Raw genomic sequence first — 55500 nt, 5'->3', positions numbered from 1 at the left:
GCAGCCGCCCGACGTAATCGGGATCAGCTAGGCCATATTGGGCAAAAGTGCCGTCGACCGAGTAGCCGGTATTCTGCTGGCTGCCGCAGAGCGTCTCCCAGCCGGTGCGGCACGGTGTGCAGCAGCCGCAGGCGGTGTGCAACCACGGCACGCCGACCCGGTCCCCTTCCTTCAGGTGCGTGACGCCGGCGCCGAGCTTGGCAACGTAGCCAACGCCCTCGTGACCGGGAATGAAAGGCGGATTGGGTCTCACCGGCCAGTCGCCCTTGGCGGCATGCAGGTCAGTGTGGCACACGCCCGTGGCCTCGTATTTGATCAGGACCTGTCCGGGTTCTGGCTGCGGAACCGGAACTTCCTCAATCACAAGCGGCTTGCCGAACTCTCGGACCACAGCGGCTGTCATCGTCATGTCGATATCCTCCAAAGCTCAATGTTGGCGCCGGCGAAGCCGGCATTGCGCACCTCCTTCGAGCAGCGCTAACGAGCAAGAGCTTAGCGGCTGGGCGAGCCAGCGTTCCTTGACGGGCATCAAAGAAGGGCATTTCCACGAGAAAGTTGTCTCAGAAGCGAGACGGTGGCCCGCACAAACCAGGGCCGCCCGACCTGGCTGGCAACCCTGCCTTGGATGCGGTGGCAGAGGGACAGCACGGGCACATTCGCCTTAACGATTTTGGATGAACCTACTTTGCCAGCGGCGGGGTATCTGGAACGCTGCGGCAGTAAGCAACAGGGCAGCAAGCGACGGCACCCATAGAGCGAGATCCCCTGCTTCTCGCACCAGGACCGCGCCCATGATGGCTCCTGCAAACATGCCGAGCCACGGCACGATCTGAATGATCCACTGCGTGTTGCGGACGCCCATCGCCCACCGCCCGAGTCCACGGCCGAAGCGCGAGAGTGCCCCCGTGACGTACGTCAAACCAACCGGCAGACCTTCGATCTGCTCGACAGAGGCGTTGACCGCTCCCATGGCGAAAATGAGCAAAACGAAACGGAGTTCTGGTTGGCCTTCTTGCAACGCGGCGCATGCGAGGAGAACCGATACAAACAACAAGGCGGCTTGCGGTCTAAGCCGGATCGATACGATCACGCCCGCGGCGTTCCCGAATACGAAGCTGACCAGCCCTCCGATGAGAAGCAACCCTTGAGCGGCATCGCCTTGGACGAGGGCGACGGACGCACGAGTCGTGTTGCCGCTCATGAAGGACACGAAGTCTCCGATGGACATGAGTCCTATGGCGTCGGTCATGCCCGCCAGGAACGATATTGCAGCGACAAGCGCAAGACCAACAGAACTCCGCCGCCGTTTTATGATCCGCCTCCGCCGCTGCACCGTCATTGGTTTCTTCCCAAATTGAAACGCAGGAACGAAAGCAAACTGCGCCCTCTGTGGCAAGCACTCCAACTCCGCTGAAACCACTTCCCAGAGAATACGGAAGAGAGGTGCTTCTCAAGGCGTGGATTGCGCGACCGGCTATCGGCGCGCAACCTCACCAGGTCCCGCTTTATCATGACTCGGTGGCGAACGCGCGAGCATCGTTGCATTCAGGGAGTTGAGAACTCTTCGGCACGTGTGAAAACGCAATCTACGGAATTCTTGGGGCGATGGAATTTGGTTTGGTGCCGGTTTCCGTCGGCGAAGGTTGCAACTGACCCTCTGCTCCTGCCTGTTCTATTAATGGCAACGACAGCATTCTGCAGGTGGCGATGGATAGCGGCTTCGGTTCGGCGAGCGCCTACAACAAGGCTTTCCGGCAGATCGCCGGCATGCCGCTTTCGGATTTCCGGCGCGACGTTCGCGCCGCGGCTAGGTGAGCGTCACGAACGTCAGCATGCCTTGCCTGCGCCTCTCCTGTCCCGCAGTCGACTGTTTCCAGGCGTTGGTTGCCTTCCCTCCACAACCGGTATCGCCCTCATCCTTGGCGGTATAGCGCTTTCACAAAGGCAAGGGAAATGCGGGTCTCCGCGACGAGGAATTTCGGCGCATCGCAGCCGTCGCACCCCGCTTCTCGGCGGTCGCTCTCCCATCCATCGGAGACGTCCAGGTCTCCTTCGCCCAATAGCGGTCCCTCAGCAGAGGCAGGGGGCGCTCGAAGTCGGATCTCGGCCCCCTGGGAGCTAATCCCAAAGGGGTTTCGCCTTGGGGCATACGACGGGATTTGGCGCTTCCGCGGGGAGCATTGTCTCAGATTCGCAGGCGCGATCTCAGAAAAGAGAATGCCGAATTCTTGGTCAACTTGGTGCATGAGCGTAATATTACGCCAAGGTCAACGGAATGCGATTCGACGGCATTCGAAAGGGAGGACCAACATGGCTTCTGTCGCGCGGGTCGCCATAGGGGCGACCAGCACGAAGTGCTGGGATGCGCTGCAAATACGGATTTCCATAGAGCTGCAGTGAGCGTTTCCGGTAGATTTGTGTGGTGTGCGGACCTATCCTGCAACTTGAGGAACGAATGCAGGGAGGACCATCATGCCAAAGAAAGACGTAAGCTTTTCTCGACGCACATTTCTCGGCGGCAGCGCCCTGGCGCTTGCCAACGGCACGATTGCCATGCCGTTCGTGCGGACCGCGCGCGCCCAGGCGCCGACTTTCAAGGCCGGCGTCATCACGTCTCTGTCGGGCGAGAATATTTCGGGCGGCAATTTGACCAAGAACGGATACGAGCTCTGGGCCGAGGCCGCCAACGAGAAGGGCGGTGTCGAGGTCGGCGGTGAGCGTTTCATGGTCGAGATGTTCTATGGCGACGACCAGAGCAATCCGGCCACCGGCGCCGACGCCGCCGAACGGCTGATCGTGCAGAACGAGGTCGATTTCCTGCTCGGCCCCTACACCAGTGGCTCGACAATCGCCGTTCAGCCGATCTGCCAGAAATACCAGGTTCCGATGATTTCCGGTTCGGCCGAGTCGCCCAATGTCTGGTTGGCCAAGCCGGAATTCAATTTTGGCATCATCCCTTCCGTCGACACGACATCCGGCCAGTCGCTGGGCGTGCTGGTGGCGCTGTCAAACCCGAAGGCGAAGACGATCGCGGTGATCGGGGTCAACGAACCCTTTTCGAAGGAGACCGGCGAAGGCTTCCAGCGCGGCGCCAAGGAAGCAGGTCTCGAAGTCGTCGCCTACGAGCTCGTTCCGGCTTCCGGCGATCTCACCCCCGTAATGTCCAAGATCGCCGCCCTCAACCCTGACATCGTCGCGGTGGGCGGGCATGAAGAGCCGCTAATAAATGTGATCAAGACGTCGAAATCGCTGAATTATCGGCCAAAAGCCCTAATCATGCATTACGGCGTGACCAATCCGGCCTTCGCCAAAGCGCTCGGCGCCGATGCGAACGGCACCTCCGGCGTCGCCGTATGGCTGCCTACGGTGCCCTACAAGGACGACCTGTTCGGCACCGCACAGGACTATGTCGCGCGGGCCCAGGCAAAGTTCGGCCATGAGCCCGACTACACGGAAGCCGCCTGCTCGGCCAGCGGCCTCGTCTTCGCCGATGCCGCCAAGCGACTGGGCAAGAAGCCTTCGCTCACCCCCGAGGACCGCGTCGCCCTCAAGGACGCCATCGCCGACACCGACATCAAGACTTTCTACGGACCGATCAAGTTCGAGAAGGAAGGTGACCACTACCACGACAACATCCAGCCGGTGCCAGTCGTGATCCAGATCCAGGATGGAAAGACCGTCGCTGTCGGCCCGAAGGAAGCGGCCGCGGCCGAGTTCATCTACCCGTTGCCAGGCTGGAAATAATCGCGATTTGAGGCGGGCGGAGGCGCTATCCGCCGTCGCCCCCTCACATGCTATGCCAGCGGGCAGCATGATGACGGCCGGCTCTTCCAAAGGCCAGATTGGGCTTTATACTGCGGGCGTCAATTCGCACCCGCGCCAAAAGCATGTTGCCGACTTCTCGGACTGACGGACAGGTTTGCCATTGGATCTTTTTCTTCAAACCCTGCTTAACGGCCTGCTGATAGGCGGCGTCATCGCCACGTTTTCGATCGCCTTCCAACTGACCTTCGGCGTGCTCCATGTCATCGACTTTGCGGTCGGCGCGTGGGTCGTGCTCGGCGGCTACTTCGCCTACTACATGGCGGCCTTTCTCGGCATAGACGGGTTCCTCGCCATGCCGATGGCCTTCTTCCTGTTCGGCGCGATCGGCTATGTCATGGGACCGATGATCTACAATGTTCGAAACAGCCGCACGGCGCGTCCCGAACTGATGGCGCTCGCGCTGACCTTCGGCATCTTCACCTTGCTGCGCGGCGGAATGCTGACCGTCTGGGGTTTCAATACGCATAGCGTACCGACGGCGCTCAGCGGTCACAGCATCATGATCGGCCCGGTCACGGTGCCCCTAATCCGGGTGGCGGCGGCGGCGTTCGCGGTGCTCATCGCCGGCGGGCTGTTTTTCTTTCTCTTTCGCACGCGCTACGGGCTGGCGATCCGGGCGACGGCCGAAAACCGCCAGAACGCCGCCTTGATGGGGGTCAACATCCGGCGTCTCAGCGCCAATGTTTACGGGCTCTACGCGGGGATCACGGCGATATCGGGCGTTCTGATGGGAGCCATCTATTCGGTCAATCCGGAGATCGGCCTGCGCTATACGCTGTTCGCCTTCTTCGTCGCCGTGCTGGCAGGGCTGGGCTCGCTGGGTGGCGCGCTTGTGGCGGCCCTGCTTCTGGGCGTCATCGAAGCCTTTGTCGCGACTTATGGCGGATCCAGCTATTCGCATCTCGCGATCTTCGCAACGCTCTTCCTTGTCCTGTTGGTTTCCCCGCGCGGCATCCTCCGGCGCGGACTGTGAGATGGCCCAGACCATGAAAAACCGTTGGGCCGGCCTGCTTCTCCTCGTCGTCATCCTCGTCGTGCTGGCGTTGCTGCCGGTGCTGGTCAACAATTACTGGCTGCGCATCGCCACCGGCGCGCTGATGTGGGCGGGGCTCGCCTGTTCCTGGAACATGCTAGGCGGCTATGCCGGCTACATCAATTTCGGCCATTCGGCCTTCTTCGGCATCGGCGCCTACGCAACCGCCATTCTGATGGGGGCGGATTTCCCTGTGCCGTTCCTCCCCACCATTCCCATCGGCATGATCGTCACAGCCTTGTTCGCGTTCGTCATCGGCGCACCGACATTGCGGCTGCGCGGCGCTTATTTCGCCATCGCCACCTGGGCCTTCGCCGAAGTGCTCATGCAGTTCGCCACCGTCGTCGATTTCACCGGCGGAACCGGCGGTATCGGCCTGCCTCCCTTCCTCAACGAGCGCTTCTTCTATTTCGCTATGTTCGCAGCCGCCGTCCTAACCTATTTCCTCACCTGGTTGCTGTTTGAGCGCTCCCGCTTCGGCTTGAAGGTCAAGGCCTTACGGGATCACGAACCGGCGGCCGAAGCTATGGGCATCAACACCTCGCTGGTCAAGTTGCAGACCTTCGTGCTCAGCGCCGTCGTCGCCTCCGTCTTCGGCAGTATTTTCGCCTACTGGGTGACCTTCATCAATCCAAAGAGCGTGTTCGGCGGCGACATCACCGACCAGATGGTCGTCATGGTCCTGCTCGGCGGGCTCGGCAGCCTGTGGGGGCCGGCCATCGGCGGCGTCGCGCTGTTCTTCGTCAACCGGCTTGTCTGGATGTACTATGGCGATACCGCCTTCTATATCGCTATTCTCGGTGCCGCCATCATCCTGGTGGTGCTGTTCCTGCCCAACGGCATCGCCGGCCTGTTTGCGCGGCGAAGTGGGAAATCAGGCAGCGTGCTCGACACGGTGCTCGGACGCCTTCTCGGCTCCCGCCAGGGAGGGCGCTCGTGAGCATGACCGCGCAAGCGCAAGCGCCAAGCGACCAGCCCATCCTCTTCGTGCGCGACGTGCACAAGCATTTCGGCGGCATCCAGGCAGCCGCCGGCGTCGACCTGGAGGTCGGACGCGGTGAGATCGCAGGCCTCATCGGCCCCAACGGCTCGGGCAAATCGACCCTGTTCAACCTCGTGGCCGGCATGGAGACGCCCGATCGGGGGCAGATCCTGTTCGACGGCCATGAGATCGGCGGCAAAAAGGCCTATACGATCGCCCGCCTCGGCCTCGCGCGCACCTTTCAGATCCCGGCGTTGTTCGAGAACATGACAGTCAGCGAGAACCTCCTGGCAGCGGCTGCCGAGGGTCATTGGCGTGGCGCGCAACAGCGGGCGGACGAGACGCTGGCGCTGCTGCATCTCGAACAGGTCGCCAACAACCGCGCGTCCGACTTGTCCGGCGGTCAGCAAAAGCTGCTCGAATTCGGCCGCGTGATCATGCGCCAGGCGTCCCTCATCCTGCTCGACGAGGTGACGGCCGGCGTCCACCCCAGCATCCGCAAGATCATCTTGGAAGCGATCGCCAGGCTGCGCGAGCAGGGAACAAGCTTCTTCGTCATCGAGCATGACATGGAAATGGTGCGCAATGTCTGCGATCGCATCATCGTCATGGATTCCGGGCGGGTGGTGACTAGCGGCGCATTCGAGGACGTCGTGCAAAATTCCGAAGTCATGCAGACCTATCTAGGGCGTCCGACATGAACACGTTGGTCGCAGACAGCGTCGTTGCGGGCTACGGCAAGCAGGAGATCGTCCATGGCGTCTCCCTTGTCGCGGAAGCCGGTAAGATCACCTGCATCTTCGGCCCCAATGGCTGCGGCAAGTCGACCTTGCTGAAAGCGATCGCCGGCGCGCTGCCGGTATGGGGCGGCGCAATCGGGCTTGGCGGCGAAACGATCAGCAATTTGCCGGTCCATGAAGTCGTGCGCCAGGGCCTGGTGCTGATGCCGCAGGGCGGCGGCGTGTTTCCACGGCTGACGGTGATGGAAAATCTGCGCATGGGCGGCTACGCCATTGCCGACCGGAAGCTCGTGGACAGGCGCATCGAGGCTCTGGTCGACCAATATCCATCGCTGGCGCGGCGGCGCAAGACCACGGCCGGAGCCCTTTCGGGCGGCGAACAGGCGATGCTGGCGCTGGCGCGCGCGCTGGTGTCGGAACCGCGTTTCATCCTGCTCGACGAACCGTCCGCCGGCCTTTCGCCGGCCATGGTGAGCGAGACGCTGGAGCGCATCAAGGTGCTGACCGCGCGCGGCATCGGAATTCTCATGGTCGAGCAGAACATTCGCGAGGCCATGCCGATTGCCGACCGGCTCTATATCCTGGCCGCCGGAGAAAAGCGCTTCGAAGGCACGCCCGGAGATGTCCGCAACGACCGACAGATCATGGACATCTATATGGGCGGTGCCTGATGCCGCTTGGCACTTTATAGGTAATGCAAACTGTGTCGTGAATTGTCACCGAGCCGCTGTCACAGTCTCGCCCTAGCCTACCGGGGCTGTGGCCAGGCCCTGGTGGCGCACGCGAGTTCGACGCCGGCGCCCTACCGTGGCGGATGTCCAGGAAAGCCGAGCATGGCAAGCGAGCGCAGCGCCTCTCGAAGTAGCGGTCGCAACTAGCGCGGGCGCAAGTAGACGCGCCAAAATCTCACCGCAGCGCGGCAGTACCCGGTTGCAATTGGTCTTGCTCTGGCGGTCGCCCGTCCGGCAGCGGCACAGCCTCTGAAGTGGTAGACCTTCGACTTCACCGAGAAAAAGAGATAGCATTTCGACGGACGAGATCTCCATCACCTTCGAATTTCGCGGCACCGACCTGACGATCTTCGGCGCCATCGACGGCTTCGACGCCGATCTTCTCGCCCCAGGGCAAGTACAACATCATCGTCACGCCCGAAGGGCCGAAGGACAGTGCGACAATGCGCAGGAAGAAGCGCGTCTTCGTAGCAACGGCCCGACAAAAAACTGGGCGGCGACAGGCACTGCCACCGGCGATCCTTTGGCGCAACAGTTGGAGTCCACAACTGCATGGCCGGTCTCGTGGGACCGGCCGTGCAGTTGCAAGATCTCAGATCGACACTGCGTCAGGCACCAGCACGGAAGCTTCGACATTTGCCGTTTCCGCCGTTGCGGATGCTGCCACCGGTCGACGCTCCCTTCTTTCTTCGAGCTCATCGAGAAGGGCATGCCATAGCGAAACGCAAAGCCCGACCATCACCAGCAGGAACGGTGCAGCCGCGATTATCGACGCGGTCTGGAGGCCCTGAAGGCCGCCCATGACGAGGAGCACCGCGGCCGAAGCACCGGCAAGCACGCCCCAAAGGATGACAACGCCGGGCTTGGGGTCCAGTGCCCCGCGTGATGAAAGCATTCCCATCACGACCGCGCCTGCATCCGCGCCAGAGATGAAGAAGATCGCGACCAGAAAAATGGCGATCAACGATGTCAGCCAGGCGAATGGATACTGCGCCAGAAGCGCAAAGAGCGAGACTGCCGCGCCCTGGTTGTTGACAGCATCGACGATGCCGCCGGCGCCGAAGAGTTCAGAATGGAGCGCAGTGCCACCCATGATCGTGAACCAGATGAAGGTGACCCCGCTCGGGATCAGCAGCACGCCGATGATGAATTCGCGAATCGTGCGACCGCGCGAGATGCGGGCGATGAACACGCCGACGAACGGCGCCCAAGAGACCCACCAGGCCCAGTAGAAGATGGTCCAGCTGCCGAGCCACTTGCCGTCACTGAAGGCAGCCGTGCGGAACGACATGGTCACCAGGTCGCTCAAATAGAAGCCCAGCGATTCTGTGAAGGTGTTAAAGATGAAAATTGTCGGTCCGATGCACACCAGGAAGACCAACAGCACCATCGCGATGATCATGTTCATGTTGGAGAGAAACTGGATCCCCTTGCCCACGCCGGATACCGCCGAAAGAATGAACAGCACGGTCATGACGCCGATGATGGTCAGCGCGATGCCTTTGGAAACGCCGGTGCCCCAGAGGAAGTTCATGCCGCTGTTGATCTGCTGCGCGCCGAGGCCGAGCGAGGTAGCGGTTCCGAACAGTGTCGCGATGAGCGCAAGCACGTCGATTGCCTTGCCGATTGGCCCGCTTGCGGCCTCGCCGAGGATCGGCGTGAAGGCAGCGGAAATCAGGTTCGACTTTCCTTTGCGGAAGGTGAAATAGGCGATGGCGAGGCCAACCACCGCGTAGATGGCCCAGGGGTGAAGCGCCCAGTGGAAGTAGGAATACTTCATCGCGACGAGGGCCGCTTCGAGACTCCTCGGAGCGGCCTGCCCATGCGGCGGGCTGTCGAAATGATAGATGGGTTCGGCGACGCCCCAGAACATTAGGCCGATGCCCATGCCGACGCTGAACATCATGCAGATCCACGAGGCGGTACGGAATTCCGGCCGCTCGTCATCCTGTCCGAGCCGGATCTTGCCGAAGCGGCTCACGGCCAGGAAGAGTGCGAAGATCAGGAAGCCGGCCGAAGAAACGACGAACCCCCAGCCGAAGCCGTCGATGATGCTGTTGAGAACCACCTTGGAGATAGAGGACAGGCTTTCAGGAAACACCGTCCCCCAGCCGACGAATCCCAGGATGATGAACATGGCGGGCCAGAATACGGCCGGATCGATCCGACTAGGTCGTGATTGCTGCATTTTTTCCTCCTCCTAGTTAGTCCCTCGGCGGCCCGTTGCTACCGCGGCCCATCCTCATGCGCCCCTATCCGGCGGATCGCGGCCGTCGATAAAGGCGTGGTATTCTCGACCACCTTCATCCCCATCGCCGTCCGCGTCTGTTTTGTCGCGCTCCCGACAGGCTTTCCCAATCAGGCAGCCTTGCCCATGGCGGACAGCACGTCCGCCACTGTGTCGCCGAAGGACGACGGGGTCGGAACGATTGCGACACCCGCACTCTTCAGGATTTCGACCTTTTCCTGCGCCGATTCGCCGAAGGCGGAGATGATCGCGCCAGCATGGCCCATGCGGCGGCCCTTCGGCGCCGAAAGGCCTGCGATATAGGCGATCAGCGGCTTCTTCATGTGGTCGCGCGCCCATAGTGCGGCTTCAGCCTCCTGCGGGCCGCCGATCTCGCCGATCATCAAGACCGCATCGGTGTTTGGATCTTGCTCGAAGAGCTCCAGGATGTCCTTGAAGGACGAGCCGTTGACTGGGTCGCCGCCGATACCAACCGAGGTCGACACGCCGATGCCGAGTGCCTTCATTTGGCTTGCGGCCTCATAGCCGAGCGTGCCCGAGCGGCCGACGATGCCGATGCGGCCGGACAGATAGATCGATCCGGGCATAATCCCCATCAGCGCCTCGCCGGGCGTGATCATGCCGGCGCAATTCGGCCCGATCAGCGTCATGCGGTCCTCATAGCGGTAGCGCCGCATGTAGCGCTTGACCCTGATCATGTCCTGGGACGGGATCCCGTCTGTGATGCAGACGCAGAGCCGGATGCCGGCGTCGGCCGCTTCCATGATCGAGTCGGCCGCAAAGGGCGGCGGAACGAAGACGATTGAGGCATCCGCGCCGGTTTCCTGCACGGCGCCCTTCACCGTGTTGAAGACCGGCATGCCGAGATGGGTCTGGCCACCCTTGCCCGGGGTGACGCCGCCGACCACGTTGGTGCCGTAGCGCTTCATATCTTCGGCGTGGAAGCTGCCGATCTTGCCGGTGAAGCCCTGGACGATGACGCGGGTATTCTTGTCGAGCAGAATGGACATGTCTGGGCTCCTCAAGCAGCCTTGCCGGCAGTGAACGAACGCCATGCGGCGACTGCCTTGTCGGCAGCTTCGGCCAGCGTTTCCGCGACGATGATGTTTTCGCCGGATTCGGCGAGGATGCGCCGGCCCTCTTCCATGTTGGTGCCGGAGAGGCGGACGACGAGTGGAACCGGCACGCCGACTTCGCGCAAAGCCTTGATCACGCCTTCGGCCACCCAGTCGCAGCGGTTGATGCCGGCGAAGATGTTGACGAGGACCGTCTCGACTTGTCTGTCGTTCAACACGGCGCGGAAGGATTTCGCCACGCGATCGGGCGAGGCGCCGCCGCCGATGTCGAGAAAATTCGCGGGCTCGCCGCCGGCGATCTTGATCATGTCCATGGTCGCCATCGCCAAGCCCGCACCGTTGATGATGCAGCCGATATTGCCGTCGAGACCGACATAGGAGAGCCCACGGTCGGACGCGTAGGTTTCGCGCGGATCCTCTTGGCTCTTGTCGCGCATCTCGGAGATATGCGGCCGGCGAAAGAGCGCGTTCTCGTCGAAGCTCATTTTCGCGTCGAGCGCCACGAGGTCACCCCGGCGGGTCACGACCAGCGGATTGATCTCCAGCATCGAGGCGTCATAGTCGACGAAGGCGCGATAGCAGCCGAGCAGGGTCTGCGTGGCGCGGCCGATCAGGGCATTGTCGATGCCGAGCCCGAATGCGATCTCGCGGGCCTGGAAGTCCTGCATGCCGACACCGGGATCGACGGTCGCGCGGATGATCGAGTCCGGCTCGGCCTCGGCGATCTCCTCGATCTCCAAGCCGCCCGAAGACGAGGCGACGATCATAATGCGCTCGGATTTTCTGTCGAGCACGAAGCCGATATAGATCTCGCGTGCGATATCCATCGCCTCCTCGACATAGAGGCGGCTGACCAGTTTTCCCTGCGGGCCGGTCTGGTGCGTCACAAGCGTGCGGCCGAGCATGGAATCGGCGGCCTCGACGATCTCGTGGTCGGACGAGCAGAGCTTGACACCACCCGCCTTGCCGCGCGCACCGGAGTGGACCTGCGCCTTCACCACCCATCGGTCACCGCCGATCTCCCTTGCACGATAAGCCGCCTGCTCGGGACTATAGGCAAGGCCGCCGCGCGGGATATGGATCTGGTAGCGGGCGAGAAGTTCCTTGGCCTGATATTCGTGAATGTCCATCTCTGTCTCCCTCAGCGGCTGGCGATGATTGCTTCGTGGGTGGCGAGCACGTTGCGGGCCATGCGCTCGGATGCGGCGTCGATCATCTTGCCGTCGAGCGATGCGGCACCCTTGCCTTGGCTCTCGGCGAGCTTCAGCGCCTCAATGATGCGGAGGGCGCGGTCGACCTCCTTTTCCGGTGGAGAGAAGATATCGTTGGCGAGCGCGATCTGGCTCGGATGGATCGCCCACTTGCCTTCGATGCCGAGGGCTGCGGCACGGCGCGCAGCCGCCTTGTAGCCGTCGGGGTCGGAGAAATCTCCGAAGGGGCCATCGATGGCGCGCAAACCGTAGGCTCGGCAGGCGACTGTCATGCGCGAAAGGCCGAAATGCCACTGGTCGCCGGGATAATCCGGGTTGAGCCCGCCGATATTGACCGTACGGGCCTTCAGGCTCGCGGCGTAGTCGGCGACACCGAAATGCAGCGCTTCGAGCCGTCCGCCGAAGGATGCGATGGATTCGACATTGGCCATGCCGAGCGCGGTCTCGATCAGCGCCTCGAGGCCGACGCGGGTCTTGTAGCCCTTGGCGATCTCGATCTGGTTGACCATTGCCTCGACCGTGTAGAGGTCGGCGGGCACGCCGACCTTCGGCACCAGCAGGGTGTCGATCCGGTCGCCGGCCTGCTCCATCAGGTCGACGACGTCGCGGTACATGTAATGCGTGTCCAGCCCGTTGATGCGTACCGAAATGGTCTTGCCGCGGCCGCGCCAGTCGATCTCGTTCAGCGCTGCGATGATATTGGCGCGAGCCCGCTCCTTGTCCGGCGGCGCCACCGCATCCTCGATGTCGAGGAAGATGTAGTCGGCGTCGGAATTGACGGCCTTCCCGATCATTTCAGGGTTCGAGCCCGGTACTGCGAGTTCGCTGCGCTGGAGCCGCAGGCGGCGGAGATGGTTTATCGTATGGCTCATGATTTCCTCTCCTTCCCTTTCAGGCTGCCTTGGCGGGCGACGCGGCGGCGGCAGAACGGAACTGGCTGATCGCCGCACCCACGCCCGCGCCCGCTTCGATCTTCACGCCGCAATCGAGCAGCGTCAGTTCGGCGGCGGAAAGCGCGCCCAGGACCATGACGTCGTTCAGCGAGCCGAGATGGCCAATGCGGAAGACCTTGCCGGCTACCTTGCTGAGCCCACTGCCAAGCGAGGTGTTGTAGGCTTGGTAGGCGTGGCGGATGACCTCAACCCCATCGATGCCCTCCGGCAGACGGATCGCCGAGACGGTGTCGGAATGCCACTTCGGTTCGGTCGCGCAGAGCTTGAGCCCCCAGGCGGAGACCGCTGCGCGGACGCCGTTCGCGAGGTGATGATGGCGGACGAAGATAGTCTCCAGGCCTTCTTCGAAAATCAGGTCCAGCGCGGCCCTGAGGCCGCGCAGCAGCTGCGTCGGCGGCGTGTAGGGAAAGTAGCCGGTGTCGTTGGTCTTGATCATGTCCTCGAAGGAGAAGTAGCAGCGCATGTGGCGCGCGGTCTTGGCCGCCTCGAGCGCCTTCTGGCTGACAGACAGGAAGCCGAGGCCGGCGGGCATCATGAAGCCCTTCTGCGAACCGGAGACAGCACAGTCGACGCCCCATTCGTCCTGGCGGAAATCGATCGAGCCGATCGAGGAGACGCCATCGACGAAGAGCAGTGCCGGATGGCCGCAGGCGTCGAGCGCGGCGCGCACCGCGGCGACATCCGAGGTGACGCCGGTCGCGGTTTCGTTATGCGTTACGAAGACGGCCTTGATCCGGTGCGCCTTGTCGGCGGCGAGCCGCTCGGCGTAGAGCTCGACCGGCACGCCTGTTCCCCACTCCCGGTCGAGGCAATCGACCTCGAAACCGAGGCGTTCGGCCATGTCGACCCAGAGATGCGAGAACTGGCCGAAGCGGCTCATCAGTACCCTGTCGCCGGGGGAGAGCACGTTGGTCATTGCCGCTTCCCAGGCGCCGGTGCCGGACGACGGATAGATGAAAACGCGACCGGTCTGGTTCTTGAAGACCTTCTTGATGTCGGCAAAGAGCGGCAGCGTGAGCTCCGGAAAGCGTGGAGAGCGCATGTCCTCCATCGGCAGGTTCATCGCCTGGCGAACCTGCTCGGGAATGTTGGTGGGGCCCGGAATGAAGAGATGATTGTAGCCTGACATCGTTCCTCCAATGGCTGCTTCCGCGGACGGCGTTTCCTCGGCACCAAAGCTGCCTTTCGGGGCATGCCCGCACAACACTCGCTCAGGCAGAAAAGAATGCCGGACGGGCAGCGCGAGCGCGGCCCTGACGGGTGGTCGCCTGGAGGAGATGGGTAGGGGAAGACTACCCGCAGGTAGTCACTCCTGATTGCGCCGGCGCTCCTTGGCGTAAAGGGCGACCGCCATGGCGCGATTGCGCACCTCGAGCTTGTCGTACAGATTTTTGAGGTGGTATTTCACGGTATTCTCGGAAATGCCTGTTCTGGCGGCGATTTGAATATTGGTCCAACCATTGGCCAGCATGCCGAGCAGCTCGCTTTCCCGAGAGGTGAGCTGTTGGAACGGCGTGTTCGAGATTTTCGAGAGCACCGTATAGGGAATGCAGATCCGACCCTGCATTACGGCGGTGAGCGTCGCGAACAGGATTTCAGGATCTTCGAACTGGTAGCAGAGACCGTTGACACCAAGCCGGATCGTCTCGTTGACGACCGAAGGATTGCTGGTGTCGGCGAAGAGAACGATCCGGGGGTCGAGCCCGAGCCGGCCGAGATCGGCGAGCACCTCGGGCGCCTCGGCATCGTCGAGCTGCCAACTGAGCAGCACGCAGTCCGTCTCGACTGAGGCAAGCTTCTCGCAAAGTTCGGCCGATGTCCGCGCCGTATCAACCATGGAAAACCTGGCATTTTCGGAAAAAAGTCCGCGAAGAGCGGCAATCACCAACGGGTTGCGCTCCGCGACCAAAACTCGGCCTCCACCGTCCTGCGACATGTGCCTCCCTGCGTCTTATGCCGTGACATGCGCCCATGAGCGATGGCATGGACACTACCATCAGACGTCGCGCACATTTCACCGTCGAGCGACGAAACGTGTCCTAAAACGCCTTCTTCCGAGGCTAATGTGCACAGGGTTCCGCACATTTCCGCTTCGGAGTGGCCAGCAGAAGCACGAGTAGACATCGATCACGCGAGCACGCCGCGACCGGAAGCCAACCCGGTCACCCCACTGTGGCGCAACTTGCTCGTTCAAATGAGCAAGGCAAAGGGCCGCTATCCATCCGAATAGTCGCTTCTCGAAGTACTCTCAACCTATCTCCGTTGCCGATGTTGCAATTTCCGGAAGGGTTCGCGAGCGGGCAATCATCGTGCAACGAAAAGCAGGCCGACCAGTGCAGTTCGTACTGCCGACCAAACGCGGGATGCTGTCGGTGCCTGGATTGGACATGGCCGGCTCAGTGAAAGGGATTATCTGTTTCCCAGTGCACGCAAGCCGCATCGTTCGACGCGGCAGTATGGCCGTAGCGTCGAGCGGTGGGTGTCGAGCATCGGGCTTGATCCGAAGCGTTACGGCACGCATTCGATGAGGAGGACGAAAGCGGCTCATATATACAAGAAGACAGGGAACCTGCGCGCGTCCAGCTCTTGCTCGGCCACAAAAAGCTGGAGAGCACCGTGCAATACCTCGGGATAGAGGTCGACGACGCCTTAGCCATTTCTGAGCAGGTTGAGTTGTAGCACTCAAGGGCGGCGCTTCGCTTCGAATCGCCGCTCGCTGGTCTGCTGAGGCGAAAGTTCGACCCTAAGCCGACTGTCGGATCCTGAGGCGGCTAGGTCCGCATCGGGCTGGTCAGCGGGCATGGTCGGACCTTCCGAGGGCCTTTAGGATGAACCGAATTTGCTCACGCGGGCCCGCTTCGGTATCTTCTCCGTGCCGAAGGCGGTGTTCGATCAGAACCGGATGGAAGAACGGCATGAATGCGGTCTTTACTGCGCGCGCCGCTTCGGCGGGATCTTCGATCTCGAACTCGCCGTTTCGATGCCCTCGCGGATGATTGTCTCGAAGATCGTCACCATCTGCTCAGCATGCGCCTTGGTGACCGGCCGGTTCTCCTGCATGGCCGCTACAATCAGGTCGTGCATGCGCTTGTCGTTGAGCAGTTTCGTCTTGTTGTGGTGGTGAACGGCGGTCAGCAGTTCCTCGAGTTTCACCGAGGGCGGCGCGCTCCTGCGTGCGATGGTAAGGGCGACCTCGGCGGTGCCGTTCAAGACTTGCCTGCAGATGGATTCCTTGATTGCATCCCTCGAGGGAAAGAAACGGTAGACGTTCGCCCGGCTCATGGCGAGTTCGGAGGCAATGTCGGCTACCGAAGTCTTATGATGGCCTATGCGGCGGAAGTGCTCCTCCGCCACCTCCAGGATGCGCGCCCGCATGCGCTCGGTATCTGCCCCCGGTCGGTTCGGATAATCCATAGATGTCCCCAGATTGGATGAACGAAACGGTCCGGCCGTGTCGCCTCTGCGAGCGGTAGAGTCGCGAGGCTGGCCCAGCTCGCGTTCGGGCAAGCCCATCGAGCCCGCGACAGACGCTACTCAGCAGCCATTGCTATTCGCAATTCCGGCTCCCCAGTCGGCTCCTCATGGATGTCATCTGCAGTCGGCCTGATCCTGAACCACGCCGCGTACAGTGCCGGAAGGAAGAGCAGGATCATCACCGTGCCGACCGCCGTGCCGCCGATCAGCGTATAGGCCATCGATCCCCAAAACACCGAATGGGTAAGCGGAATGAAGGCAAGGACGGCGGCAAGTGCGGTCAGGATAACCGGGCGTGTCCGCTGTACCGTCGCCTCGATAACGGCGTGATAGTCGTCGAGGCCCGCCTTTTGGTTCTCTTTGATCTGTTCGGTCAGAATCAAGGTGTTGCGCATCAGGATTCCCGCCAGTCCTATCAATCCGAGAATGGCATTGAAGCCGAAAGGCTGATTGAAGAGGAGCAACACCGGAACCACCCCGGCAAGACCGAGCGGCGCCGTCAACATGACCATGGTCATCGTTGAGAGGCTGCGAACCTGGAGGATGATGACGATCAGCATGGCGGCAATCATGGCCGGGAAGATTTTGACCAGCGCGACATTGGCCTTGAGCGATTCCTCGATGTTTCCACCCATCTCGATGCGATATCCGACGGGGAGCGAGGCGATCAACGGCTGAAGTGCTTTCATGATCTGCTGTGAGACCTCCGGGGGCTGCGTCGCCTCGTTGATGTCCGCTCGGATCGTGATGACCGGCGTTCGATCGCGACGCTTCATGATCGGTTCCTCAAACCGGATTTCGGAATGGCCGATCTGATCGAGCGGAACCTGACGGCCGTCCCTGCTCATCAGCGAGAAGTCGGCGAGCCTCGCCGGATCGAGACGGCTCTGGCCAGCACTGCGTGCCACGACGGGCACGTTGCGGATGTTCTCGCGAACCTGCGTCACCGGAATGCCACTCAGCAGCAACTGCATCTGCTGGGCTGCCTCAGCCGGCGAAAGGCCAATCAGATTGAGCCGGTCCTGGTCGGGGACAAAGCGAAGCACGGGCGTACGATTGCCCCAGTCGCGGTTTGCCTGACGGACGTCCGGTACACCTTTCATGATTTCGAGGGCTTTCTCGGAGATCTGGTACAATTGCGCAGGATCCGGCCCCATGATGCGGAACTCGACCGGAAACGGCGTATACGGACCAAACACAAGCTGGGTGACACGGACGTAGGCTTCGGGAACCAGCCCGTCTGAAACGGCAGCCCGAAGGCGCAGCTTCAAAGCCTCGCGCGCGTGAGAGTCAGGGGTGAGCACAACGATCTTGCCGAAAGCCGGGTCCGGCAATTCCGGTGCCATCGCAAAGAAGAAGCGGGGAGCGCCCTGCCCGACATAGCTGGTGACGATCTTTGCCTCGGGCTGGTTTTGCAGCCAGCTTTCGACCTTCTCGACCGCGGCTGTCGTCGTCTCGATGCTCGTACCTTCGGGCATGCGGACTTCGACCAGCACCTCGGGACGATCTGACGTCGGGAAGAACTGCTGTTTCACCCCTCCCATTCCAACAACCGAAAGAGCCATGACGACGCCGACGACCGCGCACGTGACGAACTTGTGGCGCACGGCAAACTTGATGACCCCCCGCAAGCGCCGGTAATTCGGCGTGTCGTAGATAGCGTGGTGGCCGCCCTCGACTGGTTTGATCGCCGGCAGCATCTTGACGCCGAGGTAGGGCGTGAAGATCACCGCGACGATCCAGGAAACGATGAGCGCGAAGCCCACGACCCAGAAGATGTTGCCGGCGTACTCGCCGGCGGTTGATCTGGCGAAACCAACGGGCATTAGTCCGATGATGGTCACGAGTGTACCGGAGAGCATCGGCGCTGCCGTATGGCTCCAGGCATAGGCGGCCGCCTTGATGCGGTCCATGCCCTCTTCCATCTTCACCACCATCACCTCAATGGCGATGATGGCGTCGTCGACGAGAAGGCCGAGCGCCAGGATAAGAGCGCCGAGTGTGATGCGATCGAAGAACCGGCCGGTTTCCAGCATGATGAGGAAGACGACGGCAAGCGTCAGCGGAACGGCCAGTGCCACGACGATCCCGACACGCCAACCGAGGCTGAGCAGGCTCACGAGCAATACAACCCCGAGCGCCATCGCAAACTTCAGCATGAACTCGCCGACCGCGGCGTCGATGTTGACGGCCTGGTCGCTGACCTTGGCGAGCGTCATACCGAGCGGCAGCGTCTGTGCGATCGCGGCAGATCTTTCTTCGAGCGCCTTTCCGAGTTCCAGACCGTTCCAGCCCTGCTGCATCACCGCGCCCAACATGATGGCGGGCTCGCCTTCATGGCGGATGATGTAGGTCGCGGGGTCTTGATAGCCGCGCCGCACCTCCGCGAAATCAGAGAGTTTCAACGTGCGTCCGGCAACGACGATCGGCGTGTCGGCAATTGCCTGCACACTGTTGTAGGCGCCATCGAACCGGATAAAGACCTGCGGCCCACGTGTATCGATCGAGCCTGCCGGCGTCACGGTGTTTTGCCTTTGCAAAGCCGCAGCGATGTCCTGTGCTGAAATGCCAAGGGTCGCGAGCTTAGCATACGAGAACTCGACAAAGATCTGTTCCGGCCGCTCCCCCAAAATGTTGATCTTTTTGACGCCCGGCACGTGCAGAAGATCCTGGCGGATCATCTCTGCCTGCCGCACAAGCTCGCGCATGGGCATACCCTTGGCCTTTAGCGCATAAAGCGCGAAGCTCACGTCCGAATATTCATCATTGACGAAAGGGCCGAAGACGCCAGAAGGCAGGTTGCGGGCTTCGTCCCCCAACTTCTTGCGCGCCTGATAGAACTCCTCTTCGACAGCCGTGGCCGGCGTGCTGTCTTTTAGCGTGACGGTCAGAAAGGCGTAGCCCGGCCTTGTCGTCGTCTCGACGCGGTCGTACCAGGTCAGTTCCTGGATGCGTTTTTCGAGCGGCTCCGCGACAAGATCCTGCATTTCCCGCGCCGTAGCGCCTGGCCATACGGTAGTGACCGTCAGGGTCTTGATGGTGAAAGAGGGATCCTCCGCGCGCCCAAGACTGATGAACGCGTAGACGCCGGCAGCGGCCAGCAGAATAATGAAGAACAAGGTGACGGCTCGCTCGCGAACCGCGAGCGCGGAAAGATTGAAGCTCATCGGTTGGACACCTCCGACTTGAGCTCGGTCCTGACGGGCGCGCCGTCTTTGAGGAGATGCGCCCCGAGGGCGACGACCTGCTCCCCAGACTCGATCCCGGTTACAGACGCGGTTTCTTCACCGAGTCGTTTGATCTGGATCGGAACAAAGCGCACCGTGGAAGAAGCTTGATCGACAACCCAAACCCCCGTCCGGCTGCCGTCATTCAACACGGCGCCGACCGGCACCGCGACCTCCGACTTCCCTTCGCCGTTTAGGATGCTGATCGTAACCGTCGCACCAAGCGGCGCCGAGGCGGCGTCACCATCGAGCACGTAGCGCGCTTCGTATGTGCGGGTCTGAGGATCAGCGGCATCGGAAATCTGCCGCAGACGCGCTCTTCCGCGCCGTCCATCACTTCCATAGACACTTGCTTCGGCGTCCGATCCGATCGCGGGACGAACGGTTTCGGGTAGCGCGACCAGGGCCTCGCGCGGGCCTGCATGCGCGAGTTGGACTACCGTCTGTCCCGCCGCGATGACCTGTCCGGGTTCGCCGAGCGTCGCGACCACCGTTCCGTCCGCATCCGCCACAAGAATCGAGTACGTCGCTTCATTCTCTGCCACTTTGGCTTCCGCTTCCGCGACGGCGAGTTGCGCCGCGGCGGTGTCGCGCGCCGCCTTGGCCTGCTCGTAACGCTGGGGAGTAGCAGCGACTCCGCCTTTGACAAGAGCGGCATAGCGCCTCTCGTCCGCGCTTGCCTGAACGAGGACCGCGCGGGCCGCCGCGACCGCATTGCGCTTGGCAGTCAGCGCAAGACGCAAATCGGTTTCGTCCGATGCGCATCAGAGCTTGACCCGCCTTGACCTGCTGACCGACGTCGATCATTCGCTCAACGATTTTGCCAGATACGCGAAAGCCAAGATTGCTCTGCACTCGGGCGGCGATCGTACCTGTAAAGGCCCGCTCGGCGCTTACCGGTCTGGTGGCTTCAGCCATTCTTACAAGCGGTGACGCGAGGCGGGAGTCTGGGGCCTCCGCATGCCGTGCTGGCGTTTCGAAAACGAAGGCGAACGCCGCGCCCCCGGCGGCAGCCACAAGGCCGATCGATGTGAGAAGAAATTTGCGGTTCATGTCCGATGACCCTTGTTGGCGGGTGCCGCCTCTATTTGGATTGCGATCTAAATCTAAACGCGGTATAGATGTCAAGTGAAATCTAATTGCGAGGTCGAACATGAGAGTTAGTCGCGCCAAGGCGGAGGCAAATCGCGAAGCGGTCATCGATGTGGCGAGCCGGCTTTTTCGAAAGCACGGTTTTGATGGCATCGGGCTCAAGGATCTGATGAAGGGAGCCGGCCTGACCCAAGGCGGATTCTACAAGCAGTTCGAATCCAAGGATGATCTGGCGGCGCAGGCGTCCAGGCGGGCGCTGGAGAGCGCCTCTCGTCGATGGTCCGCTGCTGCCGCGGCCAATCCGCAGGATCCCTTTGGCGCGGTGGTCGCATTCTATCTCAGCATGGCACATCGAGAAGAGAAGATGGACGGCTGCCCCGTCGTTGCGCTCGGCTCGGATGCTGCCAGGCAAGGCGTCGGCGTGAAAGCGTCATTTGAAGCCGGGATCAGGGAATACCTTGAAATGCTCGGTAATTGGATTGGCGCGACCGACAGCGAGGAGGCGGACGGCAAAGCGATGGCCATTCTGTCGACGATGGTCGGTGCGGTGCTCCTCTCGCGCGCTGTCAACGACGAGCAGATGTCGAAGCGGTTCCTGGAGGCGGCCGCCGAGAGCGTGCTGATGTCGTCTGCGGGGGATAGAGAACCGGGAGCTCGCCAATGACGATGCGTCCGGCCGAAGCGCACAGCGCAACTGCCGACCAGGAGCTCTGCTCCGGGCTGGAGCTCATTGCGAAACTGGCGGACGGGAGCATCCGCCGACCACCGATGGCGGAAATACTCCCGTTCACCTTGCTCCCTCCGGAAGAAGGCAAGGTCGGGCTGCTGGCCCGCCCGAGCCGCGCTTTTCTAACCTGACGAATACGGTTCACGGCGGCTGGATCATGATGATGCTCGACACCGTCATGGCGCTTGCCGCCCAGACGACGCTCTCGGTCGGCGAAACCTGCCCGTCGCACGAAACCACCGCCAAGTTTGTCCCCGATCTTCGCCGACTCCGGCGAAATGCGTGTGACCGGCCACGTGGTGTCCGGCGGCCGGACCGTCATCACGCTGGAAGGCTGCATCGAGGCCGCTCAAGGTCGGATCTACGCGCATGGCACGTCGACCTGCCTTGTCGTGGGCAGGAAGCCGTGATGTGCCGGACCGCCGGTCCAGAAGGTCCGCCAGAACGGCTCACCTGCTTTTGTTGCGCGGTAGAGATACTGGCAGGCCGCTAACACTGTTCGAATAGGACACGAGCACCACTGTAACCGCGGCCTGGACGATCGCACCATGCCTTAGATGGTACTGTTGTTCGGCCTTCTCGTCATCCCTTTCGGCGTTGTCAGCGCATCGAGCAATGTGTCGGGAATGATCCGGTCACCACTCTGTCCTTCCGTCAAGATCAACCGCGGCGGCTGACGGGATACATGTCTCCGTGATTTTCATCGAGAACGGCGGTAAAATACAACAAATAAAACGGAGGACACGAGCATGCGTCGTCCTGACCCGAATGCGCGCAGCCGCAGCGAAGCCGTTGGCCGCGATACGCTTCTCACCCTGTGCGTTGCGCTCCCCATAGCGATACTGGTCTTCATCATTCTGCACATTTAGCCATCGCGCCTGATCCGGACTGGCTATGTTTTCTTCAGAAACTCTGTCCGCAGCAGCAGATTTCGTGTCCGGGCGAAATGCAAGGCTCGGGAAACGCGGACCGGACCACCCTTTAACAATGACTAGGTCGCACGGCCCGATGGACGAGGGCGCGGTCCCGGTGGGTCCGTAAACGCCGCAGGCACGACAACCGAGGCCATCCACCAAGGGCACCGGACGGCCGCTCTTGCTACCTAACGGCTGCAGGAAAGGCAGGAGCGCCTTGAACGGAATCTTCTCATGCTTTGCTCCATTTCGTGCGGCGCCGCGAGGCGCCTCGGGAACGGAATTCGAGGCTAGAGAGCCTGCTCCGGGAAAGGACTCGTCCCTCCCCGGCAAGCCTCGAAATCCTGGCGAAAGTCTCCATGCACATGACATCCACCTGGCCTATGGACCTATCGTTTACAGCCGACGAAATTTCGCCGGAAAGTCTGGCCCAGTCTCAGAGCATCGCGAAAGCGACGATCATCAAGCCAAAGATGCCCACCGCGATGATCGCTTTCGTTGTCCTATCCATCGTTGCCTCCAGCAGGCCACCGTACGGCGCGATGCCTCGCTGGCCTTGACGCGCGGCAGCCATTCAGGCCGCTTTTCGATACTAGGCCGACGGGCTGCGAGACAGTTGCCGGAGATTCCGCCTGTACCTGTCCCGACGGCCGGAAGAGTCCTTCGACAATCCGCGGGATGTCATTTCTCGTTATACCAATGTCCTCGAGCAGCCTGTCGTCGAGGTTTTGAAGCGCGGCGGCCGCCCGCCTGCGCTGCCGGCGTTGCAGCGCACGTAGAAAAAATCCCGTGACAGTCACCCTGGGACTGCGCAGCGTCGGATCCTGGCGGACTTCGGTTGGTGAGTGTTCGTGTGCGGACATTGTTGCCCTCCATGAGCAGTATTGATCGGCCCGGTCGCGTGGTCCGCAGAAGCGACGCGGCGAACGGGCGTTCGGGAAGCATCAGCGGCCTGCAGACGCGGCGGCGCCCGCTTGAGCGCCGCACGCGCGTAGCCGCGTGCCAGACTGTCTATGTGAGAGGGGATCCCCGAGGCGGCGAACGCTTGCGTTCGAGCCGCTCGGGGTTACGGTCGCGTCAGAAGAGACGCTGAGAGGACCAGGTATTTCTTGTGTCGACGTGAAGTAGTCATGACTTCGATATGGTCACTTGAGGTATAGGATTCCATCGGTCGAGATGCGGCCTTTGGACGCTGGCTAGACAATTGCACTTCGCGCGAATCCGCAGCTCGAGCCGACACGGCGCTCGCGGGCCGGACTTGCTTGACGGGCGCTAGCCGTCTCTCTCTGGCGCAGACGGCGGCGGCTCGTCACCGCCGGTTCCAACCCCCGCCCGGCCGGTCGTTTCCTTGCGGAGGCCGCATGACTGATCGTGCCGGAATGCCCTTGATCCCTTCGGTCCGGTCCCGATAGAGGGCCGCGCGGGAGGATGAGGGTGACTGGCGCGGTAATGGCGATGAAGACGCCGATCAGGATCTCGCGCCACAGACCTCGAACCCAACGCAGAAAAACAGACGATCGACGCGAGCGCGATGGCTCTGGTTCCCCAGCTTGTGCCGAGGGTCGGTGCATGCACGCGCTCGAAAAAGGCACCGAACCGCAGGGTTCCGATGGCTCCGATCAGCGTCAGCCCGGCGCCGAGAAGCACGAGGAAAGCCGTTAGCAACGGCGCCCACGCGGGCAAAATCTCGGCATGCGTCATTCGATCATCTCGCGCGCATAAGGAACTTTGCCAGCGCGACGCTCGAGACGAACCCCAGGACTCCGATGATCAAGGCGGCCCCGAAATGGATCGGGCTTGCGGTGCGGATGCCGATCGTCGCTAGCGGGCCTCCTCATCCTTGGGGGACATCCTGACTGCGATCCCAACGGGATCCTTGGCATAACGTCGAGGTGATCACCATTGGGGTACCTGGAAACGCAAGAGCTTAAAAATCAATCCGGATCACGTTGATCTTCTGTAAGCTACCCTTTTCTGTGTCCACGGCAATTGCCCGACCCGCTCTCAAGCCGAGCAGCCCTACCCCCAAAAGCGACCCTACCGAGACAGTGTAATTAGGAAAGTCCAGGCTCTCATTGCGGACCAGATTAGCTGTTCTCGGGACACCTGCATCAACGCAGAAGGTCACGCGACTGTTTATCGTCACGACGTCATCGGGGAGTCGCGAATGTCGGACGAAATCCGGGTCTTCTGCAGCCAGCAGACGATAGACAGCCGATGCGCTATCCGCGCTGCGTCGCTTCCCTAGACGAACGCTGGTCACACTCAACGCAAGGCTTTCTGGACGTGGCGTTTCCGTTCGGGCCAGGATTTTTTTACTGCAACTCGCGTAACTTGCCTCATCACCAATCCTCTCCGGTTCGCTCGAAGACGAGCCACGCGGTGCCCTTTTCTGCGATCCTCGACCTGCGGGCCTCCTGAACTCGCTCCGCTTGTCGCTCGGTGAAGGGCCCCATTGGCTGAGTTTTCTGTTCGCCGCAGCGGACCTGGCAGTACCATTTGTTGCCATCGTGTGAGAAAATTTCGACCGAGGTGGGGTGCGGCTCATGCTTGGCGATCTCGTCGATGAAAATGATTGACCTCGAGTAATGCCTGGCGGGCGTGGGCGTGTGCACGCCGGGAGGCGGGTTGCGGTCGGGCGACGTTGACATAGTTCAACTCCTCTTCATCGCTGTCGCGTGCGAGCGTTCGGCGCCCGCCTCGTCATCAGAAGGCCGTTTCGTGCTCCATCGCCACCTCGGTCATCAGATTTTCGATGTCGCGGGATATCGAGGCGGCAGCCAGTACGCGTCCGTCGCGCTTGAATCGCAGCAGACAGTCCCTGCCCGAGATGTCGCCTTCGACCATGATCTCGTCCCATCGCTCCGCATGGCCGACATAATTGATCCTGACGTCGTAGTGCTGGCTCCAGAAGAACGGCACGGCTGCAAACTTCTCGCTCCGGCCGAGCATATTCAGCGCCGCGGTCTGCCCTTGCCTCTCGGCCACCACCCAATGTTCGACGCGGATGTTCTCTCGGCTATGGGGATCCGGCCAGCGCGCGATGTCACCGGCCGCGAAGATCCCCGGTTCGCTGGTTTCCAGAAAACCATTCACGACGACGCCGCGGTCCGTTGCCAACCCTGCCGTTTCGGCGAGCTCCGTGCGTGGCCGCACGCCGATGCCGGCGACCACGAGGTCCGCGGCCAGCGTTTCGCCACTGCGCAGTTTCACCTCGCTTCCATTGATGCTGCTAGCAGTCTCCTCGAGGTGGAAAACGACGCCATTCTTTTCATGAAGGGTCCGGATGAAGTCGCCCATCTGCGGACCCAGGACCCGCCCCATCGGGTGCTTGTCGGGGGCGACGACATGGACTTCGATACCGCGAGCGCGCAGGGCCGCGGCGACTTCGAGACCGATAAAGCTCGCTCCAAGCACGACCACCCGGCGGGCCGTCGCGGCCCGCTCGATTATGGCGCGGCAGTCGGCGAGCGAGCGCAACGTATGAACATGGGGCTGGTCGGCACCCGGAATCGTCAGGCGAACCGGCTGTGCACCGGTCGCAAGCAGCAACCAGTCATAGGCGATCGAGCCTCCGCCAGCGAGGATGACCTCGCGGTTCTGCGGCTCGATGCGAACCGCTTTCGTAGTGAGACGCAGGTCGATCTGGTTCTTGGAGTAATAGCTCTCCCCCCGTAGCGGAACCCAGCTCTCCGGCGCCTTGCCGGCAAGGTAGTCCTTGGAAAGGTTCGGCCGGTCGACAGGCGGCGCTTCGTCGTCGCTGAGCATGAGAATGCTGCCGGCATACTGCTCGCGCCGCAGCATTTCAGCGGCGGAAAAGCTGGCCGCTCCGCCACCGACGATGACGATCTTCTCGGGCATTGCTTCGACAGGACGCTCGCTTGTTGCCGCTTCTGCACGCTTGCGCTTGCCAACGACGAAGATATGCCCCTCGCGCTGTTCCAACCACCAGCATGCCAGCGGCCTGAAGGCGGGCGCGCGCAGGGCCTCCCCGGTCCTCAAGCTGAAACATGCGTGATGCCATGGGCATCGGACGCTGTCGCCATCAACCAGTCCGTCGCCGAGCGGGCCATTGTAGTGAGTACAATGCGCGTCGACGGCGAAGATCTCGGCCCCGCGGCGCACAAGCAACACCTGCGCATCGCCGCAATGGCCGACGAGCTTGCTGCCGTCGGGAAGATCGGCAAGCCTGATACCGCGCGCCAGATCAGGCCCACTCATGCTTGTGTGTACAGGAGCCATTCGTATCTCCTTTCGGTATCGAGATGGGGTTTCGCCGTGACTGCTGATAGCGCCTTTGCAGGTCGGGTCTTTTGATCTCACCACGGCAGCTTGTTACCGCTGCGCCTATGAAGCAAACGAATTTAATCGCCTGTTGTGTGCAGTTTTTCTGCTGGACCGGTCAGGACAAACGGCAACAGGATAACTAACGAATGGCTTGACCCGTCCTGCCCCAGTCGGCAAGGAAGGAAGCCAGCCCCTGTTCCGTGAGTGGGTGGTTGGCCAGCTTCCTAAGCACTCCCGGTGGCACCGTCGCGATATCGGCGCCCGCCATTGCAGCCTGCGTGACATGCCGCGGCGTGCGAATTGAGGAAGCCAGAACTTGCGTATTGAAGGATTTGTCGTTGTCGTAGATCGCCCGAATTTCCCGGACGACGTCTATGCCATCGAGGCCGATATCTTCGAGCCTGCCGACGAAAGGGGAAATATAGGCCGCACCGGCTTTTGCCGCGAGTAATGCCTGGTTGGCTGAAAAGCAGAGGGTAACATTGACCTTCAGCCCGCGTTCGCAGAGTGCCCGGCAAGCCCTGAACCCATCCCAGGTGGAGGGCACCTTGATGGCCACATTCGCAGCTATGCTGGCCAAGCGCTCCCCCTCGGTGACCATGCCGTCGAAATCAGTCGCGGTGACCTCCGCTGAGACGGGGCCCTCGATCGCCTCGCAGATCTCCTTGACAACCTCCCGGATCGGTCGATCGGTCTTTGCGACCAACGAGGGGTTCGTGGTCACTCCGTCTACAACACCTACCGCGGCTAGCCCGCGGATTTCGGCAATATCGGCGGTGTCGACAAAGAACTTCATCACTTTTCTCCTGTCATAGTCGCGTGATCCGTGGGCAACGCCGTCTTCAAGTCGATTGGGCCGTAGCAGATGTGATTGCGCGCCCTATCTCCGTGAAGGCAGGGCAGGAGCGACGTGCATGAGCGCCAAAATCTTCGAGAAGAACGTCAAACTGAAGCGTGCCTATGAGAGTCCGACGGACGGTGACGGCAAGCGTGTCCTGGTTGACCGTCTGTGGCCGCGCGGAGTGAGCAAGACCGATGCGGCAATTGACTATTGGGCGAAGGAACTGGCGCCAAGCACCGAGCTGCGGAAATGGTTCGCTCACGATCCCTCCCGATGGGAGGAATTCCGCCGGCGGTATGCCGAGGAGATCAAGGAGCATCGCGAGGAATTTGATCGGTTGCGCAACCTGGCGCTCAACGGTCCGATCACACTTGTCTACGCGGCGCGCGACGAGAAGCACAACGATGCTGTTGTCATCAAGGAGATCTTGCTGGCACATCGATAAAATGCCTACCGAGAGGTGTCGAGGTCGCCGAGGATCGACTTGGCCGTCGGTCATGGCTGTCGGTTAGTACGTGTTGTCTGCCAAGCCAACCGGCTTGTCCGGTAACACCTCGGCGCAGTGCTCACTGCCTGCCTAGCCACGCCGAGCTCATGAGACTGGTTACGCATTCCGCGCTCGCCTGGCGGCTTCCACCCACTCTTACGGACGAGCTAATATATAGCAAACGAATTTGATTGACATTTAAGAGCAACGTTTATGCTATATCAAAATGGATATTGAGCTCGCCCGTACTTTCCTGGAAATAGTTTCAACCGGAAGTTTTATTCGCGCCGCGGAGCGCTTGAATGTTGCTCAGACCACGGTCAGCGCGCGGATTCGCCACCTCGAACAACTGCTTGGCCGGCCGCTGTTCGTTCGGAACAAGGGTGGCGCGTCTCTTACCCCGGCGGGCGAGCAGTTCCTGCGCCACGCGCCGACTTTCGTCCAGTTATGGCATCGCACTCGTCAACAGGTCAAAGTGCCGGCAGGGCGCCGAGCAGTGCTGACGGTCGGCAGCGAAGTCACGCTTGCGCAACCACTCCTGCTGAACTGGGTCAGATGGATTCGTCAATCCCTTCCGGATATCTCGCTTCGCGTCCATGTCGACGTGCCCCAGGATTTGAATAATCAGGTCGCCTCGGGGATGGTCGATGTGGCGATCATGTATGCGCCCCAAATTCGCCCCGGCCTCCAGATCGATTTGCTGATGGAAGAAAAGCTCGTGCTTATGACAACCGATCCGGAATCGAAGCGCCTTGAGGAGACGAGTTACGTCTACATGGATTGGGGGCCGGATTTCGGGCGACAACACGACATGAATTTCCCGGATGTCGCACCGGACCTCGCCTTCGATCTCGGTCCGCTGGCACTTAGCTATGTCCTTGCGAGCGGCGGCTCAGGTTACTTCAGGATGAGCGCGGTGGAGCCCCATTTAGCGGCGGGTGAGCTCCATCTCGTACCCGACATGCCGCAATTCTCCTATCCGATTTACTCGGTGAGGTCGGCAAATGCCGACGAGAGTGTTGTGGGACCGGCGCTTGCCGGCTTGCGCGCGATCTCCGAAGGCAACATCGAGGCCTAAGCGGCCGCGTCGGTCGATGGAAATAGCAGATCGACTGTGGTTCCGGTGCCTCGCTCGCTGGCAATTCGGAGATGACCCCCGACCATCTGCATGAAGGCGCGCACCTGCGCTAATCCCATTCCGGTGCCGTTCTCGCCCTTGGTCGTGAAGAACGGGTCCAGCACCTTTTGCAGAACGTCCGGTAGTATGCCGCAGCCGTGGTCGTCGACGCGAAGCCGGGCATAGGTTCCCGGCGCCGGCAGGCCAGGCGCACTGTCGGGCTCAACCAGCCGCTCCGTTCCGATGCAAATCTCGCCGCCGCCTGGCATGGCATCGCGAGCGTTGAGGACAAGATTAAGAACCGCGGCGTCGAAAAGCGTTGGTTCGATCTGGCAGCTTGGTACGTCGCAACCCAGCTCGAACCTGACGCGGACGTCGGGTCCAGCACCATATCTAAGGAATGGCGCGGCAGCGCTGACGCACGCGTTCAGGTCGCGCACTCTGAGGTCGAGTTCCCTATGGTCTGCAAAAGCGAGCAACTGCGTAATCAATGCGACACCCCGGTCGACGCCTTCCTGCGCCGCGGCAATATAGGCGCGCACGCTCTCCGGCTGGTCGGCTCTTCGTGCGGCGAGCCTCAGGCCGGAGTCAACGATCGCCAGGATGTTTCTGAGATCATGGGCAATACCGCCGGTCATCTCGCCCAAGGAGTGAAGCCGACGCATTGCGCCTTCGCGCTGTTTGGCTGCCACTGTCCCGCCGCTGCTTCCCGCCTGCGGCTGCAGGTCTGCCCGAAACGCAGTGTCTGTCATGGTAGCCCCTCGTGGTTGCCGGTGCGCGGACTACGGTCCCTTCGCCATCGGACTCATTTGTTCGCTCGTTGGCTGGCCAGCGTCGAAACGCGGGGGCTCTAAACCCGCCGGACTATCCGCTTTGCCATTATTTCTTCGACCGTTGGAAACGCCTTGAGGGTCTGATCCGGTAGGCCGCTCCCTGAAGCGATCGCCTCCATCCAGCCGCCATGCGGTTCTGGTTCGCCGACTATGATGCGTCCGACCATTCCCGCCAGCTCATGGGGAACGCAATAGTAGTCATAAACTCCTTGCTCGGTGAAGGTTACCGAGAAGCTCGCGTCGGGCAGGAGATAGTCCGAATCCCAGGACTTAGCCCTTTCAGGAATGCGCCGCGGCCTCCCGAAGTTTGCTGGATGATAGGCGGTCGTCGTATGCGAATTGCCGGGGTTGGTGTTTGTCCAGCGGACCATCTGACCCGGCTTGATCAGGAGACCGATCGGGTCAAACCAGGCATGTGAGCCATAGGCGCGCCCTTTCATCCGGATCTCCACTACCTCCTCGGCCCATACGTCCCGCCCGGACAGGGAAAGGACGGCGACGAGCCCGCCACCGAGACCCAGCACTTCACGCCGCGCGACACTCATTTGGCGACGCTCGCTTCGCCGGCAGTTGCAACATGCCACAGGACGACATGGACATGCGGCTCTTCCACGCCTGGATGGCCGGCATTGTAGTAGACGTCGACATGGTCGACGCTGCCTCCGGGCGCTGCAAGATTATCGAACGACCTGTCCGGATTGAGATCCTTGGTCGGCAGCATGTAGATCGTGCTGACAAGCTTTCCGTCATGATTATATGCGAGGAACGGACCAGCCGGCAGTGTCGCCGGATCGAAGAAGAGCTGGCCAATGCCGGGGAGGAAATCGGGTAACTTCACCAGCTTGCTGACCTGCTGATAAGGGGCGGCCGGCGGCGCCTTTGCGGCTTCATCCGCCGCCATGGCACCAAGCGTGCTGGCCAGTGTCAGAACAGGAACGAGGAAGAGTTTTTTCATCGGGGAGATCCTTTTCTCCGTTCAAAGCCGAGATCGCGGAAATTCCGGCGGCTAATGGCTGCTCGTACGACCTGTCGCGTGCAGCCATTCAAGAACCAGGCGGTAATATTAGTCCAATGAAATAAACTGGCATTTCAGTGCAGTATTTCTGCATCCCTCCGAATTTTCGGCCTCACCGCCCTCTGATGGCCGGAAGTCTACTGAACGCGAGATATACACGAATTCAGAGCGATCCACGTCCTAGCCGCGCGCTTGATTTCGAAAATTCCGTCCCCATGTTTTAGTTCCTATGAATACTTTCGCACCACAGAGAGAGCCACAACGCCTCAAAGCAGGCCTCTAGCCCGGACGTGAACTCTACCGGCTTCGCGTCCGGGTCAGCCACATCCTCGATTCAATCAATAAGCGCAGCAGACGGCGTGCCAAACGCAGTTCGTTTGCGCTCGCGCGTATCGGCCTAGAGGCAACCATGATGACGTTCGGCAACCTGTCAGAAGAAAATATTACTCTTGACCTTGCGACAAAGGGAAAGCACTCGGCGCTGTCCAGGATCGCTGTCAAACTTGCGCGAGGAACTGGGCTTGATGACCAAGCGATTCTTCGGAGCATTTGGAGGCGGGAGCGGCTCGGCTCAACCGCCATCGGCCGTGGCATCGCCGTCCCGCACGCATTGCTGCGCTCAATCTCGTCGCCTGTAGCGTCATTTACGCGACTGGCTCCTCCGATAGATTTTAACACCCCCGACAGCGATCCCGTCGATCTCGTCTTTACCGTGCTTTGGCCCCGCTCTGAGGCTCGTACCTTCTTGCCTGCGCTGTCGCGACTATTCCGTATGGTGCGCGGGCCGCTGATCAGGGAGGGGCTCCGGCTGGCCCAATCCCCCGAGGAGGTGATGGCGATTTTTATGATCGAGGCAAGGCAGGTCAACGGTATCCCATGGCGGACCAATGTCGCGCACTCGGTGGCACTAAGATGAACACTGAGGAACGGAAATGAAGAAGCACCTCCAGAACTCACAAAAGCCTTCGATCGTGATTGGCGAGACGGATCACCAGCGATTGAATAAACTTGCTCTTGCTGCGGCTGATCGCCTTCCCGAGGTTTCCGATGGTCTCTTGATTGAGCTCGAACGCGCACTCGTGGTTGCGGGCACCTCGGGGCCTCCGAATGTCGTTCGAATGGGATCGACGGTTGAGTATGAAGCTGACACCGTTGATGGGCGAACAGTGACACTCGTGTTCCCGATAGACGCAGATATTTCCGAAGGCAGGATATCCATCCTGACCCCCATCGGAACTGGCCTTCTCGGCTTGTCCGCCGGTCAGACCATGGATTGGAGCGGACGGGATGATAGGGGGCACAAGCTGACGGTGTTTGCGGTTACTCAACATCGGGCGGAAAGCGAAGTCCTCCGTTCCTCCGAGACGTCAAGCCTTCTTGCATAAAGTAGAGAACGATTATCGCTGGCGTCGGGATCCTTTCCCCGATCAGCTCGAGCGTGGCAAATTCGCCACCTTGCTGGCCGAATGGCTACGATTGATCGCCCCGATGCTGGGGCGGTCTTGTTTGTAGAAAAGGAGAATAACCATGATCACTGGCTCCCAATGTCGTGCGGCACGTGCACTTACCGACCTCTCGCCCGAGCGTCTCGCAATATCTGCCGGCGTGGGCGTGGAAACCGTGCTTCGTTTTGAGCGCAAGCTCGACAAACCGGGTGATGATGAAATGTTTGCCTTGCAATCGGCTCTGGAAAGAGCCGGCGCCGTCTTCATTCCTGACAATGGCGCCGGCATTGGTGTGCGCCTGAAATTTACTGGATCAGAAGCTAAACGCATCGACATTCTTGAGAATGAAGGCGGTATAGTTGCACCTGACCGGGTGCCTTAACTGGAGTATGACAGTGGCAATTTGCGTGCCAGTTTCTCGAGCAAACGGGCATCGACATCGCGTTCCAAGAGGTGCGTCCGGGCCTGGAAAAACTTTGGTTTAGCGCCCGCTCGCTTCCTTCTGCAGTCATAGGTTCCCAGAATTCCACCTTGGCAAATCTCTGATCTTTGCCGTCGCCCCAAGGATCCTCGCAGATCCGAAATGAAGCAGGTCACGCTGAACGGCGGCTCGTCTCGAATCGCGCCCCTTCATGCTAATCGCTGCGAGCGACTGCTTGCCACCCGGTCCAGTCATTCCCGCACGCTTCGCGGACGACCGCTGTACGCCCCAGTCGTTGAGGAACAGCCCCTGTCATTCGAAGCGGACTCGATAGCGGCCGCGCAACGAACGCATCCCGAGAGCGACGTGCCGTTGCGTCACGTTCGGATCACACCATCCTCTAACGCCAGCAGGTCACTCGTGCGGAAGGGGTCCCCGGAAAGGCCGTGCTTTGCTCCCCTTCGAACGATAAAGAGAAGGGGCGAATGAACCGCCCCGGTCTCATCGTAGCAACAGTGCCTGAGCGCTATTTTTTCAGGCGCGTTTGAGTGCGGGCTCCAGGCCAACGGCGGCGGCTAACCCGCCGATATCCTCGATCTCGGTATATTCGTAATAGGGATTGGCTGGCTCATGGCCGCGGTTGACCCAGACCTTGCTCTTGATTCCCAGGTCATAGGCGGTCATCAGGTCGTAACGGAAGGATGAGGACACATGAGTAATGTCTTCGGGCCCGCAGCCGAGCTTGTCGAGCATGTATTCGAAGCCCTTCATCAGAGGTTTGTATGCCCCGACTTCTTCCGCCGTGATGACCATATGGATGGGCGCGCCCAGCTTTTCCACGTTCGACATGATCAGGCTGTTCATGGAGTTCGACAGGATGACCAGCGGAATTTCCTCGGCCACCCTGGACAGGCCAGCCGGGACGTCCGGGTGCGGACCCCAGGTTGGCACTTCGTCATAGATGCGTTGCGCGTCTTCCAGTTTGAACGGGATACCGATGCGTTTGCAACTGCGTTCGATGGAATTGTGCACCACTTCGAGGAAGGGTTTCCATGGCCCTAGCACCTCGTCAAGGCGATAGCCTCTAAAAGCCTCGACAAAGCGGGCCATCGTTTCTGGGGAGAGGCGCTCGGCGTAGACGCGTCGCGCAGCGCCGGCCATATCGAAATTGGTGAGTGTGCCGTAGCAGTCGAAGGTGACGTACTTCGGTCGAAATCGAGTCATGGCGTGTATTCCTTCCAATTTTCACGGCACAGTGTGCCTATACAAGGTCAGGTTGCTGGGCATGCCGCCTCGTCTAAAGAGTCGCGGTGCCGATAGACCGCAATGCGGCAGCGTATCTGATCAGTTTCATTGCCTTCGCCTCTTTTGGTATCGGGCCAATTCACCCAGCGGAGCACTCCAACTTGCTTGCTGCACTCCGGCCAGTGGGGAGGACATTGGCATAACTTTGTGGCAATGGCAATTAAATTGTCCAACAATTTTTCGAGACTGATCGTCCTGCTGCTTTCCGGCAGCTTGAGTGCGTCGTTATTCACACAACACAAATTGCGCGGTGATGCGACGCAACCCCCTGGTATTCGCTCGTTTTGGTGTCCGCATTCACCAGAAAATCTCGCGAATTCGTTAATCTTCCTTTGGCAGAGAAAGACCATTCAAACGGCAAGAAATTTCAATCAAAAAATAAATTGTTGTACAAAAATTGGAAAGTGAGATACTAAGGCCTCGAGCTGCCCATTCCCGAGGCAAGATCTGAATGAGTTAAAGATGGGTCACAAGCATCAGTGCGGGCCAGCCCGCGTCCCTGAGCTTTCCGAGGTGTGCCACCCCGTGGGCGCTGCGGAAGCCGAAGAAATCGCCGAACGGCTATATGGCGCGCGAGGCTCGGCCACGCGCTTTGAAACCGAGAAAGACGACACGTTCCTCCTCAACTGCGCGGCCAGGGGGAAGTTTGTGCTGAAGATCGCTCATCCTTCCGAGCGGATGGAGGAGCTCGATTTTCAGGTCGCCCTGCTGCGTCATCTCGAGCAGCGGGCGCCAGATCTACCCGTCCCCCGTGCACTTCGCGACGCCGACGGTGTGGATTTGCCCAGCGTCACCACCAGGGCCGGCGAGCGGCGGGTGGTGCGGCTCATCACCTTCCTCCCCGGTACGCCGCTCGACCGGACATCTGCCACAGCCCCACAGCGCGAGCGGATCGGTGAAATCCTGGCAAAGCTGCGTCATTCCATGGCCGATTTCTCGCATCCCGCAGACGGCCGGGCGCTGGCATGGGACGTCACCCATCTGCTGGATCTCGCCGATCTGTTGAGTTTCATCCCCAGGGGCGGCAAGCGGGCCTGGACCGTCCGCGCGCTCGAGCGGTTTGCCGAAGTCAAGCCGAGCCTCGACCTGTGCCGGCGGCAGGTGCTCCACAACGACTTCAATACGTCGAACCTAGTCGTCAATCACGCCAGCCCGCAGTTCCTGACCGGCGTCATCGACTTCGGCGATGCGGTCCGTACCGCTGTCGCCGTTGATGTCTCCACGGCGTTGATGAATCAAATGCCAAAAACGTTCGACCATGGGAACCGGCGTGACCTGTTCGACGAACCGCGCGACGTTCTGCGCGGCTATCTCCGCCACGCCGAACTGACGGACGAGGAACTCCGGCTCATCCCCTTCCTGTCGATGGGCCGTCTTGCGGTCCGTGCGCTGTTGACGTGCTGGCGCGCCGAAATCTTCCCGGAGAATAGCCGCTATATTCTGCGCCATACCGAAGCCGGCTGGGCCCACCTCGAGTGGTTCCACTCGATTTCGACCGCACAGATTTCCGATCTTCTGACACGATAGGAACCGTGATGTCCCAGCAATCGACTACCCTGCCCAAGGGCTTCCGTGGCGACATGCCAAATGGCTTCAACCCCCAGGACACGTCTCATCTCACAAGCGAAGATTTGGCGCATATCGCCAGGCGGCAAAGGCTGCTCGGGCCCGCTTATCGGCTCTTCTACAAGTCGCCGGTTGAGATCTCCCGTGCCAAGGGCGTCTTCCTCTATGACAGGCACGGCGACGAATATCTCGACGCCTATAACAACGTGGTATCGCTGGGTCACTCTCATCCACGCGTCATCGAGGCGATCCAGAAGCAGCTCGAGGTACTCTGTACCCACACGCGTTACATGCAGGAGCCCCTGCTGGACTATGCCGAAGCCCTGATCAATACGTTCGGTGGCGAACTCGGCCGAACCGGATGCGCGATGTTCACATGCACCGGCTCGGAAGCCAACGATCTCGCCTTGCGTATCGCGCGTTACCACACACGCAAGACCGGCGTCATCGTCACGGCCGAAGCCTATCACGGCAACAGCGGCGCGATAGCGGCAATCTCGCCGTCGCTCGGCAAGAAGTCGGCTCTGGATCCCTATGTCCGCACGGTCGCCGCGCCCGATTCCTACCGCCTACCCGTCGAGGAAATCGGCCGGCGGATGGCGGAGGACGTCGCACGGCAGATCGCCGACATGGAGCGGCATGGCGGCGGCCTAGCGGCCTTCATCGCCGACTCCGTCTTCTCGTCCGATGGTCTCTATGTCGATCCGACGGACGTATTGGCGCCGGTGGCGGAAGTGGTGCGTAAGGCAGGCGGCCTGTTCATCGCCGACGAGGTGCAGTCCGGATTCGGGCGGACCGGCACCCATTTTTGGGGCCACTCCCGTCACATGGTCGATCCGGACATTGTGACAATGGGCAAGCCCATGGGCAACGGCTATCCCGTTGCCGGCGTAGTCCTGCGGCCCGAACTCATCGCCGAATTCGGTTCCAGCATGCGCTACTTCAACACGTTTGGCGGCAACTCCGTCGCTATCGCCGCTGCAAGGGCCGTGCTCGACACGATCCTCGAAGAGGGCCTGTTGGACAACGCCGCCAAGGTCGGCCGCGAAATCCTCGACGGCCTGCGGGACCTGCAGAAGAAATATGAATTCGTCGGCGATGTTCGCGGGGCCGGCCTCTATTTCGCCGTCGAACTCGTCAGGGATAGAGACCGGAAAACGCCGGACATGGACCGTGCGCTTGCTGCCGTCAATGCATTGCGCGACCGGCGCATCCTCATTTCCGCGACGGGAGCGGACGCGCATATCCTCAAGATCAGGCCCCCGCTCATCTTCACATCGGCCAATGCGGCGCGTCTGCTCGAGGGTGTCGACGAGGCGCTTCGGTCCGTCCAGATCTAGGACCCGGGCGGCACAAGATCATCTCCCTTGCCCTATGCCGCCGCATGTGGCGTAGGTATGAAAACAAAATCAACGAGCAAAGCCACAGCCATGCCGACGCTGCACGCCACGAATCAAGCCGAAGATCTTGAGATGAAAGTCGAGCCCATGCCGGCTAGCGCGGTGGAAACCCTGACACACGCCTTGCGACGGCGCATCTTGTCGGGAGATTTCCATCCGGGCGAGTTCCTTCGCGACGTGAAGATGTGCGAGGAGCATTCGACCTCGCGGCACACATTCCGTACAGCAGCCCAGGTGCTCGTCACGCAGGGCCTGCTGCGGCAGATACCGAACAGAGGCTTTGTGGTGCCTGAATTCGGGCCCGACGATATCGTTGATATCACACGCGTGCGCGGCGCCATCGAAGGCGAGGCCATTCGTCTGATCGTGCTGACCGGCGTCATCCCATCTAAGGCGCTGGAAGCGGTCGAGGTTATGCACAGGTCGACTCTATCCACCGACAGATCCCTGTTGGTTGGCGCGGACCGTGACTTCCACCGCGCGATTATCGCCGCTAGCGGCAGCGCTCGGCTGAAGCGAACCTATTCAGACCTCGAGGGCGAGATCGAGCTTCTCCTCGCACAGCGGCAGGATTTCTACGCCACTGCCGAAGAAATGGCGGAAGAACACGAGCGGCTCATCAACAGCTTGAAAAGCCGCCACTACGATACGGCGCGGGAGGCGTTCCAGGAGCACTGGGAAGATCTCCAGATCAAATTGCTTGATCAACGCTGACCAGCGCTCCGCGCCCATAAGGCGACGCTGTGGATGCCGGCGCCGCCGGTTCGACGCGGAGCAAGCACCATCTCGGGTGCTTCCTCTCCGGCTAGGACAAGATGCTGGTCGATGCCATGACGGTGCGGATGACGCTAAAGCCGCAGAGCCTCAGCCGCGTACCGGCCGGATTCCTCGGCCCATCAGCACAAACTCGGGACGAAAGGTCAGGTTGGCTCTTTCGATTTCGAGTGGAGGGTGATGCAACCTCGAAGCGCCGAGGCGGAGCCGCCATTTGCCAGTGCGCAAAGGATAAAACACCATGACCCGCTTCTCAGCGCCTACCGCCAAGGCTAATGATGCCGCCATGTATATTCGCCCCGCCTCATCCGCAGACGCTCCCGCCGTTTGGTCAATTATCGAACCCATAATCCGAGCGGGAGAAACCTATGCGCTTGATCCCAACCTGAGCCGGGCAGAGGCTCTCGCGTACTGGATGGGAGCAGACAAGGAAGTCTTCGTTGCCGAGCAAGCGGGCGCCATCCTCGGCACCTATTACATGCGTTCGAATCAGGCGGGCGGTGGTCAGCATGTTTGCAACTGTGGATACGTCACAGCACCTAATGCGACCGGTAAAGGCGTCGCACGTAGTTTGTGCGAACACTCAATGGCAACCGCCCGCGGCCACGGGTATCGGGCGATGCAATTCAACTTCGTCGTGAGCACCAACCTGCGGGCCATTTCGCTATGGCAGAAAATGGGTTTTGAAGTCGTGGGCACATTGCCCGGCGCGTTCAGGCACCCGACGCATGGCTACGTTGACGCCTTCGTTATGTATCAAGCGCTATAAAGGCAGTTGGCGTTCGCGATGTAGAGTGAGATGCTGTCCTGCCCGTGCGGTCGCGGTGACAGTTGCGTCCTTGGCCGTTTCAGCACCCGCCCGCCGATGGCCGCGATAGGACGGTGAGTGGATGAGGCAGATCGCACCGTCGAGTCTGACAAGCGATTCCACGCAGTTTTTAATCGAGATCAACGGAGTGCCTGACTGACCAGCGCGTAGTTGCGGTGATACGTGGGTCTGCTTTGCCCGCACGCGGCCCGCGACGTCGCGTCTTGATCCCACAGCCGGCGTCGTTGAGCCCACGCGCGGGGAGCCATCCTGCACGATCCGTGGAGACATCCCTATCGATACGGACGAACCTGCCCTGCTCGCGCAGAATCACCATCAATGCCGAACGGTCATGGTCGTTTGCCGCGCGCTCCAGCGCCACCAAGTAGGCATGATCGCCGCTCTCGCTCCATGTTACATGGGCGGGCGCCTCAAGCCGCAACGGCTCGCCCTGTTGCTGCACGGCCTCTCCGGTCACAGCAAAACCCACCTTCTCATCGAGCGGCCGATATTGATGCTGCGGGCATAGGAGGGAACCCATTCCTCCTCGCCCTAAAACCGCTTGCATTTTCGAAGAAGTACACCTAATCTGCAACCAGTTGCAAATTACAAGCAATGGCGGAGGAGTTGGAACGATGAAGCTCTACTCAGCACCTGGTTTCACCAGCTTGGCCGATCATATCGCGATGCTGGAGGCTCGAATTCATTTCGACCTGGTCAAGGTCGACCTCGAGAGCAAACAGATCGAAGGCGGCGGCCGTTACACGGACATCAATCCTACGGGCTATGTGCCTGCCCTTATGTTCGACGACGGTGAGCTGCTGACGGAGAATGTCGCGATCCTGGCATGGATTGCCGATCGCGCACCGGTGCTCGCCCCTGTTGGTCATCTGGGCCGATACCGCCTGCTCGAAATGTTGAGCTTCATCGCGACCGAGATTCACAAGCGCTTTCCCGTCTACTTGGCGCTTCCGGCAGATGTCAGGGAGGCGACCGGCCGCGAAATATTGCACTGGTTCGGATTCATCGCGGGTCGGTTGGACCGGGGCCACCTTTTCGGAGAGACCTTTACGGTCGCGGACGCCTATCTCTTCCAATTGGCATGGGGTGCGGCGCAACTCGGGTTCCCTCTGCCCGAGCCGTTTGGCGATTACATCGCACGGATGGAACAGCGGCCCGCGGTTCAGACGGCGCTGCGCCGGGAGGGTCTCGCATGAGCGAGCTCGTGATCCGCACTGATGGGGTCGAACTCGCGACGCAGAGCTTCGGCAACCCAGCCCGTCCACCGCTGCTCCTCGTCATGGGCGGGATGGCGTCCATGCTGTGGTGGTCGGACGAGTTCTGCCATCGACTTGCCGAGCGGGGCCGTTTCGTCATCCGCTATGACCAGCGCGATTCCGGTCTTTCGACGAAGTATCCCCCCGGTCGGCCGGGCTACACCTTCGACGACGCAGTCGATGACCTTTTCCGCGTGCTCGACGGCTACGGGATTTCGAAAGTTCATATCGTCGGCTTTTCGCTCGGCGGCATGGTGGGACAGGTCGCCGCGCTGAAGGCTCCGAAGCGCACGCTTTCCCTGACGGCGATCAGCACCTCGCCGGTCGGAATGGACACGTCCGATCTTCCGACCAGCGGCGAGGCTTGGATGGAACATATGTCTGTGGAAGCGGATTGGTCGGACCGGGCAGACGCGGTCACGTACCTCGTTGAGGACGCGCGCCTGACTGCGGGGACGGCACATCCGTTCGACGAAGCCGGGACCCGCGCCTTCCTCGAGCGGGATTTCGACCGGTCCGGAGGCTATCTCAGCGCCACCAACCACAGCATCCTATTTGAGGTCGGCGAGAGGTGGCAGGGCCGCCTGAACCGAATGAAAGTGCCTCTTCTCGTTCTGCACGGCACAGCCGACCCGGTCTTTCCCGTCGAGCACGGCGAGGCACTCGCGCGAGCGGTAGCGAATGCGAACTTCGTGAAGATCGAAGGTGGCGGCCATGAAATTCATCCCGGAGATTGGGAAGAGATCATTTCTGCTATCGACGAACATGTCGGGGAATGAATTCCCGCCAGGTGATAGTGAAGGAGGGTATCGAGGTGCCGTTCTTTATGACGCGGTAACGAAGCTGTGCTGCTGGCAGGACCGGGTGATGGGTTGAAGTCCCCGCCGCAGGACGCGCGCGCGAGGTCTGGTTTGTCGTCCGGCCGATCAATCACCCTGGTCCTCGGGCGGCAGATTGGCCGGGTTCCACACGACCTCCCACAGATGCTCGTCCGGATCGGTGAAATATCCGGCATATCCTCCGTAGAACGTCTTTTCAGCAGGCTTTACGATCCGCGCGCCGGCACCGGCTGCCTCTTCCATGATCTCGTCCACTTCGCTTCGCCGGGACACATTATGGCCGATCGAAAACGACGTCGCGCTGGCTGGGGCCTTCGGCAAGCCGCTGTCATGCGCTAGGTCGTCCTGCGCCCAGATTGCCAGTTTCATGCCGTTGGCGAGATCGAAGAACGCCACGGCGCCATGCTCGAATTCGCGGCCGACGATCCCTTCCGTCGGCAGCTTCAGACCGTCGCGATAGAACGCGAGCGACCGTTCCAAGTCGGCAACGCCAAGCGTCAGGACAGATATCCGCGCCTTCATGGTCATTCCCCATCCGATCGAGCTATGCCGTGTGGCAGCATTAACTGACTGCAGGCGAATACCTTCTAGACCTGATGCTCTTCGTTGATCTGCTCACGCATCCAAACAAGAAATTTCTGGAGGGGCAGTGACGGTGCTATGCTCTTGGGCCAGGTCAGATAATAGCCCTCGCCACTGTAACAGGTCATGCTGAAAGGCGCTACGAAGCTGCCGGTCTGGAGATGCCGGTTGACGAAAACCTTCGTCGCAATAGCGACCCCGATGTCCAAAGACGCAGCCGTCACAAATGGCAGGCCCGATTACGGCGTCACCAACATTCGCAACGTCGACTCTCCCCATTGGCGCGGCTGGACCGGGGTCAAGAACCGCTGCCTCGTACCGTGGACCGCCTTCTGCGCGAATATGAGGACACGAAGCCGAAGAAGACTGATCGCTGGTTCGCCATCAACGACACGCAGCCACTAGCCTTCTTCGGCGGCTTCTGGACGCCATGGAAGGGCGCTCGTGGCTCGATGAAGACCCCCGCGGGTCGGCGAGCACGAACTGTTCGCCTTCTCACCTGCGAGGCCAACTCAGTCGTCAAGCCGATCCATCCGAAAGCAATGTCCATCATCCTGACCGAGCCGGAGGAAATCGAGCTGCGGCTGACGGCCGATTGGAAGGACGCCAAGGCGCTGCAGCGGCCGTTCCCTGCAGAGGCGGTGACGTTGCTGCGGGTTGGCCAGCAAACAGAAGCTGGTCAGCAGGCGACGCTCTTCTGAATGCTCTCAACGCTGGCGGCTGAGTCCCTGGTAGTATCCACCTTCACCGCCCTTCACGACCCGTTGAACCGGTTTCACCGTGCTTGGGAAGCCATATGTGGCGGAATTTGTCCTGATGCCGCCGGTCGCGCTATCGTCGGTTTTCTTGGCAGGCGAAGCGGCTCGGCTCTTCGCATTGATATCAACGCCTTCGTAGTAGTCGAAGGCGGCGAGCGCGGGTCCGAAGCTCGTAAGCGTCCCAAACGAGACGATGGCGGCTGCCATATAGTGCTTGGTAGTCATTGAATTCTCCTTTGTGCGGGTTCGCCATCGCGCCCTGGCTCGGGAGGTGTCAGGGCGCGATGGCGACGAAGTCCGAACAGATGCGAGGGAACCGCAAGGCGTCGGACAGGAGAGACCCTAGAGGTAAGTTGTCGCGTGTTTATGCGAGTGAATGTGCTGTTCGGGGCAAAGTGTATCAACGACGGTTGGGGGTCTTGGATGCTCGTGCCGCCGCAAATTCCCCGATTTAGTCATGTTGCCGGGCAACATGGGGCGTACAACAGAATGCCATCGTCCAGGCCGAGGTTTCGCAGTTGACACTGTTTGATACACTTTTTTGAATGCGGAGCCTGGGCGCTGGCGATATGTGTTTGTAAAGACAACTCCGCCCCGGACGAGAGCGATATGCAACCGACGCCTCACATCGCCGTTGTGGATGATCATCGCGATATTCGCGACCTGGTCGGGAAATATCTCACACAACAGGGCTACCGTGTTTCCGTCGCGGAAAGCGGCGAAGCGCTTCGACGCCTCTTGGAGAAGGGCGCCCCCGATCTCGTCGTGCTGGACATCATGATGCCTGGCGAGGACGGCCTGACCGTCTGCCGTCAGTTGCGCACGACGACGGAGCTGCCGGTCATCTTTCTGACGGCGATGGCAGACGGGACGGACCGGATCGTCGGCCTGGAACTCGGCGCCGACGATTACATCACGAAGCCGTTCAACCCGCGCGAACTCCTGGCAAGGATCCGGGCGGTGCTGCGGCGCGTCAACAGCCTCCCGCCCCAGCGCGGAAGGATCAGGGCCAAATCGATTCGCTTCGACGTCTGGGAACTCGACACTGGCCGCCGGGAGCTCCTCGGGCGCGATGGCGTGAGCGTGGCGTTGAGCACGGCGGAGTTCCGGCTGCTCAATGCCTTCCTGGAGCACCCCGGTCTGGTGTTGAGCCGTGACCAGCTGCTTGACCTGACGGCTGGGCGTGCGGCCGAGAGCTTTGATCGCAGCATCGACAACCAGGTCAGTCGGTTGCGCAAGAAGATCGAGAGCGACCCGAAAAATCCATCTTTGATCAAGACGCACTGGGGTGGAGGATACAGCTTCGTGGCGGAGGTAGAAACCTACTGATGCGGTGGTGGAGGAAGAGCCTCGCGGCTCAGTTCATCTGTTTTCTGTTGATGGCGCTTGTGTTGTCGCAAGTGATCGGGTTTCTAATCTCCTGGGACGAACGCGACAAGGCTTTGCGTGCGGCATCGAAGGGTGAATTCTTGAGCCGTACGGCGTCGCTTGCAACTCTGCTCGAGTCCATTCCTCCGGGTTTCCATACCGATGTCCTGCGGGCAAGCGGAACAACGTATACACGCTTTTGGATGTCGGGACACGATCCCGTCGATACGCTCGCCTGGCGAAAACAGGCAGTCGCGCAACTGGAGGAACCGCTACCCAACCTGCTCCCAGCCTATCGCCCGCCTGAGCTAACCTCGGCTGCGCCAGCCAAGACGCCGTCAGCCAAGGGTCTCAAGCTTTTCGAGAGGGCAATTGCCTCTGAGGGCTGGACGCGACTTTCGACTGACGTATGGAGCCTGCCCCGGTTTGCCAAGTTTCTTCCGCTGGGCGATTCCCACGGCATGGGACTTGCGGTCCAACTCAGCGATGGGCGCTGGCTGAACTCCGTCTATCGCAAGACGATGCCGAATCCTTTCTGGAACACGCAGTCCCTCGTCTCGCTCGCCGTCACCGCGACAACGCTTGCGTTGATCGGTGTCTTCGTAGCTAACCGCATGGCAAGACCCATGCGCCGGCTGGCAGGCGCCGCGGAGGCTCTCGGCAGAGGCCAATCCGTCGAGCCACTGCCGGAAACGGGTCCCGATGATATTCGCAGGACGACGGAGGCCTTCAACCGGATGCAGGCGCGACTTACGCGCTTCGTTGAGGATAGGACGCGCATGCTCGCTGCGATCAGCCACGATATTCGCACGCCGCTTACTTCGCTGCGTCTGCGGGCCGAGTTCGTGACAGATAGCGACGCTCAGCAGAAAATGATGGCGACGATCGGCGAGATCCAGACGATGACCGAGGCAGCGCTTGCCTTTGCGCGCGAGGAGGCCGTGACGGAGCCAACCCGTACCGTCAATTTGACGGCTTTGATCGAAAGCCTCTGTGACGACCTTGCTGACCTCGGGCAGAATGTAACATTTCTCGATAGCCCCAAGATCACCTATCGCTGCCGTCCGGACGGCCTCAGGCGCGCCGTCCGCAACCTGATCGAAAACGCCGTGCGCTACGGCAACGAGGCTCGCGTCCAGCTCAATGAGACGCCCTCCTCCGTTCGAATCGCAATTGAGGACAAGGGGCCCGGGATTCCCGAAGCAGATTTCGAGCGTGTTTTTGAGCCATTCTTCCGACTGGAGTCCTCGCGAAATCGCGAAACAGGCGGGGTTGGCCTAGGCCTGTCGATCGCCCGGGCAACCGTTCGCCACCACGGCGGCGACATCACCCTGTCGCGACTGAAGAATGGCCTGAGCGCGACGATAACGCTTCCCAAGTCGGATCGAGGCGCTTGAAGCGCTGCTACCTTGGCTGTGGATAAGGCGTTCCGGCCGCCCTTGCGCGGATAGCGGCAACCCTACCGTCCAGATCGGCGACGAGCGCATACCGCATCCCGGCGGTGCAATGGCGATGTGTGCGGCCGCGCCCTTCCCTGATTACCGGCTTTTCAGCTTGTGTGCCGCAATGACGATTGCACGCCGTAGGCCTGAGCCGGCGCCAGCTTCAGGCACGGCGCTTGTTTTTCGGCACTTTCTGTCTGAGCCGCGCAAGTCTCTTCGCTAAGGTCAGCCGCCGGAACAATCATCGCGGCGCAAAGGATCGAAGCTGCACTCAGCAGTAAACCCGCTAATACATTCGCCGCTGGCCGCGCACCAGCTTCACGGCGATCACGAAGATACCCAGGCTCACTCTCGACGAGTTTACGTTTCATGCTTCAGAACTTTCTTGAGGGATGATTTGATGGTCGAAGCTTAGCCGCAACTTGTCGCAATATTTTCCCAGATTCTATGGTAATTTGTATCAGCATGTGTCGGACAGCTTAGTGTAAGGTGCCGGAAATATAATTCACAACCGAGTAGCGGCCGAATATGCGTCAAAAATAAAGCTCCCCAGAGCCGAAATTCAGCTTGACACTTTCACCAGGGAAAACTCGCGCGGGCGGAGCAAAGCCGCAGCGCCAAACCAACCGTCGTGGCGTGGGAACTCGATCGCCCTGCGCCTGTGGCATCCGGCCAGCCTGTCTCGCGCTCGGCCTCATCCAGCATGTTTTGAGATAATTCGTTACAACTCGGCAGTTCCACCGGCAAATCTCTGCGACAAACGCCAACTATCCTTCGGTTGTCGAAGCGATCTGCACGGGAGGTGTTCGTGCCCTGCCTCGCAGCCGCCAACTCCGAGGATTGTTCATGAAAAACAAGCATCTGATCTCCGCTCCCATTCTCGGTGCCCTGCTCTGGCCTGGCGCGAGCCCGGCACAGGAACCGGCGGCTACCGCAGGCGAGAGACTTTTCCGCACCCGCTGCGCCTCCTGCCACAGCCTGAATCCGGGCGAAAACCGTGTCGGTCCGCATCTATCCGGGCTCGTTGGCCGCTCAGCCGGTAGTGTGGAAGGCGCTCGCTACTCGAAGGCACTCAGCACATCGGGATTCGTCTGGGACGAAGAGCGTCTGCAAGACTACTTAAACAATCCACGCCAGGCTGTGCCGGGCACCACGATGAGCGTCAGCATTCGCGACGCGGCGCAGCGATCGGCGATCATCTCCTATCTGCGGAGTAATCCTGGCGAGACGACCCAGTGAGGCAAGCATGCGACTGGTGAACGTTCAAGCAATCGCTGGCGGTTCGCCGCCGCTAACCCGGCAAGGAAAGGTATCATGGCTCAATTGACCATCAACGGCGAGACGCGGAATATTGAGGTAGATCCCGAGACCCCCCTTCTTTGGGTACTACGCGAACAGGTAGGTCTGACCGGCACCAAATTCGGCTGCGGGATAGCGCAATGCGGCGCCTGCACAGTCCATATAGACGGTGTTGCGACGCGCTCCTGCGCGTTGCCGGTCAGTGCAGTAGAATCAGGTCAAAAGATCGTCACGATCGAAGGCCTGTCCGAGGACGGCTCCCATCCGGTCCAGCAGGCATGGCTGGCGCTCGACGTTCCACAATGTGGATACTGTCAAGCTGGCATGATCATGGCGGCCGCCGCCCTCATCAGCAGCACGCCAAGTCCGAGCGACGACGATATTAGCGCCGAGATTACCAACATTTGTCGCTGCGGGACCTATAACCGCGTCCGCGCCGCCATCAAACTCGCCGCTGAAACCGCCAGCGCATCCCAGAAAAGATGAGGACCTGACCATGACAGTCGCAACCTTGTCGCGCCGCAAATTCCTCATTGGCACCGCCGCCACGGCCGGCGGCCTCTCGCTCGGCTTCCATGTGCCCTTTGCGGCGCAGGCTGAGGGGCGCTCCGCCGTCCTTCCTGAGATCAACGCTTGGGTGCTCATCCGCCCGGATGACACCGTGGTGATCCGCATCGCTCGTTCGGAAATGGGCCAGGGAACATTGACAGGTCTCGCACAACTTGTGGCCGAAGAGCTCGAGTGCGATTGGTCGAAAGTGACCACCGAATATCCCACTCCCGGGGACAGCCTAAGGCGAAACCGCGTTTGGGGCAGCTTCTCGACCGGCGGCAGCCGCGGTATTCGTGAGTCACACCAATATGTGCGCGAGGGCGGAGCGGCCGCACGGCAAATGCTCATCTCAGCTGCCGCGAGCCTTTGGGAGGTGTCCGCTGACGAGTGCTCGGCCGCGAACAGTGTCATCACCCACGCTTCTTCGGGTCGCACCGTCACATACGGCACGGTCACCTCGCTAGCCGCACAGATGCCGCTGCCGACGAACATCGCTCTAAAAGCACCGCGGGAGTGGAAGATCGCCGGAAAGCCGCTACCGAGGCTCGACACGCGCGACAAGCTCATAGGCAAACAGATTTATGGCGTCGATCTGACGTTACCGGGCATGTTGAACGCCTCGATCAAGGCCTGCCCGGTCTTTGGAGGCAAAGTTGCAAGCTTCGACGCGACGGTCGTATCTGGAATGCCCGGCGTACGAAAGGTCGTCCAGGTCGATGACACGGCCGTTGCCGTCGTTGCCGACACGTGGTGGCAGGCGCATTCCGCCCTTAATGCGCTGCCGATCGTTTGGGATGAAGGCCCGAACACGAACGTCACCAGCGAAACGATTGCCGCGATGCTGAGAGAAGGACTGGATGCGGAGGACGTCGTCGCTGGCACGGCGATCGGCGATGCGCGAGCCGCGCTTGACGGCGACGCCAAAGTGGTGACGGCGACCTACTCCTTTCCGTACCAAGCCCATGCCACCATGGAGCCGATGAACGCTACGGCGCGATATACGACGGACAAATGCGAAGTCTGGGTGCCAACACAAAACGGAGAGATGAGCCTTGCCGCCGCGGCCGAAGCATCCGGCCTGCAGATCGAGCAATGCGAGGTCTACAAGCTCCACCTCGGTGGCGGCTTCGGCAGGCGCGGCAACTATCAGGAATACGTCCGTCAGGCCGTAAAGCTCGCCAAGGAACTCCCGGGCACACCGGTGAAGCTGATCTGGTCGCGCGAAGAGGACATGCTTCACGGTGCCTACCACCCGGTAACGCAATGTCGTTTCAGAGCTGCGCTCGACGCCAGTGGTAACGTGGCTGCTCTTCATATGCGGATCAGCGGCCAGTCAATTCTGTGGCCACTTCGCGCCGAAGTGCGCGAAACCGGTCGCGATCCGGCCGTCTTCCAAGGTCTGAACGATGGCGGGACGGAGGGCGCCTTTGGCTACACCATTCCCAATCTCCTGATTGATTACGCCATGCGCAATCCGCCAGTTCCTCCCGGTTTCTGGCGTGGGGTCAACCTCAATCAGAACGCGCTTTACGTCGAGTGCTTCATCGATGAACTGGCGCATGAGGCCGGCATCGATCCACTCGAATTCCGCCGCAAGCTGCTCGTCGACCATCCCAAGCACCTTGCCGTTCTCGAGGCAGTCGCCGAACGGGTCGGCTGGGAAAAGCCGGCAGGAAACGGGATCCATCGCGGTCTTGCCCAGATCATGGGATTCGGCAGCTACGTCGCAGCCGCGGCGGAAGTCTCGGTCACAGACGGTCAGCTTAAGATCCACCGCATCGTCGCGGCGACGGACGCGGGCCACATTGTAAATCCCGCCCAAGCCGAGCGGCAGGTGGAGGGCTCGTTCGTCTATGGTCTTTCAGCCTGTCTCTATGGAGAGTGCACGATCAATGGCGGTCGCGTCGAACAGGAGAATTTCGATACCTACGAAGTCATGCGTATGGACCAGATGCCGGCCGTCGAAACCATTCTCATGCCATCGGGGAATTTCTGGGGCGGCGTCGGCGAGCCGACGATCGCGGTAGCGGGACCAGCGGTTCTGAATGCGGTCTTCGCGGCCACTGGCAAGCGCATCCGACAATTGCCGTTGAAGAACAACAGCCTCGGCGTTTGATGGGTGGTGGCGAAGGCATCGCGCGCTGCCGAGGCGCCTTTCAACGACGCTTTATGAGACCCCGTTAGGGCGCCCGGATGATTTGCCCTCTCGGCGCAAGCTTCAGGGACGAGAAAGGAGGCTCCCGACGCGACCGCGGGTGATGGTGCCGCAGCCATGGCGGGTCAAACCCCGCAAGCTGGCTTAGGCAGCGGCGCCATGGGCGCACCTCGCCAGTGATCTGCCGCTCGAGATAGAGGATTGTCAGCTCGCCCAAGTGGCCGAGCGTTACCTGGAGGTTCGAGAGCGGTTGAATACCCCGACCATGACGATGCGAAAGAACTGGATGCCAGCTCAATACCTACCCGCCGGGCCCCCTCCTGAGTTCTTGTTAGCTCTGACGCCGACGCCGAAGGTAAGAACACCAACTCCCCGTTTTTTTACCCAAAGTCCTTCCACCTCATCCAACGTGAACCCAATGAGATTGCGCACTGGCGACGATTTCGGCCACTTGCATCTTCCTACAATTTCGCTGCCCGAGCGCTGCCATTAAGATCCGGTTCTCCGATCTGAACAGTCAGGGTCGAAACACAGAGCGATGGCAGCAAACTGAAATTTCCCCGATGGTCGACAACCGCAGACTCTCACTGTCCCTGAGGACGCTCCACGCAGCGAAGCATCGCGAGGACCTTCACCCCGCATTGTGCGAACTTTGCGTGCGACACGGCCTGTCGCACATGACATTGCTTGTGGTTCGCAACGGAGGTAGGTCGGGTTTGTACCCTGACTACTGCACGACATATCCAGATACGTGGACTGAGATATACATCGACAAGGGCTATTTCGACATAGACCCGGTGATTGACGTCGTCCGTTGGGGGTTCCTCCCGGTGGACTGGTCCTCTCTCAATCGGCGGTCAGCACAGGTCTACCGATTGTTTAAGGAAGCGCGTTCGTACGATATTGGCCCCTATGGCTTGACGATCCCCATCCGAGGCTCGAAAGGCGAACGGTCTCTCTTTTCCGTGACCTCGAACCTGCCCAAGCGCGACTGGTCGCGGCTACGCGCTTCGAGCATTCACGAGCTGCAGATCCTTTCCCACTACCTTCATGAGACGATGCTGTCTGCAAGCGGTCTTCGAGAGATTGGCCGCTACCGGAACCTCTCCAGGCGCGAAAGCCAGTGCCTTCAGCTTCTTGCAACAGGTCGGATTTCCAAACAAATAGCCGCGGATCTAGGCATCTCAGAAAACGCGGTGAAGTTGTACCTGCGATCGGCAAGACAAAAACTCGGTGCTTTTACAAGTTATCACGCCGTTGCCAAGGCAAGCTTCCTCGAGTTGATCAAAATCTGACCGCGCCCGATCGCATTCGCGGCCCGTCCCTCTCTTTCGACATTCCCGGAACGGTCAACCTCCCGAATTAGGTAGATTGGCTACCCGCTCCCCTGGGTCCACAGATGAGATCAGAAGCTCACGCATGGCAGATGCGGGCGGCAAATAAAACATCTCGACGATGGCTGAGATGAAGCACGCCACCCGCCGGCTATATCGGGAGGTAGCGATGGTGGATCGAATAACTATTGAACATTGGCGGAATGCTCCCAGACTTACCGCGTTCGCAGAGTTCTTCGAAAGAACCGCCAGCGGAAAGGGTGGAGCACCGGACCTTGCCGAACCGAAAATCGACATGAGCCTGCTCGACTTTGATCTCGAGAGCGCAATTTTCGCGGATACGCATCGGCGTCTTTGGGGTCCTTTTGACAGCCATTACTTTGCCAGTATTCCCTATAGGCTTGAAGAGGAGTGCCGTCTGGGTGCTGCACTACTTTCCTTCGCCTTAAGGACCTGGGCGCGCAACGCCTCCCCAACGACAATATACACGCTGGGCACGGGCACCGGTTGCCTCGCGCGCACGCTCGCCACGCTTGGCGATGGTCGCATCGAGGCGCTCTGCTGCAGTCCAACCGCAGCCAATCGAGCGTCGTTCTTCGCGAACCGGGGAAGCGAGCACGCGCACTTCTTCCACGGCCCATTCTTTGAGTTGGACGACGATCGATACGCGACCGACAAGGATCTTCTCCCATTTCGGGGCGGCTTTGACGTGCTGTTGGAAGACACGACGTTTCAGATGTACGACCGTGATCGGCTAAAGCAGCTGGAGTTCGTTGTTCCTCGCATCCGGTCTGGCGGTCTCCTCGTGCAGGTGCAGAAGCTCGCGCATGAAGACCACGACATCTATGAGGAACGCGAGCGGCAGAAGGACGAGCTTTTCAAGACCCGATTCTTCTCCACAGGTCACATCTCCAAGAAAAAGGATGAAGTCCTTAACACGATGACGGATCTTCAAGTCGATCTGGCGACCACGGTAGCCGCTCTGCGGGCGTTTTTCCGATACTCAGTGCTGACCTGGAACAGCGGGAATTTCTACACCATCGTGTCATCCAACTCCCGCGCTTCCATGTTGGAATTGGTTTCGCTGATGGTGAAGCCGGCAATTCCACCGAACTATTGCTACGAACGATTGCCAGCGGCGATCATCGATACCGAGGCAGAGGCCTTGGCTCCTGATCTGACGTGGCGTAGCGCGAATACCATGATGCTGCTCGCCCCCAAGCTCGGCGTCATGAAATGACGATAATCGGAAAGGCCGGCGAACATTGCAGCGCAGCCGACGTGCGCCGCACGTTGTCTGCCTTGATGCCGCATCTTACCTCCTATTGGGAATGTCCCCTTCGACACTACGCGTCGGTTGCCCACGACGTCGAGAAATTCCATTCCGAGTGTTGCGCGCGTCGCCATGCAATGGAGCTGCTATGCCGTTGCGTCGAGCGGGCAGCTCTCAGATCCGGTTACGACCCTGAGGAAGCTCGAAGCGCCAGCCTTCAGTTGATGGGGGCACCGGTACTGCAGACCGGTCCGCATTGCCTGCTGCTGATCGAGCCGGATGCGTTCTACACGCATCTGTTCAGCCTGCTAGGCCTGCAGGCCCATGGCCGCGAATGGTACATCACCTATCATGCCTCGACGGTCAGTTTCTCGGAAAAGGCAAAGAAGGGTCCCGGCTGGCTCTGGCTTCAAGACGAGCCCCTCAACGTCTTCGGCTTACCCCGGAGCCGAATGGATTCATTCAGCATCTGCGGGTTGAATGGTCCCTATCGCTTCGCGCTATCGAATGCCAAAGGCGATCCGGCACCAAATGCCACTGCCGCCGGTCTCCTCGGCGAACTGCCGTCGGAGGAATTTGCTTCTGCGACCGACGCAATCAGGGCGGCCAATCAAACCCTCTGGCGCGGCAAGCTCCCCTCCCCCATCAAGCTGCTTCAGCTCGATGATTTCGACATCGCAGACCTGGTCGCCGACCATCTCGAAGACGCTGGATCCTGGATGTCGGCTGATTTCATCGGAGACGGAAAGGTCGCCGAGAGCATCCTGGATTCCATGGATCGCCTGAACATTGGACCGTGGCAGGGTTGGGTCCGCAGGACGACCGATCTCTTCTGGCGCATGGAAAAAGGGAGGATTGTTCCGCTCCGCCTCCAGGACAACGCCCTCAGGGCCAAGTGTCCGTCGGACTTCGAAGTGAAGTTCCGGCCGGACAGCATCGCTGCGGCGCTTCGGCAGCGAGCGATCGTGCCGAGCCTCTATACTGTGTTCCTGGTGACTTCCATTTTGCCCGGCGTGAGAGCGCTTGGGGGATGTCGCCAGACGATCTACTACCCGCTTATGCGCTATCTCACCGCCATCGGGCTTGAGCGATCGGGTGATTTCGATTTCCTGACCGAAATGCGTGAAGACGACCAACCTGGGCTTTGGGGCCATCGTGTCTTGAAGCCTCTCAACGGCAATCCCTTCCGGGAGATCAAGCTCTTCAGAGGAGCCGAGACGCCTCTTGAAACATACGCGGCGATGCCTTTGGTGCAATCGAGCGGTGACCTCGCAAGTTTCATCAGCGATCCGATTTGGGCGGACCTTTCAGGGCACATCGCCAGCGGAGCTATCACCTTGGGGTCCGAGGAGTGGCAGTGGTCGGGCTCGTGATCGAGGATGCTGAGCGGCTTCGATGCTGGGATTTCGTCCGACCTGACCTGGAACTTTTGTTGGAGGTCGACGTGTCGATTGAAGAAGAGGCGGTAATCAGACGCCTGTCAGTCCGGGACGTAGACGTGTTTCGCCGCATACGCCTGGAGGCGCTTTCACATGAACCGCTTTCGTTTGCGAGTGTATATGGCGATTGGGTCCATCTCTCCGACCGCGAATGGCGGCGACATCTCGACCAGCCAGTTTTCGCCGCGTTCTTGAATGGTGAGCCCGTCGGCATGATGGGGCTAAGATTTGAGCGTGCAAGGAAAATGGCGCATCGTGCAAGGCTTGTCAGCGTGTATGTGCGGAAAGGCGAACGAGGGACCGGGGTTGCGGCAACCCTTTTGCATGAGGTTACGGAGCATGCACGAGACCGCGGAGCACTGCAGCTGGAGCTTGCCGTAAATGCCGAGAATTCGGCAGCGATACGCTTCTATCAGCGTCACGGATTCCTAGAGGTTGGCCGCATTCCGAACGGCTTACTGGGTCACGATGCGGAGAATGACGAGTTAATCATGGTCCTGCGCTTGAAGAGATAACCATTTCCGTTCGTTTCACTTCACTCGCCTCATTAGGCCCAATTGACGGACATTTGTTGTATTATGAGTTCAGCTGAGCTTTGCGTCTAACAAGGCTCACCTGTTCGTATGGGTCTCACGGAAGAGTCGCGGCGTCACCCCGAAGCGTCTTTGGAAGACCTGCGTGAAGCGTGCGGTCGGCGCAAGCCCCACCCGCCTTGCGATTTCCTTCAACGGAAGTTCTTGGGAGAGCAAGATACGCGCCGCGTCCAGCCGCACGGTCTCGATATACTGTGCCGGCGTCTCGCCGATCGCGGCGACAAACCGTCTGTAAAACGTCCGTTCCGAGAGGCCAACCCTGGCTGCAAGGCTCGGCACATCCAGCGCGGTATCGAGATTGGCTTGTGCCCACACCAGGAGATCTGCGAGAGGAGCATCGGCTTTCGCCTGGGCACGCAGCAGCGGGCTGAACTGAGACTGATAGCCGGGACGGCGTGCGTAGAGGACTAGGCGCTTGGCGACCCGACTGGCAAGCGCGCTGCCGAGATCCTCGCTGACCATGGCGAGGGCCATGTCGATACCGGTGGTTACTCCCGCCGATGTCCAGACGTTGCCGTCGACGACATAGAGTGCATCGGCGTCGACCGTAAGGGAGGGGTAGAGTCGCGCGAGCGCTTCGCAGGCGCTCCAGTGTGTGGCAACACGCTTACCGTCCACCAGTCCCGCCGCTGCGAGCACAAAGGAGCCGGCACAAACCGACCCGAGTCGTCTGACGGACGAGGCGCTCCGCGACAACCACCGCCCTAGTTCCGGCGTCCGGGTTGCTGCCGTGACCGCGCCGGCCTCGGCCCCGGCCACCAGGATTGTGTCAACCTCTCGTGGCACCTTCGCCAATGCTTTGGTTTCGACGATGACCCCGCTGCTACTAGGCACCGCACCGCCGGTCGGCGAGGCCAAATGCACGGCATAGCGTCCAGGCTCCCCATCCTCTGCGAGTGCGTGGTTGGCGGATGCGAAAACGGAAGCCGGGCCGGTCGCATCCAGCAATTCGAAGTCTTGATAGACGACAATGACGATATGATAAGGCACTGGCAGGAATTACCATCTTTTTGTCATTCCTGCCAACTCTGTGTGCCTGCTAGTGTTCACACCGGTGGTCGGCCAAGGACCACCACCGCAGGGAGGAGTAATCATGACTGAAGCATCGCAACCATCAAAGTCAGCGCCCGAATCCCCCACGTCGGGCTGGCAGTCGATACAATGGTGGCCCACGGCTATCGGCCTGGCATTCGCGGCTTTCGTTTCGGTCGATCTGCTCAATGGTTCGGAGCACGGCACGGACTTGGCTGCGATCGTCGTCGCCTCGGGCCTCGTGTACCTGGCAGCGGCTGCCTTGGAGATTCCGTGGGTTTCCTGGCCGGTATTCCTGCTATCGGTTGTAGTGATCACCGTCGCAAGGTTCGGCCTCATACCTTTCGATGCGACATGGGCGATGCTTATCCTCGCCGCCCTCTTTGCGGTCTATGGCGTGATCCGGGCTCTGAGACGTCCTAACCGCGAACTGCCGCTGCAAGCCATCGCAATGAGTGCCTTCGGCGGTTTAGCCACCGTGGCCCTCTTTATCAGCCCCTTTGTGGGAGCGCTGCTGGTAGCGGCGGGACTGGTCGCGCATGCCGGCTGGGACGTCTATCACCACGTCAAAAACAAAGTCGTCGTACGGTCGATGGCCGAGTTCTGCTTCGTGCTGGACACTGCTCTCGCGATCGTCATAGTCTTAGCAACACTGAGAGGCTGAGAAGGCTGAGACGGGCACCCTGCCGTAGGTTACGGCGTTGAGGTTGATCTCGATGCGCTCGCGCTGCGACGCCCTTCGACAACCCGCGCAGTGTCCGCTGTGACGCAACCTTGTCATGCCTTGGCCTAAAAAACTACAACGCCAACTCGCGGCGCAATGCTTCGAGACGTTCCATGGCAATCACGCCGTCTGCGATCGTCGGGGCCGAAGTTTTATTTCCCGCTAACGCCGGGATAACGTCGGCGAGCAGCGAATGGTAACCCTTTGGGTCCTCGTTGGCGGCCGCAGTGAAGTTGGGTTTCCAGATTAAAGTGTCGACGGCATCGTTAAGCGTGGCAGCGGGATCGTCGACCTTAAAGGG

54 protein-coding genes and 9 pseudogenes (2 of these 63 cut by a window edge) are annotated in these 55500 nt (G+C 60.6%); 33 read left to right on the top strand and 30 right to left on the bottom strand.

Annotation, left to right across the window (positions count from 1 at the left end; genetic code table 11):
• Both adhP and BHD07_RS13590 read right to left on the bottom strand, forming a co-directional pair.
• Positions 1-409 carry the 5' portion of an alcohol dehydrogenase AdhP gene (gene adhP / locus BHD07_RS13595; RefSeq protein ID WP_338280735.1) on the bottom strand. It extends 614 nt beyond the left edge of the window, so only the first 409 of its 1023 coding nucleotides appear in the window; its start codon is at positions 407-409; its stop codon lies off the left edge, out of view.
• A 252-nt stretch (positions 410-661) separates the two neighbouring features.
• On the bottom strand, positions 662-1339 hold the full coding sequence (locus BHD07_RS13590; RefSeq protein WP_324765239.1) for a YoaK family protein: 678 nt from the start codon (positions 1337-1339) through the stop codon (positions 662-664).
• Positions 1340-1677: 338 nt separating this feature from the next.
• Between BHD07_RS13590 and BHD07_RS13585 the strand changes: the two are divergent.
• The 7 genes and pseudogenes from BHD07_RS13585 to BHD07_RS13555 all read left to right on the top strand — a co-directional run.
• Positions 1678-1815 (top strand): annotated as a pseudogene (locus BHD07_RS13585) (helix-turn-helix domain-containing protein); the annotation flags it as partial.
• 657 nt (positions 1816-2472) lie between these two features.
• Positions 2473-3744: an amino acid ABC transporter substrate-binding protein gene (locus BHD07_RS13580; RefSeq protein ID WP_338280732.1), complete on the top strand. Its 1272-nt coding sequence runs from the start codon at positions 2473-2475 to the stop codon at positions 3742-3744.
• Between the two features lie 181 nt (positions 3745-3925).
• Positions 3926-4798, top strand: coding sequence for a branched-chain amino acid ABC transporter permease (locus BHD07_RS13575; protein WP_338280731.1), 873 nt, complete (start codon positions 3926-3928; stop codon positions 4796-4798).
• A 13-nt stretch (positions 4799-4811) separates the two neighbouring features.
• Positions 4812-5798, top strand: a complete 987-nt coding sequence (locus BHD07_RS13570) for a branched-chain amino acid ABC transporter permease (RefSeq protein ID WP_338280729.1) — start codon at positions 4812-4814, stop codon at positions 5796-5798.
• Between the two features lie 2 nt (positions 5799-5800).
• Positions 5801-6541: an ABC transporter ATP-binding protein gene (locus tag BHD07_RS13565; protein WP_338280959.1), complete on the top strand. Its 741-nt coding sequence runs from the start codon at positions 5801-5803 to the stop codon at positions 6539-6541.
• Positions 6538-7251 carry an ABC transporter ATP-binding protein gene (locus BHD07_RS13560; protein ID WP_338280727.1) on the top strand — a complete coding sequence of 238 codons (714 nt, stop codon included), beginning with the start codon at positions 6538-6540 and terminating at the stop codon, positions 7249-7251. Before BHD07_RS13565 ends, BHD07_RS13560 begins: the two co-directional genes overlap by 4 nt.
• Before the next feature lie 264 nt (positions 7252-7515).
• A pseudogene (locus BHD07_RS13555) lies at positions 7516-7778 on the top strand (TIGR02186 family protein); the annotation flags it as partial.
• A 125-nt stretch (positions 7779-7903) separates the two neighbouring features.
• Here the strand turns inward: BHD07_RS13555 and BHD07_RS13550 are convergent.
• The 7 genes and pseudogenes from BHD07_RS13550 to BHD07_RS13525 all read right to left on the bottom strand — a co-directional run bounded on the left by BHD07_RS13550 (position 7904) and on the right by BHD07_RS13525 (position 14735).
• Positions 7904-9499, bottom strand: coding sequence for a BCCT family transporter (locus BHD07_RS13550; RefSeq protein ID WP_338280726.1), 1596 nt, complete (start codon positions 9497-9499; stop codon positions 7904-7906).
• A gap of 54 nt (positions 9500-9553) precedes the next feature.
• Positions 9554-9657, bottom strand: a pseudogene (locus BHD07_RS31925) (D-glycerate dehydrogenase); the annotation flags it as partial.
• A 12-nt stretch (positions 9658-9669) separates the two neighbouring features.
• Positions 9670-10569, bottom strand: coding sequence for a succinate--CoA ligase subunit alpha (gene sucD, locus BHD07_RS13545; protein WP_324765232.1), 900 nt, complete (start codon positions 10567-10569; stop codon positions 9670-9672).
• Positions 10570-10580: 11 nt separating this feature from the next.
• Complete coding sequence (locus tag BHD07_RS13540) at positions 10581-11765, bottom strand: malate--CoA ligase subunit beta (protein WP_338280723.1); 1185 nt, start codon at positions 11763-11765, stop codon at positions 10581-10583.
• 11 nt (positions 11766-11776) lie between these two features.
• Positions 11777-12718 carry an HpcH/HpaI aldolase/citrate lyase family protein gene (locus BHD07_RS13535; protein ID WP_324765230.1) on the bottom strand — a complete coding sequence of 314 codons (942 nt, stop codon included), beginning with the start codon at positions 12716-12718 and terminating at the stop codon, positions 11777-11779.
• 19 nt (positions 12719-12737) lie between these two features.
• Positions 12738-13928 (bottom strand): aminotransferase class V-fold PLP-dependent enzyme, encoded by a 1191-nt coding sequence (locus BHD07_RS13530; protein ID WP_324765229.1) that lies wholly within the window; start codon positions 13926-13928, stop codon positions 12738-12740.
• A gap of 177 nt (positions 13929-14105) precedes the next feature.
• Positions 14106-14735, bottom strand: coding sequence for a response regulator transcription factor (locus BHD07_RS13525; protein WP_338280720.1), 630 nt, complete (start codon positions 14733-14735; stop codon positions 14106-14108).
• 319 nt (positions 14736-15054) lie between these two features.
• Here BHD07_RS13525 and BHD07_RS13520 point away from each other — a divergent pair.
• Positions 15055-15478 (top strand): annotated as a pseudogene (locus tag BHD07_RS13520) (tyrosine-type recombinase/integrase); the annotation flags it as partial.
• A 112-nt stretch (positions 15479-15590) separates the two neighbouring features.
• Here BHD07_RS13520 and BHD07_RS13515 read toward each other — a convergent pair.
• From BHD07_RS13515 to BHD07_RS13505, 3 genes and pseudogenes are all read right to left on the bottom strand, one after another.
• Positions 15591-16174 (bottom strand): annotated as a pseudogene (locus tag BHD07_RS13515) (TetR/AcrR family transcriptional regulator).
• 155 nt (positions 16175-16329) lie between these two features.
• Positions 16330-19440: an efflux RND transporter permease subunit gene (locus tag BHD07_RS13510; RefSeq protein ID WP_338280718.1), complete on the bottom strand. Its 3111-nt coding sequence runs from the start codon at positions 19438-19440 to the stop codon at positions 16330-16332.
• Positions 19437-20553, bottom strand: a pseudogene (locus tag BHD07_RS13505) (efflux RND transporter periplasmic adaptor subunit). The gene BHD07_RS13510 and the pseudogene BHD07_RS13505 overlap by 4 nt, the downstream one beginning before the upstream one ends.
• A 100-nt stretch (positions 20554-20653) precedes the next feature.
• On the opposite strand from BHD07_RS13505, the gene BHD07_RS13500 reads away from it, so the two are divergent.
• From BHD07_RS13500 to BHD07_RS13490, 3 genes are all read left to right on the top strand, one after another.
• Complete coding sequence (locus tag BHD07_RS13500; RefSeq protein WP_338280717.1) at positions 20654-21256, top strand: TetR/AcrR family transcriptional regulator; 603 nt, start codon at positions 20654-20656, stop codon at positions 21254-21256.
• On the top strand, positions 21253-21450 hold the full coding sequence (locus tag BHD07_RS13495) for a hypothetical protein (RefSeq protein ID WP_338280716.1): 198 nt from the start codon (positions 21253-21255) through the stop codon (positions 21448-21450). Before BHD07_RS13500 ends, BHD07_RS13495 begins: the two co-directional genes overlap by 4 nt.
• 117 nt (positions 21451-21567) lie before the next feature.
• A complete protein-coding gene (locus BHD07_RS13490; protein ID WP_338280714.1) occupies positions 21568-21729 on the top strand; it encodes a hypothetical protein in 162 nt (53 codons plus the stop codon).
• A 940-nt stretch (positions 21730-22669) separates the two neighbouring features.
• Here the strand turns inward: BHD07_RS13490 and BHD07_RS13485 are convergent.
• The 8 genes and pseudogenes from BHD07_RS13485 to fsa form a co-directional block, all read right to left on the bottom strand.
• On the bottom strand, positions 22670-22807 hold the full coding sequence (locus BHD07_RS13485; protein ID WP_324765222.1) for a hypothetical protein: 138 nt from the start codon (positions 22805-22807) through the stop codon (positions 22670-22672).
• Between the two features lie 115 nt (positions 22808-22922).
• Positions 22923-23096, bottom strand: a pseudogene (locus tag BHD07_RS31920) (DUF1127 domain-containing protein); the annotation flags it as partial.
• Positions 23097-23542: 446 nt separating this feature from the next.
• Positions 23543-23934, bottom strand: a pseudogene (gene mnhG / locus BHD07_RS13480) (monovalent cation/H(+) antiporter subunit G).
• Between the two features lie 4 nt (positions 23935-23938).
• Positions 23939-24058 (bottom strand): annotated as a pseudogene (locus BHD07_RS13475) (monovalent cation/H+ antiporter complex subunit F); the annotation flags it as partial.
• Positions 24059-24160: 102 nt separating this feature from the next.
• On the bottom strand, positions 24161-24379 hold the full coding sequence (locus tag BHD07_RS31915; protein ID WP_445190490.1) for a hypothetical protein: 219 nt from the start codon (positions 24377-24379) through the stop codon (positions 24161-24163).
• Between the two features lie 196 nt (positions 24380-24575).
• Entirely contained in the window at positions 24576-24884 is a 309-nt protein-coding gene (locus BHD07_RS13470) for a hypothetical protein (RefSeq protein ID WP_338280712.1), read from the bottom strand.
• 55 nt (positions 24885-24939) lie between these two features.
• Positions 24940-26475, bottom strand: coding sequence for an FAD-dependent oxidoreductase (locus tag BHD07_RS13465; RefSeq protein ID WP_338280710.1), 1536 nt, complete (start codon positions 26473-26475; stop codon positions 24940-24942).
• Positions 26476-26659: 184 nt separating this feature from the next.
• The gene (gene fsa / locus BHD07_RS13460) at positions 26660-27316 is read right to left on the bottom strand and encodes a fructose-6-phosphate aldolase (RefSeq protein ID WP_338280708.1); all 657 of its coding nucleotides are present in this window, start codon (positions 27314-27316) and stop codon (positions 26660-26662) included.
• A gap of 118 nt (positions 27317-27434) precedes the next feature.
• On the opposite strand from fsa, the gene BHD07_RS13455 reads away from it, so the two are divergent.
• Both BHD07_RS13455 and BHD07_RS13450 read left to right on the top strand, forming a co-directional pair.
• Complete coding sequence (locus BHD07_RS13455) at positions 27435-27806, top strand: DUF488 domain-containing protein (RefSeq protein ID WP_338280707.1); 372 nt, start codon at positions 27435-27437, stop codon at positions 27804-27806.
• Positions 27807-28074: 268 nt separating this feature from the next.
• Complete coding sequence (locus BHD07_RS13450) at positions 28075-28926, top strand: LysR family transcriptional regulator (RefSeq protein ID WP_338280705.1); 852 nt, start codon at positions 28075-28077, stop codon at positions 28924-28926.
• Here BHD07_RS13450 and BHD07_RS13445 read toward each other — a convergent pair.
• The 3 genes from BHD07_RS13445 to BHD07_RS13435 form a co-directional block, all read right to left on the bottom strand.
• Positions 28923-29717, bottom strand: a complete 795-nt coding sequence (locus BHD07_RS13445) for an ATP-binding protein (RefSeq protein ID WP_338280703.1) — start codon at positions 29715-29717, stop codon at positions 28923-28925. The two genes, BHD07_RS13450 and BHD07_RS13445, sit on opposite strands and share 4 nt — an antisense overlap.
• A 98-nt stretch (positions 29718-29815) precedes the next feature.
• Positions 29816-30343, bottom strand: coding sequence for a plastocyanin/azurin family copper-binding protein (locus BHD07_RS13440; protein ID WP_338280701.1), 528 nt, complete (start codon positions 30341-30343; stop codon positions 29816-29818).
• Positions 30340-30753 carry a DUF5602 domain-containing protein gene (locus BHD07_RS13435; RefSeq protein ID WP_338280699.1) on the bottom strand — a complete coding sequence of 138 codons (414 nt, stop codon included), beginning with the start codon at positions 30751-30753 and terminating at the stop codon, positions 30340-30342. Before BHD07_RS13435 ends, BHD07_RS13440 begins: the two co-directional genes overlap by 4 nt.
• 472 nt (positions 30754-31225) lie before the next feature.
• Here BHD07_RS13435 and BHD07_RS13430 point away from each other — a divergent pair, with 472 nt between their 5' ends.
• The 3 genes from BHD07_RS13430 (at position 31226) to BHD07_RS13420 (ending at position 32640) form a co-directional block, all read left to right on the top strand.
• Positions 31226-31729, top strand: a complete 504-nt coding sequence (locus tag BHD07_RS13430) for a PTS sugar transporter subunit IIA (protein ID WP_338280697.1) — start codon at positions 31226-31228, stop codon at positions 31727-31729.
• A gap of 16 nt (positions 31730-31745) precedes the next feature.
• Entirely contained in the window at positions 31746-32198 is a 453-nt protein-coding gene (rnk, locus tag BHD07_RS13425) for a nucleoside diphosphate kinase regulator (protein WP_338280696.1), read from the top strand.
• 142 nt (positions 32199-32340) lie between these two features.
• Entirely contained in the window at positions 32341-32640 is a 300-nt protein-coding gene (locus BHD07_RS13420; protein ID WP_324765209.1) for an XRE family transcriptional regulator, read from the top strand.
• A gap of 573 nt (positions 32641-33213) precedes the next feature.
• Here BHD07_RS13420 and BHD07_RS13415 read toward each other — a convergent pair.
• On the bottom strand, positions 33214-33903 hold the full coding sequence (locus BHD07_RS13415) for a haloacid dehalogenase type II (RefSeq protein WP_338280693.1): 690 nt from the start codon (positions 33901-33903) through the stop codon (positions 33214-33216).
• Positions 33904-34509: 606 nt separating this feature from the next.
• On the opposite strand from BHD07_RS13415, the gene BHD07_RS13410 reads away from it, so the two are divergent.
• From BHD07_RS13410 to BHD07_RS13395, 4 genes are all read left to right on the top strand, one after another.
• Positions 34510-35511, top strand: a complete 1002-nt coding sequence (locus BHD07_RS13410) for a phosphotransferase (RefSeq protein ID WP_338280957.1) — start codon at positions 34510-34512, stop codon at positions 35509-35511.
• Positions 35512-35519: 8 nt separating this feature from the next.
• The gene (locus BHD07_RS13405) at positions 35520-36890 is read left to right on the top strand and encodes an aspartate aminotransferase family protein (RefSeq protein ID WP_338280691.1); all 1371 of its coding nucleotides are present in this window, start codon (positions 35520-35522) and stop codon (positions 36888-36890) included.
• A 90-nt stretch (positions 36891-36980) separates the two neighbouring features.
• Complete coding sequence (locus BHD07_RS13400) at positions 36981-37664, top strand: GntR family transcriptional regulator (RefSeq protein WP_338280955.1); 684 nt, start codon at positions 36981-36983, stop codon at positions 37662-37664.
• 346 nt (positions 37665-38010) lie between these two features.
• On the top strand, positions 38011-38493 hold the full coding sequence (locus BHD07_RS13395) for a GNAT family N-acetyltransferase (RefSeq protein WP_338280953.1): 483 nt from the start codon (positions 38011-38013) through the stop codon (positions 38491-38493).
• Between the two features lie 169 nt (positions 38494-38662).
• Here the strand turns inward: BHD07_RS13395 and BHD07_RS13390 are convergent, their stop codons facing one another.
• Complete coding sequence (locus BHD07_RS13390) at positions 38663-39073, bottom strand: hypothetical protein (RefSeq protein ID WP_338280689.1); 411 nt, start codon at positions 39071-39073, stop codon at positions 38663-38665.
• A 94-nt stretch (positions 39074-39167) separates the two neighbouring features.
• Between BHD07_RS13390 and BHD07_RS13385 the strand changes: the two genes are divergently transcribed.
• Both BHD07_RS13385 and BHD07_RS13380 read left to right on the top strand, forming a co-directional pair.
• On the top strand, positions 39168-39749 hold the full coding sequence (locus tag BHD07_RS13385; RefSeq protein WP_338280687.1) for a glutathione S-transferase N-terminal domain-containing protein: 582 nt from the start codon (positions 39168-39170) through the stop codon (positions 39747-39749).
• Entirely contained in the window at positions 39746-40588 is an 843-nt protein-coding gene (locus BHD07_RS13380; protein ID WP_338280685.1) for an alpha/beta fold hydrolase, read from the top strand. The genes BHD07_RS13385 and BHD07_RS13380 overlap by 4 nt, the downstream gene beginning before the upstream one ends.
• A 147-nt stretch (positions 40589-40735) precedes the next feature.
• Here BHD07_RS13380 and BHD07_RS13375 read toward each other — a convergent pair whose 3' ends face one another.
• Entirely contained in the window at positions 40736-41170 is a 435-nt protein-coding gene (locus tag BHD07_RS13375; RefSeq protein WP_338280951.1) for a VOC family protein, read from the bottom strand.
• 338 nt (positions 41171-41508) lie between these two features.
• On the opposite strand from BHD07_RS13375, the gene BHD07_RS13370 reads away from it, so the two are divergent.
• Positions 41509-41931 (top strand): SOS response-associated peptidase family protein, encoded by a 423-nt coding sequence (locus BHD07_RS13370; RefSeq protein ID WP_445190487.1) that lies wholly within the window; start codon positions 41509-41511, stop codon positions 41929-41931.
• A gap of 6 nt (positions 41932-41937) precedes the next feature.
• Here BHD07_RS13370 and BHD07_RS13365 read toward each other — a convergent pair whose 3' ends face one another.
• Positions 41938-42213: a hypothetical protein gene (locus BHD07_RS13365; RefSeq protein ID WP_338280683.1), complete on the bottom strand. Its 276-nt coding sequence runs from the start codon at positions 42211-42213 to the stop codon at positions 41938-41940.
• A gap of 384 nt (positions 42214-42597) precedes the next feature.
• On the opposite strand from BHD07_RS13365, the gene BHD07_RS13360 reads away from it, so the two are divergent.
• Together BHD07_RS13360 and BHD07_RS13355 are read left to right on the top strand one after the other, a co-directional pair.
• Positions 42598-43317 carry a response regulator gene (locus BHD07_RS13360; RefSeq protein WP_102762930.1) on the top strand — a complete coding sequence of 240 codons (720 nt, stop codon included), beginning with the start codon at positions 42598-42600 and terminating at the stop codon, positions 43315-43317.
• Positions 43317-44753, top strand: a complete 1437-nt coding sequence (locus BHD07_RS13355; protein ID WP_338280681.1) for a sensor histidine kinase — start codon at positions 43317-43319, stop codon at positions 44751-44753. The genes BHD07_RS13360 and BHD07_RS13355 overlap by 1 nt, the downstream gene beginning before the upstream one ends.
• A 152-nt stretch (positions 44754-44905) precedes the next feature.
• On the opposite strand, the gene BHD07_RS13350 is transcribed toward BHD07_RS13355, so the two are convergent.
• Entirely contained in the window at positions 44906-45169 is a 264-nt protein-coding gene (locus BHD07_RS13350; protein ID WP_338280679.1) for a hypothetical protein, read from the bottom strand.
• A 475-nt stretch (positions 45170-45644) separates the two neighbouring features.
• Between BHD07_RS13350 and BHD07_RS13345 the strand changes: the two genes are divergently transcribed.
• The 7 genes from BHD07_RS13345 to BHD07_RS13315 all read left to right on the top strand — a co-directional run bounded on the left by BHD07_RS13345 (position 45645) and on the right by BHD07_RS13315 (position 53365).
• Complete coding sequence (locus BHD07_RS13345; protein WP_275598375.1) at positions 45645-46037, top strand: c-type cytochrome; 393 nt, start codon at positions 45645-45647, stop codon at positions 46035-46037.
• Positions 46038-46112: 75 nt separating this feature from the next.
• Positions 46113-46583, top strand: coding sequence for a (2Fe-2S)-binding protein (locus BHD07_RS13340; protein ID WP_275598376.1), 471 nt, complete (start codon positions 46113-46115; stop codon positions 46581-46583).
• A 10-nt stretch (positions 46584-46593) separates the two neighbouring features.
• Entirely contained in the window at positions 46594-48765 is a 2172-nt protein-coding gene (locus tag BHD07_RS13335) for a xanthine dehydrogenase family protein molybdopterin-binding subunit (protein WP_338280676.1), read from the top strand.
• 602 nt (positions 48766-49367) lie between these two features.
• Entirely contained in the window at positions 49368-50099 is a 732-nt protein-coding gene (locus tag BHD07_RS13330) for a helix-turn-helix transcriptional regulator (RefSeq protein WP_338280674.1), read from the top strand.
• A 208-nt stretch (positions 50100-50307) separates the two neighbouring features.
• Positions 50308-51378: a class I SAM-dependent methyltransferase gene (locus BHD07_RS13325; RefSeq protein WP_338280672.1), complete on the top strand. Its 1071-nt coding sequence runs from the start codon at positions 50308-50310 to the stop codon at positions 51376-51378.
• Between the two features lie 170 nt (positions 51379-51548).
• The gene (locus tag BHD07_RS13320) at positions 51549-52784 is read left to right on the top strand and encodes a hypothetical protein (protein ID WP_338280950.1); all 1236 of its coding nucleotides are present in this window, start codon (positions 51549-51551) and stop codon (positions 52782-52784) included.
• A 59-nt stretch (positions 52785-52843) separates the two neighbouring features.
• Entirely contained in the window at positions 52844-53365 is a 522-nt protein-coding gene (locus BHD07_RS13315; RefSeq protein ID WP_416385311.1) for a GNAT family N-acetyltransferase, read from the top strand.
• Between the two features lie 96 nt (positions 53366-53461).
• Here the strand turns inward: BHD07_RS13315 and BHD07_RS13310 are convergent, their stop codons facing one another.
• Positions 53462-54433, bottom strand: a complete 972-nt coding sequence (locus BHD07_RS13310) for a GlxA family transcriptional regulator (protein WP_338280669.1) — start codon at positions 54431-54433, stop codon at positions 53462-53464.
• Positions 54434-54536: 103 nt separating this feature from the next.
• On the opposite strand from BHD07_RS13310, the gene BHD07_RS13305 reads away from it, so the two are divergent.
• Positions 54537-55139: a hypothetical protein gene (locus BHD07_RS13305; RefSeq protein WP_029961246.1), complete on the top strand. Its 603-nt coding sequence runs from the start codon at positions 54537-54539 to the stop codon at positions 55137-55139.
• A gap of 133 nt (positions 55140-55272) precedes the next feature.
• On the opposite strand, the gene BHD07_RS13300 is transcribed toward BHD07_RS13305, so the two are convergent.
• On the bottom strand, positions 55273-55500 hold the final stretch of the coding sequence (locus BHD07_RS13300) for a Gfo/Idh/MocA family protein (RefSeq protein WP_338280665.1). Its footprint extends 768 nt past the window's final position; only the last 228 of its 996 coding nucleotides appear in the window; the start codon falls outside the window, past its right edge — the gene reads right to left on this strand; its stop codon occupies positions 55273-55275.

This window comes from Sinorhizobium sp. KGO-5 (genome assembly GCF_036245905.1).
GTDB lineage: Bacteria > Pseudomonadota > Alphaproteobacteria > Rhizobiales > Rhizobiaceae > Sinorhizobium > Sinorhizobium meliloti_A.
Note: the sequence above shows the minus strand (reverse complement) of the source record. Positions and strands in the feature narration are given on the sequence as shown.

Bases quoted from the DNA above. Each gene is read 5' to 3' on its own strand.
- BHD07_RS13590 (WP_324765239.1), bottom strand. From the start codon at position 1,339: ATGACGGTGCAGCGGCGGAGGCGGATCATAAAACGGCGGCGGAGTTCT.
- BHD07_RS13580 (WP_338280732.1), top strand. From the start codon at position 2,473: ATGCCAAAGAAAGACGTAAGCTTTTCTCGACGCACATTTCTCGGCGGC.
- BHD07_RS13570 (WP_338280729.1), top strand. From the start codon at position 4,812: ATGAAAAACCGTTGGGCCGGCCTGCTTCTCCTCGTCGTCATCCTCGTC.
- BHD07_RS13565 (WP_338280959.1), top strand. From the start codon at position 5,801: ATGACCGCGCAAGCGCAAGCGCCAAGCGACCAGCCCATCCTCTTCGTG.
- BHD07_RS13560 (WP_338280727.1), top strand. From the start codon at position 6,538: ATGAACACGTTGGTCGCAGACAGCGTCGTTGCGGGCTACGGCAAGCAG.
- BHD07_RS13550 (WP_338280726.1), bottom strand. From the start codon at position 9,499: ATGCAGCAATCACGACCTAGTCGGATCGATCCGGCCGTATTCTGGCCC.
- sucD (WP_324765232.1), bottom strand. From the start codon at position 10,569: ATGTCCATTCTGCTCGACAAGAATACCCGCGTCATCGTCCAGGGCTTC.
- BHD07_RS13540 (WP_338280723.1), bottom strand. From the start codon at position 11,765: ATGGACATTCACGAATATCAGGCCAAGGAACTTCTCGCCCGCTACCAG.
- BHD07_RS13535 (WP_324765230.1), bottom strand. From the start codon at position 12,718: ATGAGCCATACGATAAACCATCTCCGCCGCCTGCGGCTCCAGCGCAGC.
- BHD07_RS13530 (WP_324765229.1), bottom strand. From the start codon at position 13,928: ATGTCAGGCTACAATCATCTCTTCATTCCGGGCCCCACCAACATTCCC.
- BHD07_RS13525 (WP_338280720.1), bottom strand. From the start codon at position 14,735: ATGTCGCAGGACGGTGGAGGCCGAGTTTTGGTCGCGGAGCGCAACCCG.
- BHD07_RS13510 (WP_338280718.1), bottom strand. From the start codon at position 19,440: ATGAGCTTCAATCTTTCCGCGCTCGCGGTTCGCGAGCGAGCCGTCACC.
- BHD07_RS13500 (WP_338280717.1), top strand. From the start codon at position 20,654: ATGAGAGTTAGTCGCGCCAAGGCGGAGGCAAATCGCGAAGCGGTCATC.
- BHD07_RS13495 (WP_338280716.1), top strand. From the start codon at position 21,253: ATGACGATGCGTCCGGCCGAAGCGCACAGCGCAACTGCCGACCAGGAG.
- BHD07_RS13485 (WP_324765222.1), bottom strand. From the start codon at position 22,807: ATGGCTGCCGCGCGTCAAGGCCAGCGAGGCATCGCGCCGTACGGTGGC.
- BHD07_RS13470 (WP_338280712.1), bottom strand. From the start codon at position 24,884: ATGTCAACGTCGCCCGACCGCAACCCGCCTCCCGGCGTGCACACGCCC.
- BHD07_RS13465 (WP_338280710.1), bottom strand. From the start codon at position 26,475: ATGGCTCCTGTACACACAAGCATGAGTGGGCCTGATCTGGCGCGCGGT.
- fsa (WP_338280708.1), bottom strand. From the start codon at position 27,316: ATGAAGTTCTTTGTCGACACCGCCGATATTGCCGAAATCCGCGGGCTA.
- BHD07_RS13455 (WP_338280707.1), top strand. From the start codon at position 27,435: ATGAGCGCCAAAATCTTCGAGAAGAACGTCAAACTGAAGCGTGCCTAT.
- BHD07_RS13450 (WP_338280705.1), top strand. From the start codon at position 28,075: ATGGATATTGAGCTCGCCCGTACTTTCCTGGAAATAGTTTCAACCGGA.
- BHD07_RS13445 (WP_338280703.1), bottom strand. From the start codon at position 29,717: ATGACAGACACTGCGTTTCGGGCAGACCTGCAGCCGCAGGCGGGAAGC.
- BHD07_RS13440 (WP_338280701.1), bottom strand. From the start codon at position 30,343: ATGAGTGTCGCGCGGCGTGAAGTGCTGGGTCTCGGTGGCGGGCTCGTC.
- BHD07_RS13435 (WP_338280699.1), bottom strand. From the start codon at position 30,753: ATGAAAAAACTCTTCCTCGTTCCTGTTCTGACACTGGCCAGCACGCTT.
- BHD07_RS13430 (WP_338280697.1), top strand. From the start codon at position 31,226: ATGACGTTCGGCAACCTGTCAGAAGAAAATATTACTCTTGACCTTGCG.
- rnk (WP_338280696.1), top strand. From the start codon at position 31,746: ATGAAGAAGCACCTCCAGAACTCACAAAAGCCTTCGATCGTGATTGGC.
- BHD07_RS13420 (WP_324765209.1), top strand. From the start codon at position 32,341: ATGATCACTGGCTCCCAATGTCGTGCGGCACGTGCACTTACCGACCTC.
- BHD07_RS13415 (WP_338280693.1), bottom strand. From the start codon at position 33,903: ATGACTCGATTTCGACCGAAGTACGTCACCTTCGACTGCTACGGCACA.
- BHD07_RS13405 (WP_338280691.1), top strand. From the start codon at position 35,520: ATGTCCCAGCAATCGACTACCCTGCCCAAGGGCTTCCGTGGCGACATG.
- BHD07_RS13400 (WP_338280955.1), top strand. From the start codon at position 36,981: ATGCCGACGCTGCACGCCACGAATCAAGCCGAAGATCTTGAGATGAAA.
- BHD07_RS13395 (WP_338280953.1), top strand. From the start codon at position 38,011: ATGTATATTCGCCCCGCCTCATCCGCAGACGCTCCCGCCGTTTGGTCA.
- BHD07_RS13390 (WP_338280689.1), bottom strand. From the start codon at position 39,073: ATGGGTTCCCTCCTATGCCCGCAGCATCAATATCGGCCGCTCGATGAG.
- BHD07_RS13385 (WP_338280687.1), top strand. From the start codon at position 39,168: ATGAAGCTCTACTCAGCACCTGGTTTCACCAGCTTGGCCGATCATATC.
- BHD07_RS13380 (WP_338280685.1), top strand. From the start codon at position 39,746: ATGAGCGAGCTCGTGATCCGCACTGATGGGGTCGAACTCGCGACGCAG.
- BHD07_RS13375 (WP_338280951.1), bottom strand. From the start codon at position 41,170: ATGAAGGCGCGGATATCTGTCCTGACGCTTGGCGTTGCCGACTTGGAA.
- BHD07_RS13365 (WP_338280683.1), bottom strand. From the start codon at position 42,213: ATGACTACCAAGCACTATATGGCAGCCGCCATCGTCTCGTTTGGGACG.
- BHD07_RS13360 (WP_102762930.1), top strand. From the start codon at position 42,598: ATGCAACCGACGCCTCACATCGCCGTTGTGGATGATCATCGCGATATT.
- BHD07_RS13355 (WP_338280681.1), top strand. From the start codon at position 43,317: ATGCGGTGGTGGAGGAAGAGCCTCGCGGCTCAGTTCATCTGTTTTCTG.
- BHD07_RS13350 (WP_338280679.1), bottom strand. From the start codon at position 45,169: ATGAAACGTAAACTCGTCGAGAGTGAGCCTGGGTATCTTCGTGATCGC.
- BHD07_RS13345 (WP_275598375.1), top strand. From the start codon at position 45,645: ATGAAAAACAAGCATCTGATCTCCGCTCCCATTCTCGGTGCCCTGCTC.
- BHD07_RS13340 (WP_275598376.1), top strand. From the start codon at position 46,113: ATGGCTCAATTGACCATCAACGGCGAGACGCGGAATATTGAGGTAGAT.
- BHD07_RS13335 (WP_338280676.1), top strand. From the start codon at position 46,594: ATGACAGTCGCAACCTTGTCGCGCCGCAAATTCCTCATTGGCACCGCC.
- BHD07_RS13330 (WP_338280674.1), top strand. From the start codon at position 49,368: ATGGTCGACAACCGCAGACTCTCACTGTCCCTGAGGACGCTCCACGCA.
- BHD07_RS13325 (WP_338280672.1), top strand. From the start codon at position 50,308: ATGGTGGATCGAATAACTATTGAACATTGGCGGAATGCTCCCAGACTT.
- BHD07_RS13320 (WP_338280950.1), top strand. From the start codon at position 51,549: ATGGAGCTGCTATGCCGTTGCGTCGAGCGGGCAGCTCTCAGATCCGGT.
- BHD07_RS13305 (WP_029961246.1), top strand. From the start codon at position 54,537: ATGACTGAAGCATCGCAACCATCAAAGTCAGCGCCCGAATCCCCCACG.